Here is a 57,671-nt window from a genome sequence, read left to right on the forward strand (position 1 = left end):
CCTGCGGGCTGGAAAAACTGTAGTCCGTGCCACCACCAGTCGCACTGCCGGTCAATGCATCGGTAACCGTAACGCTCGTTGCAGCTGTGACCGTGCCCGTTATGAACAAGGTCGGCAGGTTGCCACCCGAAGTCTCAGTATCTGAACCCGTCGCAGAGGAAAACGTTACACTGACACCATCATCATTGATAATTGTTCCTACTGCTGTTCCATCTAATATGGTTGCAACTCCACCAGTAATATTAGATAAAGTAATATTGTATGTTTCATCAATTTCTGGCTCTAAATCGGAAGCTATATTTACATTAAAAGTTTGTGTCTCAGGATTATTACCTGTAAAATTAAGAGTTCCAGAAACTGCAACATAGTCAGAACCAGCAATTGCCGTATCATTAGAACTTAAATAATCAACATCAAAAGGGGCAATTAAAGGCCCTGAATATGTGACCTCAAAAGTTACTACCGTGTTGGCTTCAGCAAAAGATACATCAGCTATAGACACTGTCTGCCCAAACCCAACATACCCCATAAACAAAAAGGCTAATTGAAAGAAAAGGTTTCTCAAAAATTTAGTGCTCATATTAATTTTGGGGAAAATATATGTGTTAATTATTTCCATATTTTGGATTTGAATCTATCAAAATTCAATCTATACTAGACTATTTCCCAATAAAATTCGGATACCAATAATAAGAAAAAAAAAATCCCAATACCAATAATAAGGATTAAATAAATCTTTTTAGGTTATATGGTAATAATCAACTATTTAATGATATAACTTAATCATTGAAAACTGGTGAAGTTGTCTCCGCAGAACGTTCTATCTTCTTTACCAATCCCTGTAAAACCTTGCCTGGACCTACCTCCGTAAACAAGGTGGCACCATCCTTGATCATTTGCTGTACACTTTGCGTCCATTTCACGGGCGCTGTCAATTGAGATATCAAGTTGCTTTTTATGGTGTTGGAGTCACTGACCGCAACCGTTGAAACATTTTGGTAGATTGGACACAAAGGCTCATTAAAATGTGTGTTTTCAATGGCAGTAGCCAATTCTTCCCTGGCTGGTTCCATTAAAGGAGAATGAAAAGCTCCACCAACAGGTAAAACCAATGCCCTACGTGCTCCAGCTTCTTTCATACTTTCACATGCTTTATTAATTGCCTCTACATCACCAGAAATCACTAATTGCCCAGGACAATTATAGTTAGCCGCTACAACAACTCCTTCTGTTTCTCCACATATCTTTTCTACAATAGCATCTTCAAGACCTAAAACTGCAGCCATAGTACTTGGCTGTAACTCGCACGCTTTTTGCATGGCCAAAGCTCTTTGTGAAACCAATTTTAAACCATCTTCAAAATTAAGGGTGCCGTTTGCAACCAAGGCCGAAAACTCTCCCAAAGAATGACCTGCAACCATATCTGGTTTAAAACTTTCGCCCATCACCTTACTCATGATTACAGAATGTAAAAATATAGCTGGTTGTGTAACTTTGGTCTGTTTTAAATCCTCCGGTGTTCCCTCAAACATAATATCTGTAATGGAAAAACCAAGAATTTCGTTGGCCCGCTCAAAAAGTTCTTGTGCCAAAGGGAATTTTTCATACAAATCCAACCCCATTCCAACAAATTGTGCTCCTTGACCAGGAAAAATATATGCGTTCATTCTTTAATGATTTTGATTGGCAAAAATAGCAATAATAGGACTTTGAATCCTAATCTTCTTTAAACCAACTGGAATACTTTACATAATTATTTGCAATTCTATCTATCTCACCCGCACTCAACTCTGGACTAATATCTTTAATTTTCTTTGCGGGCATACCCGCAAAAACAGTCCCTGAAGGCACATGGGTTCCTTTTGTAAGCACGGCACCGGCTGCAATGATACTGTTACTTTCCACTACGCAGTCATCCATGATAATACTACCCATACCCACAAGGACGTTGTCATGAATAGTACAACCATGGACTATAGCATTATGACCTATAGAAACATTGTTACCAATGGTGGTTGGAGATTTTAGATAGGTACAGTGTATTACGGCGCCATCCTGCACATTTACTTTGTTGCCCATTTTTATAAAATGGACATCACCCCTTAATACGGCATTGAACCATACACTACATTGGTCCCCCATTGTCACTTCTCCTACAATGGTAGCATTTTCGGCAACAAAACAATCTTCCCCAATTTGAGGGGCCTTTCCGTTAATGGTTCTTATTATCATATTGCTGGTCTTTATTCAAAATACGCCAATAATTCTTTCTTTTTGGAAGCCGAGACCAATAATTCCTTTCCATTGGATACAACCACACTGCCTCCCTTTCCTTTTTTATATTTTACCACTTCGTTTACGTTCACCAAATAGGATTTGTGAATACGGGCAAATGAAAATTCAGTTAAGGCATCTTCAAAATATTTTAAGGTTTTGCTCACCAATATTTTTTTGTTCTCCAAATGGATTTCTGTGTAATTATCATCAGCCTTACAATAGAAAATATCAGAAACATTTAAGACCTGAAACCCATCTTGCTGTGGTAAAGTAATTTTACCATCGACCCTATTAAGCTTAGGTTTTAAAATTTGTCCTTCCAAAGCATCCTCCCTTTCTTTAATCTGCGACACATAGTCTACTGCTTTGATCAATTCATCAATATTAATGGGTTTCATTAAATAATAGGCCGCATGGTTATTAAGAGCATCCATGGCATATTGATTATAGGCCGTTACAAAAACAGTTTCAAAAGTTCGGTTGGGCACTTTATCCAAAAGGTCAAAAGCATTGCCAAAAGGCATTTCAACATCTAAAAAAACTAAATCTGGCTGGGTTCCCTCAATTAAAGAAACCCCTTCTTTTATGGTAGCGGCCTCCCCTAACAAATTAACATCAGTGCAATATTTTGCCAGATAATTTCTTAGAATTTCCCGGCTATTTGCCTCATCCTCTACTATAATTGCATTTAATTTCATTAATCTTTCTTTAAAGTCAATATTACTTTAGTTCCTTCTTCATCATTTAAGTTTGTTATAAAAACATCCACCTTGTCCTTGTACATATCGTTCAAAATAGCTATCCTTTTTTTGATATTTCCCATCCCTTTGGATTTCTGTTTCTTTTGATTTGATGTTTTTAACTCTGCTGATTTTTTCCTTCCAATCCCATTATCAGCAATCGCAATTTCAATGATTTCATCGCTTTTTTGATTTAAATTGATACTTAGAAAACCCTTTTCTTCTTTATAGCGTAAACCATGCCAAATAGCATTTTCTATATAGGGCTGCAAAAGCATAGGAGGGATTTGAAAGGCATCTACATCTATATGATCATCCAAATTTATTTCATAATCAAATTTATCAGGAAAGCGGGAATGCTCCAGTTTTACATAAAGTTCCAACAGCTCCAGTTCTTTTGAAAGAAGGATAAAATCCTCTTCGGAATTCTCCAATACGGAACGCATCAAAGTTGAAAAGTCACTTAAATACCTATTGGCACTCCGTTCATCACTTTTGGAAATGTAATTATTCACAGAATTAAGTGCATTGAAAATAAAATGTGGGTTCATTTGGGAGCGTAGGGATTTTAACGCTAATAAATTGTTTGCCAATTTTTGCTGATTATTGCTTCTATAGAAAAAGAAGGTGGAGAGTCCTAACAAAATTAATCCCAAAATCAAAGAATAAATAATCCAATTCTGCCTTTTATACCTTTCTTGGGTCAACTGCTGTGAGGTAAGCGCCAAATCATATTTGCTCTGCGAAAGTTCCCGTTCTTGCTCTAATCCATCAATTCTGCTTTGCCTTAAGGCTATTTCATTATTAAAACGGGCCGCTCGTGAGATTTCTTGCTCTTTACGAACATACAACGTATCTACCACAGCTGCGTATTCTTGATAAGTTTCCAATGCTTTGGTAAAATCTCCTTTTTGCTTGTAGACTTCAGACAATTTTCTTGTCGCATCTTTTTGCACAATTAAATCATCATCCCTATCCGCTTCCACAATACTTTTTTGCAAAAAAGGAATAGCTTCATCAAATTGATTTTGTGAAATATAGGCGTTGGCAATCTTATAATTAATACGTTGAGTTGTTATGGAGTCTGGACTAATGCCAATCCCATCCATTTTTGCAACTGGGGCGGAAAGCAGCTGCAATTCCTGTAAATTCTCCTTCCTGAGTTCTATTTCATTACTATATTGATTAGTACTATTGTAAAAATCTGCCACCTTCTCCTTTTCTCTTACCGAGCGTTGAGGGGCTTCTTTTTTTGCCAAATCCAAAGATTGATTATAATATCCTTCTGCCTCAACTTTACGATTTGCACTTGCATAGGCATCGGCAATTTTGGAATTTAGGTCCACTACTTTAGGTTCTATTTGATTCTTTTTGGCAATAGTTAGGCCTTCATTATAAAAAGTAACTGCCTTATTTATTTCTCCTAAATTTTTATATGAATCCCCCAATCCTTCATACAATTGCACTCTTTGGAAGGGCACCATTCCCTTAACATTTTCCAATGGAAGAAAGATGGATTCCGCATTAGTATACTCTTGGTTCAATAAATACACATTGCCAAGCAACAAGGTTGTTTTTATTGTTTTTTGAGCATCCAAGGCATCCTTGTAGTTTGAAATTGCTAGATCGTATTGCTTATGGTATTGGTAGACTTCACCCAACATGGTAAGAGCCTCTGCCAACTGTTTTTTGTTAGCTCTTTTCCCCAATGAAGATATGGACTGCGTAATGAAATCAATACTTTTTCCTATATCATTTTTCTTATAAAAATTGGCAGAATCCAAATAAGTTTGGTGTGATATTGCATTTTTATTGAGTTTGCTAGAAGATGCATTGCTCTGATAGCCTTCTACCAAAATAGTCACATCTTCATCACTCTTAATTCTATAATAAACCGTTTCCAGCTCAGCCCCTCGAATTACAAGCTCATCTCCCACAGATGCCTTTATCCTAAATTCACCCAAACCATCTGTTACTGTATAATTTCCAGAACTGGTTGACACTTCAACACCAGAAATAGGCTCCATATTTTCCTTTCCTTTTACAGAGCCCTTAATTTCAAACACTGTTTTATTTTGAAAGTTTTGAGCAATAGCTAGAGAAAAAGTCAATAAAAACAATGTAAATATGTACGCTGCTTTTTGCATTTATTACTATTAGATAGGATAAACTTAGGTGATTTAACCCATATTAAAAAATGACAAAAACAGTATAAAGCATTTAAAAATCTCTCTTTTTACCCCTTTAAGCAATCATGGGATGTTTTTACTCATTCAAAAGGCTGGTTCCCTCATTCTTCATTTTTTTAGAACTATTTTGAAAATACTTTTATCCCATAATTTAAAATCAATTAAAAAATGAAAGCATTAAAAAACATAATAGGAATTGGAATCATGTGTTTGTCCATAAGCACCATATATGGTTGTGAGCTAAGAACAAAAAAAGGTGTAAAAAATCCAATTTTGGTCCAAGCTGTTGCTCCTAAAGAAAAGGCGTCCAACAACACGGTTAAAATTGCTCTTTTATTGGATACAAGCAATAGTATGGACGGACTTATAAACCAAGCCAAGGCACAATTATGGGACATTGTAAACAAGTTTACCCATGCAAAATGTGGAAATGATGAAAGGCCCAATCTTGAAATTGCCCTGTACCAATATGGAAATGATGGTCTTTCCTCAAGAGAAGGCTACATTCAACAAGTGTTGAACTTTAGCAGTGACTTGGACGAAATCTCAGAAAAACTTTTCTCCTTAACCACCAACGGCGGAGAAGAATATTGTGGCGAAGTTATACAAACCTCTTTAAAACAATTGGAATGGGGCAAAAATGCCGATAACCTTAAAATGATTTTTATCGCTGGTAACGAGCCTTTTACCCAAGGAAAATTAAATTACAAGGATGCTGTTACCAATGCCAAGGAAAAAGATATTGTGGTTAATACCATTTTTTGTGGCAACTATGAGCAAGGCATCAATACCGATTGGAAAAATGGTGCAACAATAACGGGTGGTGAATATATGGCAATTGACCACAATAGAAAGGTTGTACATATAGCAACCCCTTATGATAATGTTATCATTAAATTAAATGGAAGGTTGAATAGAACTTACATTTCTTATGGCGCAGCGGGAGCCGCCAAAATGTCCATGCAAGCAGAACAAGATGAAAATGCCTATGTAATGGAGGAAGCCGTTGCCGTTAAAAGAGCCGTAAGCAAAAGCTCCAGAATGTACAACAATTCTTCTTGGGATTTGGTGGATGCCGTTGATGACAAAGAAGTTGATTTATCAAAACTAAAAGATGATGAACTTCCATCAGAACTGAAAGGGAAATCGGAATCTGAAATAGCAACCTACGTTCAAGAGAAAAAAAGGGAACGCTCAAAAATTCAGGAAGAAATCCAAGAATTAAACACAAAGCGTGAAGCCTTTATCCTGAAAAATCAAAAAGAAGATGCAAAAGGTGAATTGGAAAATGCGATGTTAAATGCAATTATGAAACAAGCAGCAAAGAAAAATTATGTTTGGGAATAAATTTTAGTTTGTTTGGATGTTGGGAAAAGGGTCATCAAGAAATTGATGGCCTTTTTAGTACATTCTAATAATTTACAGCAGGGCAGTTACAGTCATACTTATCCTGCGTAACCTGACCAAAGTCATATCCTAAAGTAATTTGGTGAAAACCACCATTGTCCAAACGAATATCTCCCGATTGGTACGAGTAATTATAAGAAAACATGAACTTGTTTACATTGACACCAATTATGGGTGTAAACAACTGCAAGCGTTGTTCCCCAAAAGTTCCATTGGTCTGGAATTGGGCACCATCAAAACTTCTACGATAAGAGAGTCCTCCCCAAACTTTTCCAAAGCTAACATCCCTATACACTTTTGCATTGATATCCACTGTTTTTTCCTTGGTGAAATCGGTCAATTGAAACAGAATGGAAGGTTCTACTTGCCATTCATTTCTACCAAAAACATAGCCAGCAGAAAGCAGATATCTTCTTAGGTTATCAAATTCAATTGCCGTATACAAATCACGTCCACTACCAAGTAAGTTAAGTACAGTGGCGTGGGCATAGAATTCCATAAAATTATAGGACATTCCTAAATCCATATTAAAATAGGCAACTGTATTTTTTATTCCAGTAACAACCGGATCAGGAATAACAGATCTAAATTCAGTTTCATCCAAACTACTTAAAATTGTGCCTATACTCAATCCAAAAGATAATTGATTTAGGTTTCTAACATCTCTGGAAAATCTAAGATGATGTGCATAGGTCAATTTTAACCCAGTTTGGGAGTGATAACCATTGGCATCATTAAAGATAATGGCGCCTACTCCACTTGGACCATCTCCCAGCCTAAAATGGCCGTTAATAGTCTGCAAGTTTGGCGCTTCATCCACACTAAACCACTGTTTTCTTGCTGTTAACCTTATTTTTCCACCTTCTCCAATACCGGCCATGGACGGGTGTACCAAATAATAATTGTCCGACAAATAATCAAAATATATCGGGATTCCTTCCTGAGCCATGCTTGAAAAAGAAAAGGTCAAGAAAGAAATTAAAATGAATATAAAATGTTTCATTGAGGGCAGGGTATGGTTGCTATGTGGTTCAAATATATAGTATAACGGACTAAAGCCAACATTATTATATGTGGTTTAACATGGAAAATCGTTGTATTTTTGTTCAAAATTAAAATGATGAAAGATTATTCTATCACAGTTGTTGAGACCAATAAACCCAGCATATTAAAGTTTGAGGCCAATCAAATTATTAGCAAAAGCAATAATTACGAATTTAAAAATATTGATGAGGCCAAAAATTCTCCTTTGGCCCAGCAGTTATTTTATCTTCCTTTCATTAAAACTGTTTATATATCTGGTAATTTTATTGCCTTGGAACGCTTTGATATTGTGGAATGGGAAGATGTTAAAGATGAAGTGGCGCAACAGTTGGTTGAGTATTTAAATTCTGGAAATCCTATAGTTCTAGAAAATGACACCCCTAAAAAAGTGGCCATTACAATTTATGCCGAAGTTACTCCCAATCCAGCTGTGATGAAATTTGTGGCCAATAAAAAAATTGTCCCTTCCACTTTTGAATTTAAAAATATTGATGAGGCCAAGAATTCTGATTTAGCGAAAGAATTATTTCTTCTTCCCTTTGTTAAAGAGGTTTTTTTTGATGAAAATTATGTTTCCATTAGCAAATATGATGTTGCAGACTGGAATGAAATTACATTTGAACTTAGGGAATTAATAAGGAATTTTTTGTCAGATGGCAAAGAAGTTGTCTCGGCCGATAGTATTTTACAGGCCAAGACTGAGGCCCCCGCCAACAAAATAAACAACGTTAATTTGGATGATACATCCAAAGAAATTGTTGCTATTTTAGAAGAATATGTAAAACCTGCAGTAGCAAGTGATGGGGGCAATATTATGTTTGAATCCTATGAAGAGGAAAGCAAAACTGTAAAGGTAATTTTACAAGGAGCATGTAGTGGCTGCCCGTCTTCTACTTTTACCTTAAAAAATGGAATAGAGAATATGCTCAAGAACATGATGGGTGATAAAGTAAGGGAAGTTGTTGCTTTAAATGGTTGATTTTCCTACCTTGAAAAAAATTAAAAAACACTAATTATGGCAGTTTTAAAAGTTATTGAAGTATTGGCAAACTCCGAACAAAGTTGGGAAGATGCAACAAAAAAAGCAGTTGCGCATGCAGCAAAATCTGTAAAGCATATTAAATCCGTTTATGTTCAGGATCAAAGTGCTAGTGTAGATGATGGAGAAATCACCGATTTTAGGGTAAACGTTAAAATCACCTTTGAGGTAAAATAAAAACCCAAAAATAAGATTGAAAAAGCGTCCTTTTTGGGCGCTTTTTTTATGTTTGCATATTAAATAAACAAAATGGAAGAGCTTACCAGTTACGAAAAAATAATAGAAAAAATAATGAGTTGGATATGGGAGTTTATGCCAAATCTAATCATTGCCATTATTATTCTTGTTGTTGGTCTTTGGGTTATTAAATTTATTAACCGCATGGTCCGTAAGTTTTTTAAAATAAAAGATTATGATGAAACCTTGGAGTCCTTTGCTCAGAGTTTTATTAAAATCTCGTTGAAAGTTGTTCTTTTTGTTTTGGTCATTACACAATTGGGGGTTAAATCTTCCTCCTTGGTAGCCATGGTGGGTGCGGCTGGATTGGCCATTGGCCTGGCATTGCAAGGATCTTTGGCAAATTTTGCTGGTGGTGTGCTCATTCTTATTTTTAAGCCTTTTAAGGTAGGGGATTTTATATCTGCTCAAGGAGTTGATGGTACCGTTAAAGAAATATCCATATTCACCACCAAGCTCAACACCTTTGGCAATCAAGTGGCCATTGTTCCCAATGGTCAATTATCCAACAATAATATTATTAATTATGATGCAGAAAACATAAGAAGGGATAAAATTAATGTTGGTATTGGATATGGCTCCAATATAAAAACTGCAAAGGACATTCTTCTTAAAATATGTGACGACAATGAAATCATTCTCACGGAACCTGCTCCTGAAGTATATGTAGCTGAGTTAGGAGAAAGCTCAGTAAACTTAACCTTACGTTTTTGGGCAAAAAATGATGTGTTTTGGGCGGCACACTTCCATGTAATGGAAGAATTAAAGTACCGCTTTGATGATGCAGGTATAGAAATTCCTTTTCCACAAAGGGTTATTCATTCTTAGGCACAATTTTTGTGGTTGTATAAAAGTTTGTATTTTGCATATCTAACAACATATCAACCACTTATGAAACATGTTTCATTTATCTTCTTTTTATTCACTGCCCTAAATATATACAGTCAAGGCCATGATGATGTTGTTAAGATTGGCTATAATTTAAACAACCAACAATCAATGGGTATTACACCTGTTTATGAATATATTGTTCAGGGAAGTCCATATTTAAATAAAATATTTAAAATGGGAAAAGTTATATTGAACGGCAAAACAGAAACAGAATCCTTAATGCGCTACAATATTTATAGAGATCATTTTGAGCTTTTAGACAATACTGGCAAGCAAGTTTATTTGGAAAAAAATTCCAAAATTGATATTGTATTAGATGGGAAAACTTATCAATATATTGACTATTTATATAGAGGTAAAGTAAAATTTGGATATTGCACTCCATTAAACCATGGTAAAACCATCTTATTTATAAGGGATATTAAAAAAGTAAGTGAGTATAAACGTCCAGCACATGGATATGAGTCATTTTCGCCCCCAAAGTTTATCGATGAATTTGTCTACTACATAAAAAGAGAAAACAAGCCCGCGAAAGAAGTTGAACTAAACAAAAGAGATGTTCCATTTGTTATTGAGAATAAGTTTACAGAACTAAGAAATTACATCAAAAAAAATAAACTAAAATTAAAAACAGAGGAAGAAGTCATAACACTATTGCAATATTATGACTCTTTGGAGTAGATTATTAATTGTCTGAATCAAATTTCAAAAACACCTGAGCGATAAAATCTTGTTTTAAGGACTTTTACAACCTTTTAAAAAACCTATTGGCACGTAAATATAAAATACCCCACTATAAACTTGTTAGGTCTTCTTTTTTTGTAAAATAAAATCTTTAAGGTAATAAGGTTCAAAGTAGGCAACATTTTCAAAGTTTCCTACTTTTATTTTGTCATGGGATAGTTTAGCCATTTCCTTAGCGGATGGAACAATGGAACCATCAAAACTAAAATTTGGATGTTTTAATATTTCCCTACATTTTTCTGCTCCACTGCCGATCAGAAGGACTTTTCCTTTTTCAACAAATTCCTTAAATGAAAATTCATCGATAATTTCCGCTTTGGTTTCCCTAATTTCTTCATAATTAGAATTGAAAACCTGAGAATAAACTTCCATTCTCCTGGCATCCAAAACGGGAATAATAACTCCCTCTCCGTCCCACTTGGCTTGATAAGCCATACTTTCCAAAGTAGGAATGGACAATAGGGGTATATCTAAAGAAAAACACAGTCCTTTTGCAGCCGAAACACCAATTCTTAGACCTGTATAGGAACCAGGTCCTTTACTTACGGCAATGGCATCCAATTGTTCAAAAGACAAGGAAGCCTTTTCCAAGACTTCCTCTATAAATACATGTAATTTTTCTGAGTGGGAGAAACCCGCACTATTATACTCTACAAGCGAAAGAACTTCTCCTTCCTTAGATACACTTACGGAGCAATTTGTAGTTGCAGTTTCTAAATTTAGAACTATGGCCATATTGGCTACAAATATACTTTAGTTCAATACAATCGGAAGTCCAAAATAGAATTCCAATACTTTTAATCTAAAAATATAATTGTACTTACTTCTAATCACTTCTGCTTCAGCATTATCCACTCTCGCCTGTGCCTGACTAAAATCAAAAGAGTTCATTAGACCCACATCAAAACGCTCTTTGGAATATTGGTATGCCAACCGTCTTGCCTCCAAGGTTTTTTCAGCAGCCTCGTAGGCTTTAGAAAAAGATTTCACATCCACATAGGCTTGATTGATATTAGTCTCCAAATCCAATTTGTCCTGCTCAAACTGCAATTTGGACTTTTCAACGTTTATTCTGGAGCGCTTAATATTGTTCCTAGTACTGAATCCATTGAAAACTGGTATATTCAACTGGGCACCATAAGAAATACCGTCATTAATCCACAATTGATCTTTAAAGCCTATTACATCACCTGTTACTGGGTCAAAATTTTGATCCGAATATCTAGTGTTATAATTAAAAAATGCTCCCAAAGTAGGATATAAAGCCCCTTTTGTTATTTCAAGGTCCTTTAAAGCTAATTCAACTTGTGACTGAGATAATTTTATATCATTTCTAAAAGTCAATGCCTTATCAAAAATCACTTTTGCCGAATTGTCCAAAATATCTGAAGGAGGAATGTTGAATACCTCATCCGCAATATCAAAATTATCGTAGTCCGTTATTTGAAGTAGTTGTGCTAAATTGATTCTTGAAATCAACACTGCATTTTCACCATTCACAATCTGTTGTTCCTGATTTGCAGCTGTTGCCTCAATTTCTAATAAATCCCCACGCGGCACTACACCGGATTCCACCAATTCCTTGGTTTTGTTCAAATCCTGTTCAGTAACTGCATATTGAGCTTTAAAAACTTTTAAAGACTCTTTGTTCGAAAGCACGTTTAAATAGGCATTGGCCACCATTAACCGAATATCATCCTTTAAATCATCCAATCGGTATTGGTTGGAAATAGCGTTCAATTTTGCCCTATTCAATTGATGAATATTTCTTAGTCCATCAAAAAGAGTTACTGATGATGTAAAACTCCCAGATGACGAGAAAATCGTGGTAGTTACAGGCTCATTGTTGGTAGGGTCAAAAGAAAGCCCCGTACTTGCCGATCCACTAATTTGTCCATTAAGATTGGGAAGAAAATTCCCCAATGCATCAGATTGATCTATTTGGGCATTCTCCAAATCCAACTCAAACTGCTCAATCGTTAAGTTATTATCTACAGCATAGATTACACATTCTTCCAAGGTCCATTTTCTTTGCTGGGCCGTACTTATCACAACTGAAAAGAGCAAAAGTAGTACCGTAATTTTTACTTTCATGTTATTCGTTTTTTTAACCAATGGTTAATCTTGGTTCTTTGATTCGTTTTTTGATTTAATATTGATAGGTTTTAATTGCCATTTGGACCACCGCCCTCACTTTTGGCTTCTAATCTATTCCACACTTTTATTTTGGCATTCTCATCTATTCCGGATATAATCTCCACATCAATACCATCACTAACCCCTAATACCAATTCTTTCTTTTCAAACTTGTTTTCTCCAGTTTCCACCTCTACGTATGGATTATTGGTCTCTTTGTCAAATTGCAACAAAGCTTCCTTAATAGAGAGTACATCTTTTTTCTCCTCTAGAACAATTGCCGCATTTGCACTATATCCTGCTCGTACATTTGTACTATCTGTGACAACGAGATCTCCTTCTATTTTAAATTGAACGGCACCTTCTTCCTCCACTCCCTTAGGGGCAATAAATTTCAGTTTTGCATTGAATTTCTCATCCTCCAAAGCTCCCATACTTATTTCCAATGGCATACCCACTTTTAATTTCCCTACCTCAGCTTCATCCACTTCTCCTTCAAAAATCATTTTGGACATATCTGCAATAGTAGCAATTGTGGTACCATCGTTAAAATTATTGCTCTGTATAACTTGATCCCCTTCTTCCACGGGAATTTCCAATAATGTTCCGCTAACTGTAGCCCTAATATTGGTGTTGGCACTAGAAGACCCACCAGCAGAACCTCTTCTGATAATTTGATAATCCGCTCTTGAATTTTTCAATTCTTGCTCAGCTTGATTATATGACAATTGTAGATTGTTAAAATCTTGACTAGAAATTACTCCTTTGTCAAAAAGGGCTTTATTTCTATCAAACTCTATTTTGGCATTGTTCAATGCCAACTCAGCATTTCTAACCCGTCCACTTGCTTGGTTCAAGGACTGTTCATTGGGAACCACTTTAATTACTGCGATTAAATCACCCGCATTTACATGTGTTCCCTCCTCCAAATAAATCTTTTCTATAATACCGGATATTTGAGGTTTTATCTCAATTTCATCTTCTGGAATAACTTTACCTGTAACGACGACTTTATTAACAATATCCCTTTTGCTAACTTCTTCGGTTTTATATACCTCTAAAGGGGTGCTGTTTTTCTTTAAGAAATAGACCACGGCCCATAAAATTCCTAAAACGACCAAGCCTATTAATCCGTATTTTACATATTTATTCATTATTCTATACTTTGATTGTTAGTTATTTTTGTTATTCTTCTCGCAATGCTTCTATTGGTTTTATTCTTACGGCCCTGTTTGCAGGAATCAATCCTATTAATACACTTAGTCCTACCATAAGAACAAACGAAATTATAAATTGTGGGATGCTTACCATTAAATTATAAAAGGGTATGTCACTATCTTCACCGATCATACCATTCACCGCCGCTAAAATGCCTACGGCAATAGCAAATCCTATGAAGCCAGCAAATACGGTAATCATGATGGATTCCAAAACTATTTGTCTTTTTACCACTTTTGGTGTTGCGCCCAAAGCCCTTCTCACCCCTATTTCTTTGGTACGCTCCTTAACGGTAATCAACAAAATATTACTTATGGCAATCACACCTGCCAATAAGGTTAAAATGCCTACGAAAAATGACACTCCCTTTAACACACCTGTAAAAGCCGAAATATTATTAAATACCTCTGAAAGGTCAAAACTGCCAATGGCCCTCTCATCAATAGGGTTGATATCATATTTGTTTTTTAGCAACTGTTTGATCTTACTTTCAACAATTGTCACTTGAGTATCTGGTTGAACCGAGATGGCCATCCAGCCCATTCTATCTCCCGAACCAAAGGCCTTTTGAAATGTAGAAAATGGGATGTATACCGAATTCTCTCCATCAATATTGATATTCTGATTAGGTTTATATATTCCTACAATATTGAAAAAAACACCGTTTATACGAACATCTTTTCCGATTGCATTTTCTTCTTTATCAAAAAGCAATTTGTAGGTCTCCTCTCCAATGACACAAACCTTTTTGGAATCTGCCATATCATTCTCATTTAAAAAGCGCCCTTCTACAAGCTTCTTTTTCATTATATCATCAATGTTGGGATAATCCCCATAAACGGCTGAACCACTAGTTCTACCATTACGATATACGGTTACCACTCCCCTATGGCTTCCTAATTCTATCCTAGGAGCCAAGACTTCTATTTCTTCTATTTGTTCTTTTAAAATACCGGCATCTTCAAGTTTAAACTGAATTCTTCTTCCTCTCTCAAAACCTTTATAGGGTTCAGAAGTGCGCTGGCTCCATACAAAGAGGCTATTGGATGCCGTGCCAGCAAAAATCTTATTAAAACCATTGCTCATTCCATTAGAACCACCCAATAAAAGCACCAATATTACCATGGCAATAATAACCCCAAGCATTGTCAAGAATGTTCTAAACATATTCTTGCCCAATGAGGCAAAAATTTCTGACCATAAATCTTTATCAAATAACCACATACTATTTATCGCTTAATGCTACAATTGGTCTTACTTTTGCTGCTTTCATTGCCGGTATCAACCCAGCCAAAACTCCTGCCACAACTAAAATAACTGTTGCCGTAACCACAATGGACATGCCAACAGAAGGATTGGCAAAAGCATCAGTCTGAATATTTGGCCCAATAAGTGACAAAAGCCCTGTTGCTATAGCCAAACCTATAAAACCTGATAAAGCCGTAATAAAAACTGATTCAAAAAGAACCAATTTAATAATCTGCCAAGGTTCGGCTCCCAAAGCTTTCCTAACCCCTATTTCCTTTGTGCGCTCCTTTATTATAAATACCATGATATTTCCTATACCTACAATACCAGCCAATAAAATAAGAAGGCCCACGATAATCACTGCAAAATCCAATCCACCCGTAAAGTTGCTTATGTTCTCAAAAACCTCTGCATAATTAAAAACACGAATACCGCCTTGGTCTTGGGGAGCTACTTTAAATTTTCGTTTAAAAACACTTTCCAATCTTTCAGAAAATTCAAGAGCTTCAGTTAAATCATAATTGGGATTGTAGGTCAAGGCTATTTGATTTATTTCATCATTTTGCCCATACATAAGTTGGAAAGTGCTTGAAGGAGCGTAAACACCTCTTTCTGCGTTATCATCACCATCATCTGTAAAAACACCTATAACCCTAAAAGGCAAACCATTAAATTCAACAAATTTTCCAACGGGATCCTCTTTTTTAAATAAGTCTTCCGCTACCTTTCTTCCAATGACAGCAACTTTGGACGCATTTCGTAGATCGTTTTCATTGATGTATCTGCCCTTACTCACCAATGTTTTCTCTATCATTTGGTGATCAGGATAAACAGCTTGCACGTTGTAACTACCCGTTTCACTTTTATAACGGGCAGAAACACCACTATATATTCTTGGGCTAATGTATTCTATATCCTTTGGGAAGCTTCTCTTAATATATTCTATATCTGAGTTTCTTAGTTGAATTCTTCTACCTGCCTCAAAACCACCATAAGCAACGGAAGTAACTCCTGCCCTAATAAAAATAGAATTGGTAGCGTCATCACTGAACTGTCTTGTAAACCCATTCTGCATGCCATTAACTGAAGCTAATAATAAGACCAAAATAAAGATACCCCAGCCTACAGAGAATCCTGTCAAGAACGTTCTTAATTTGTTGTTCTTAATGCTGTGAAATATTTCTTGCCAAATGTCCCTATCAAACATATTGCTCCGCTCTTACCTGCTTAATTTTTTTATCTTCAATAATAACACCATCCTTTAAATGCACAATACGTTTGCACATATCTGCAATATCAGGTTCGTGGGTCACTATCAAAATGGTATTTCCCTGATCGTTAATTTTTTGGATTAAATCCATCACTTCATAAGAGGTTTTACTATCTAAAGCACCTGTAGGCTCATCTGCCAGTAGTACTTTAGGTTCTGCTGCCATAGCCCTAGCAATGGCTACACGCTGTTTTTGTCCCCCTGAAAGTTCACTGGGCAAATGTTCCGCCCATTCCTTTAAACCAACCTGATCCAAGTATTTTAAAGACTTCTCCAACCGCTCTTTCCTACCCACTTTTTGATAATAAAGTGGTAGCGCCACATTCTCAAGGGCACTCTTGTAATTTATTAAATTGAAGGATTGAAAAACAAAACCCAAAAATTTGTTTCGATACTGGGCTGCCTTTGTTTCATTTAAATTTTTAATTGGGACCCCATCCAATATGTATTCTCCAGAATCGGAATTATCCAACATTCCCAAAATATTCAACAAGGTAGATTTACCCGAACCAGATGAACCCATAATGGCCACCAGCTCTCCTTCTTCAACAGAAAAATTGATTCCTTTTAATACATGGAGGGAATTACTTCCCATTTTATAGGATTTGTGAAGATCTTTTATTTCAATCATGGTTAGTTTTTATTTTGTTGATTTTGCTGATCCTGCTAATAGGACTGACAAGTTGTTAAAATGTTACAAGAAATCGTGAAAAATTTTGTTAAAATGATTAATTGGCAAACTCATCCTGTTTTACCTCGTTCCAAACCTTTATTTTATCTCCAGAATTTATCCCAGACTTTATCTCTACATGAATACCATCGCTTATACCAAGTTCTATATCCTTACGCTCAAATTGTTGTTCACCTTTTTCAATTTCCACAAAAGGCTTTTTGGTATCCTTATCAAATTGAACCAAAGCTTCTTTTACTGCTAAAACACTATCTGCCCTTGCCAAAATAATGGATGCATTTGCACTTAGACCAGCTCTAATAAACACTGTATCTTGCTTTTTAAGCGTTCCTTTTATTTCAAATTGAATAGCTCCATTTTCTTCTTTCCCTTTTGGGGCAATATAATCCAATACAGCATCAAAAACTTTATTCTCTATGGCGCCTACCGTAATTTCCAAAGGAAGTTCTTCTTTTATTTTTCCAACTTCAGATTCATCTACCTTTCCTTCAAATATCATTTTATCCACATCTGCAATGGCCGCAATGGTAGTCCCTTCATTAAAATTGTTACTTTCGATTACTTGGTTCCCTACTTCCACAGGAACTTCCAAAACCATTCCACTTACAGTAGAACGTATTAGCGTATTGGCCGCATTGCCATATCCTCTTGTTGTGCCCGTTTTTACAATATCATAATTTTTATTTGCCGCACCATAAGCCTGTCTTGCTTGGTCATAGCCAACTTGGGCACGCTCTAGGTCCACTTTGGAAATTACCCCTTTATCAAAAAGATTTTTTTGTCGTTCGTAATTACGTATCTGGTCATCCAAGGCGATTTTAGCCTCGTCAATGGCATTTTTGGCACTGTTCAATGCATTCAAATTTGGAACCACCTTAATTTTTGCCAATAAGTCCCCAGATTTTATATAATCTCCACCTTCCACATAAATCTCTTCTATAACCCCAGAAATATTGGGTTTAATAAGCACTTCCTCTAAAGGAAGAATACTCCCTGTTGCCATTGTTTTTTTAATGATTGTCTGCTTGGCAGGTTCCTCTGTTTCATAGACCACAGGGTCTTCAGAATTTTTTTGATATAAATAATACATAGACCCACCAAAGGCCAATACTATTATTAACAAAATGATAATGGTTACTCGTTTTTTCATTTTTGATTGATTTATTATCTAACTATATTGATTGATTCTATTATTAATCCGTTCTCAATGCATCTATGGGTCTCACTTTAATAGCGCTTTGCGCTGGGATGAACCCTGCCAAAAGGCCAGAAACTATTAATATGATAAGTGCGATTACCACTACGCCCAAACTCACACTAGGATTCATGAACATATCCACAGGTCCAACAGAATCCAATAAAGCGTTTACCGCATAAATAAACAACGCCCCAAAAATGATTCCTGCCATACCGGATATAATGGTCAAAAAAATGGACTCCATTAAAATTTGCTTTTTAATGGACCATGGATCTTCCCCAAGGGCCCGCCTAATCCCAATTTCCTTAGTTCTTTCCTTTATGACAATAAGCATTATATTACTAACACCTATAATACCCGATAGCAGCACCATGATTCCCACTAAATACGCCACGGCCTTGAGAGCGCCAAAAAGACTTTCAACTCTATTATATTGTTCATACAAATCAAAATACCCAACTGCGCGTTGGTCTTCTGGATGAATTTTGTGTTTGGTCTTCATTACATTGATTATACTTTCTTTCAAAGCGGAGATTGAACTCCCATCATGAGCTGTAATGGCCATCCATCCCACATTGTTTCCTCGATTAAAAGCCTGTGAAAAAGCTGAAAAAGGAACATAAATTTCTTTTTGGCCTTCTTCACCATCCCCATTGTTGCTTTTCTTTTTATAGGTGCCAACTACCAAAAAATTAACTCCTTGTATTTTTATATAGGTTCCTAGAACTTCTTCATCCTTATCGTACAAGTCATTTTTAACCCCATTCCCTATTATGGCCACTTTCCGCTTTTCATTGATATCATTATAGTTTATGAAACGACCAGAAGTAACGGTCATTGGGTCCTGGTTTATAATTTCCGGATAATCTCCATATACATTGTAAGCACCAGCGTTAAGGCCTCTTACCACATTATTTCCACCTCTAAAGCCGCCTAACTGATTTCGCGGGGAAACATATCGAAGGTTAGGCACTTTATCCCTTATGGATTGTACATCTTCCGTCTTAAAATTAAATCTCCTGCCCATGGGCAAACCTTGGTACGCTTTTGTAGTACTGCGTGTCCACATAAACATGGTATTGGTGGCTATATCCCCAAAATCTTGTTTTATGCCATTTTCCAAGCCTTTTCCTGCTGAAAGTAAAATGATAAGAATGGATATGCCCCAGAACACACCAAAAGCAGTAAGTACCGTCCTAAACCAATTACTGGTAAGTACTTCTAAAATTTCTTTCCAACGATCTCGATTAAACATTCTTTACCTATTTAGTATCTAGAATTATTCGTCCCTTAAAGCATTAATTGTTTGAATCCTTGCAGCTCTCCATGCCGGAAAAAATCCTGCCACCGCTCCTGCCAAAATCAATACCAAAACTGTAGAAATGGCCACTTTAAAATTCACGGAAGGATTCAAGATATAATCCACTTCTATATTTGGACCTAAAATTTCCAAAATTCCCATGCTAAAAATGAGTCCCGTAAAACCGGAAATTGCCGTTACAAAAACTGCCTCGTGTAAAATCATGCCCACAATGGACCATGGTTTGGCCCCCAAGGCTTTGCGAATACCTATCTCCTTAGTACGTTCCTTTACCACAATCAACATAATATTGCTTACCCCAACAACCCCTGCAATTATGGTACATATACCAACAAACCAAAAGAACAATTTTATATTTCCTGTAAGACCATAATATCTCTTGGCCTCTTCCATGGCACTCCATACTTCCAATGCGCCTGTATCATCAGGAGCAATAGTAAGGGTTTGTTGAAGATGGCTTCTTAGTTCATTCTTAAATTTCGTGGCCTGGGCAACAGCTTCATCAAAATTCTCCATTGGCGGTAATGTATAGGACATATTATTTACCCTATTACCACCATTAAAGACTTTTTGCGCTGTTGAAATGGGAATATAGATACGCTCTTCTTCCCTATCTTCATACTCACTATATACCCCTATTACCTTAAAAGGAATACCAGATATTTCTATAAACTCACCAACAGGTGTCTCAACTTTATTAAAAACATCTGTTCTAATTTTCCTGCCAACCACAGCTACTTTAGAAGTTCCTATTTCATCTTGATAATTAATAAAGCGGCCTTCCACCATTTTAGCGTTCTCAATAAACTGAAATTGGGAGGAAACGCCCTGAATACTATAAACAAGAGCTTCTTTACCATAATTAACAGTAATTCCACCTACAAAAATCCTAGCAGATTCATATTCAATGGCATCATTAAGCAAGACGTTCGAAGTTTCATAATTATCATTGGTAAGTTGAATACGCCTACCTGGGTTAAGACCTTTGTATTCCTTTGAAGTTACTCCTGGCCAAACCCAAACACTAGTAGCTGCGTCCTGCTTAAACTCTTGCTCTATGCCATTTTGAAGCCCTTGTCCAAAACCTAGTAAAATAACTAAAATGAAAATTCCCGAAGCAACGGAAAGCCCGGTAAGAAAGGTTCGTAATTTATTTTTACGAATGGTGTCAAAGATTTCCTGCCATCTTTCTATGTCGAACATTGGTCAGTGTGGTGTTGATTGATTGATGAAATGCACTAGTGCACAGTAATAAGACTATAAGTAAGCCATATTGTTACAGTTAATGACACAAAAAAGTGTTAAAAAGAAAATTAGGCCTTCATTTTCTTATAAATGAAGTAAAATAAAGTAGCAATTAAAACATATGGTATTGCCATTAAATAAACTATCCCATCATTGATTCCCTCAGCAGCAGAGGTGTTTTCTTCACTTTCCAATACAGCACGACACATGGCGCATTGTGCTTCTGTCACCTGGGGAAGCACGAGAAGAAAAATAATAAGTATGACTGCTTTTTTATTCACTTTACAAGTTCTAGACAAGCTAGAGGTTCCTTTTAATTTATATAATATGGTGATATCATTAAATACACCACAACGCCCGTAACAGCCACATAAAGCCAAATAGGGAATGTGATTTTTGCCAATTTCCTATGGGCCTCAAACTTTTTTAAATAAGCCCGGGCATATGTTTTTAACACCAATGGAATAATGGCTATAGATAATATAATATGGGATATCAATATGAAATAATACACATACTTCATGGCTCCCACCCCTCCATATTCGGTAGAATCAGAAGTCATATGATACGCCACATACATTACTAAAAACATTAAAGAAAATACAATGCATGCGGTCATTAATTTTTGGTGCAATTCTCTTTTGCCATTCTTTATTGCCCAAACAGCTACTAGTAATACAATAGCCGTAAGACCATTGATTGAAGCATAAATGGGCGGCAAAAAACTCAATGGTTCAACATTGGGGATTTTAACACCAAATAATATAGCAACGACCAAGGGTATTGCAATAGAAACTATGGTAATAATTCTATTAAACTTTTTCTCTTTAGACAAATCTATATTCATACTATTCTTGCAATAATTTTTTAATATCCTCTTTTAAAATGGATATTTGTTCCTTTTCACCTTCATCATTCTGACCTTCCGTCTCAGAAATTGTTCCCCTATAATAAATAATAGGGTTTCCATAACTATCTACCCTAGAACGGATATATCCCTTTTTATCTATCAAAGCAAACATACCGGAATGCTCAAAACCTCCTGGAACTTCCGGGTTTTCATCAGCAAATATATTGAAACCCTTATTGGCCAACTCATAAATTTTTTCTTGCTCCCCAGTTAGTAAATGCCAATCCAAGTCTGTAATATTGTATTTCTCAGCATACTCTTTTAAAACCCTTGGGGAATCATATCTCGGGTTTATCGTAAATGAGACTATTCCAAAATCAGAATCAACCTTAAATTCGTTTTGGATTTCAACCAAATTCTTAGTCATCAAAGGGCATATAGTAGGACAGCTCGTAAAGAAAAATTCGGCCACATAAACTTTTCCTATATAATCTTTATCAGAAATCAACAGACTATCTTGATTTAATAATGCAAACTGCGGAACTCTTCTTTTTTTGCCATCAATAATTAAATAAGATAGTTCATCTGTAGTGTCCTTCAGATTTATACGGTCATTTTCCACAACACTTCCGTTCTGGATGCGGTCTATAATTTTTGGAATAAAAATGATTCCAAAAACCAAAATCACAAAAGAAACCCAAACATATGTATACTTACCCTTGTTCATTAGTTATCTATCTGCATTGTTCTTCTTTAACGCCAATCTATATTCTGCCAAAATGATTTTAACGTCGTCCTCCATTTTGTTGTTCAACTCTGCCACGGATGTTGTATTAAATCCATATTTAGTCCCCACATCTTCATCCTTCTTTCTGCCTCTTAGGTTTTTGTCTTTATCTATTATAAATACATAGGAAGTACCTAAATGCTCATCTAAACTCACATCTGTCTTTAGGCTATTGAATATATTTTTGATTTGATCTTCATCACCAAACACAAACTTCCACTTTTCAATATCGACCAAACCACCCAGTTCGGATTTAAGTTCTTCCACCTTTTCCTCAGAACCCTTGGGGACAATCATCACAAATTGAAAATCATTGAACTGATAAAACGGTTTATATATTTTCTGATTCAAATTAAACGCGTTCCCTTTTTTGAGTTCTATGTTGTTTCCTAAAAAGCCTAAAACCGTTATTTTATTTTTAAAAGTGTTGCCATCATCAATAGTACTAATGTCTATTACATTTTCTGTTAATGTGGGAAGCTTTCCAAAATTATTTACACCTGATGCAAAAAAGAGGTAGGCCACAATGGGAAGAATAAAAAGCACTACTAAAACAAAGGTTTTCTTCATAATAATAAGATTGTGCAAAAATAAAAAAGACGGCCTAAAGACCGTCTTTTTTATTTGTTAATTCTGTATTAGAAATTCCATTTAACAAACCCGTTCTTGAAGACTTCATAAATATAATCTGCTTCAACAAGCAAGATAAATACCAAATAAAGAACCAAGAAAATGGGTGTCCAAACAATGGCCCTTCTTAAAGCACTTTTTTCATCACGCAAGTGCATAAAATCCCATGCAATATAATACGCCTTAACCAATGTTAGAATAATGAAAATCCAATTGATGAGTTTCATTCCCAACACATAAGTACCGGTAAGTGATTCTGGCTTTATAATTCCTAAAGCTACCTCTACCGTGGTGACAATTGTTAAAAAAATTAATACACCCCATATTTTGCTAACGTTTGACTTAAACTTTAGCAATCCTCTAAAAATCTCTAATTTATGTTCGTGTGCCATTATATTATATTGCTATTTATCTTATTAAACTAGGTAGAAGAACGTAAATACAAATACCCATACCAAATCTACAAAGTGCCAGTAAAGACCTACTTTCTCTACCATTTCATAGTGCCCTCTTCTTTCATAAGTGCCTAAAATCACATTAAAGAAAATAATGACATTAATGACCACACCAGAAAAAACGTGGAATCCGTGAAAACCTGTTATAAAAAAGAAGAAGTCTGCAAACAATCTGCTGCCATATTCATTATGAATAAGGTTAGCCCCTTCTACAACATATTTGGCATCCTTAAGCTTTGCCAAAGATTGCTCCCTGTTTAAAAGTGTCTTTTCCCCTTCTTCCGTAATAGTTTCTGTTCTAATAAGGATATTTGGATTTGCTTTAAAACCCTCCGCTACTTCATTTACCGTGTAGGATGGCAACGAACCTTCACTAAAAAACCAAATTCCATTTTTACTTTCGTGATTGGCTCTTTCTGAAGGAATAGTTTTGGCAAAATCCCTTAAACTAGCTCTTTCTCCGGTATCGGCCTTTACAAATTGTAAAATACGGCCTCCCTTGGTTTCTATTGCTCCATGATCACCCTTAATAAAAGTACCCCATTCCCAAGCTTGCGAACCTACGAATATTGCTCCCCCAATAATTGTGGCGAACATATACCAAATTACCTTGTTCTTTTGCATTTTATGTCCGGCATCCACAGCCAAAACCATGGTTACAGAAGACATAATCAAAATAAAAGTCATGAAAGCCACATAGTACATTGGGTAATTTCCATGAAAGAAAGGAACGTGGGTAAAGACCTCATCCGCAATTGGCCAGGTTTCGATAAACTTAAATCTTGAAAAGCCATAAGACGCAATAAAACCAGAAAAAGTCAATGCATCAGAAACCAAGAAAAACCACATCATCAGTTTTCCATAACTTGCATTTAATGGTTTATTTCCACCTCCCCAAACAGCTGCCTTTGTACCCGTAGTAACCGTAGAATCCATATATAACGTATCGTGTTAATTAAATTTCAGCAAATTTACATTTTTTTCGTCTATTGAAAAGTCAAAAAGCCATCAAAACTAAACTTTAGAACCATTCTTATTTAACAAAATAGATAAACAATATTAAATACACCCATAGCAAATCCAAAAAGTGCCAAAAATTAGCCCCTAATTCCAACCCTAGCATATTTCCAGAAGAATATTTTGCTTTTACTTGATTATACAAAACCACTAATAAGGACAGCAACCCAGCAACTACATGGACAATATGCACTGCAGCAATTAAAAAAATGTAAGATGATTTGATATTGCTTGTTGGCCCAGTAAAATAATACCCGTTTTCTACCATTTGCGAAAACCCCTTAAATTGTAACACTATAAAAATTACACCCAATCCCAGAGTTACCAATAACCACGTAGTACACATTTTGACATTATCCCGTCTGGTAGCTTTCTTCGCCAAGATATAAGTAATACTGCTTATAATGAGAACAATGGTACTTGCCAAAAAAGAAGATGGAAGTTCCAAATCACTTATCCAATCCTCTCTGGTTCTACTTACTATATAGGCACTGGTCCACCCAGCAAATGCCATAATTAAACTTATTATCCCAAACCAGAGCATCATTTTTTTTGCTCTTGAGTTTTTCTCCATTTGGGTCCCCTCTGTTAAATCAACTCCCATAGTTAAGTTATTCTATAATTTTATTCTTAAGCTTCCTCTTTTAGCAGGAGAACCCATACTTATATTTTATAAATTCAAAATAAGGTTACACTAAATTTATCAACTACATACACTAGTTGCATCAGTGTAATATAACTCACACTTGCCAGCATTAATTTTCTCGCCGATTTGTTATCTCTCTTCTCATATAATTGAAACGCAAAAATCAGCATTGCCACTCCCATTAAAAAAACAATAATCGCTGCTGTAATGGATAAATGCAACCTTCCCGTGAATCCGAAAGCAGGAATAATGGAAATCACAATCATCCAAATGGTGTACATAATAATTTGTAATGCTGTTCCCTTATCTTTTTTCCCTGTTGGCAACATTTTAAAACCCCCTTTTTTATAATCCTCATCCAACATCCAGCCCAATGCCCAAAAATGTGGAAATTGCCAAAAAAACTGTATCATAAAAAGTGTGCCGGGCTCAATTCCAAATTCATTGGTAGCTGCCACCCAGCCCAACATAAATGGTATTGCACCAGGGAAAGCACCAACAAATACTGAAAGTGGTGTTTTAGTCTTTAAAGGTGTATAAACACTAGTGTATAGAAAAATTGAAATAGCTCCAAACATAGCCGTTTTGGGGTTCAGAAAATAAAGGCTCACCACTCCCAGAACAGTTAATACAATGGCAATGACCAAAGCTGTATTTAAAGACATTCTACCCGAAGGAATAGGCCTGTTCTTTGTTCTATCCATTAAAGCATCCAAATCCTTTTCTATTATTTGATTATAGGCATTGGAAGCTCCTACCATACAATATCCCCCAAAAGCCAAGAGAAATACAGACAAAAAATTAATTTCAACAGCCCCAAGAAAATACCCGGCGACAGAAGAAAAAACAACACTGACTGCCAGTCTTGCCTTAGTAATTTCCTTAAAATCGGCAAAAGTCATGATCATGTTTGAATGTTTTGCCGTACCAACCGCAGTCTTCATTATCATTTTTTAATAAGAATGCAAAGATACTGCCCAAATGATTTTTGTGCAACGTTATGAGTATGTTTATCTTAGTAAAGCATATACATCTTAAAACCAATTATAATGTCTAAAAAATATCTTTCCTTGTTCCTTTGCACTTTTTTAATTTCCACAATTTCCTCAAAAGCACAAGATGCTGAAGTTACAATTCAAATAGATAAACTTTCAGAAGATGTGCATATGCTTACAGGCCAAGGAGGTAATATTGGAATATACGTTGGTGAAAGACAGGTTTATATGATCGATGACCAATTTGGAAGACTGAGCAGCAAAATAAAAGCTGCTATTAAAACAATAACGGACAAACCTATTTCTGTTTTATTAAATACCCACATGCATGGAGACCATACAGGGGGAAATGCCAACTTTAATACCGAAAACACAACAGTAGTAGCCCATGACAATGTTCGTACAAGAATGCAAACCAACTTACAAAAAGATCTGGATGACAATAAAATTGACGCCGAGCACTATGCCAAAATGTTGCCCGAAGTTACTTTTTCCGATGATATTACTTTTCATGATGATGATGAAACCATAATGGTCTTTCATGTGCACAACGCACATACGGATGGTGATGTTATGATTTATTTTTTAAAAAACAATGTAATCCATATGGGGGATACTTATTTTGCCGGTCGCTTTCCTTACATGGACCTAAATAGTGGAGGAAATGCAAATGGCTATATTAATGCACATAAGAAAGCATTAATGGTCATAAATGATGAAACCAAGATTATTCCAGGACACGGAAGTGTATCCAATAAAAAAGAACTAGAAATTTATGTAAAAATGTTAGAGGACCTTAAAGCCAAGGTGCAATCAGAAATTGATGCAGGAAAAACGTTGGAAGAGGTACAGTCCAAAACCTCCATTACAGACCCATACAATGCAACCCATGGCAACGGGTTTATTAATTCAGAAAGAATTTTAGAAATCTTTTATAAAAGTTTAAAAAAGTAAAAATCTTTGTAAAAAAAAATCCCGAGTCAAGCTCGGGATTCATATTTTATTTACTGAAAGCTTACTGTAACTTAAAGGTAATTGGAATACTAAATGGCACTCTTACCGCTCTACCCCTTTGCTTTCCTGGAGTCATTTTTGGAAGCTTTTCTATAATTCTCAAGGCTTCTTTTTCCAAGTTTTTATCTGGACCACGATATCTAATATTACCAATGCTACCATCTTTTTGTATAGTAAACATGACATTCACTCTACCTTGAACACCCATTTCTTGGGCAATTTCTGGATAGCGAAAGTTTTTACGGATATGCTTTTGCATCATTTCGTTAAAACAAGCTCTTTTATTGCTTGCACCTTCACAACCTGGAAAAACAGGTACATCTTCAATTACAGCAAAAGGCACATCAACATCCTCAAAATCATCTTCCACTTCTAAATCCTCTACCTCAACCACTTCTTCTTCTTGGCTAGTTTCCGTAGATTCTATTACAGTCTCCTCCACTTCTTCCTCATCTTCCACAACCTCAATAATTTCAGGAGCAGCTGGTGGTGGTGGTGGTGGTGGAGTTTTTATTTGCTCTGTCATTGGAACTTCTTCATCCAAATCATCGTCAATGTTCATAGATATATCATACTCATTATCTTTGTCATATGTCTTATGCTCCAAGGCACGCCACACAATCAACATTACCAAAGCCAAACCAGCTACAAAATATAAACTGCTATTTCTTCTTAAGTCTGCTTTTGGATTCTTTTTAAGTTCCATGATTTTTATATTTTATTGTTCGCTAATTTAATTATTTATTTTTCAAAAAAGCAACTAATTGCGCCATTTTAACGGCATTTTTTTGGAAAACATAAATTTTATAAGGCCTGCACCCATAAAAGCTCCTAAACCATTGGCCAAGGCATCCGCAATATCACCTTGCCTGTTTTGTGTAAACTTCACTTGTAACACCTCAATTAACATGCCATAAGCTATGGCGAAAATTGTTGCCCATAGTATAGCTTTCCCCATTACCATCTTCCCTTTTGTGATTTCCCTTAAAAACAGACTGCCCAATACCGAAACTCCTAAATAAAAAGCACAATGTACCAATTTGTCCATGTGAGGTATATCGATCCAAGACTCATCAATATCAATTCCCTTAAAGGAAGTTAAACTAAGATAAGTTACGAATAAGAGCCAGCCAATAAATGCTATGGTAAAAAAAGGCTTTTTAGGCACCTATCAGCTCTTTATAACCCTCTTCACTAAGTAATGATTCTATTTCAGATTCATCACTTATTTTTATTTTTATCATCCATCCATCACCGTATGGATCCGTGTTCACTTTTTCTGGTTCACTTTCCAAAGCATCATTGAATGCGATAATTTCACCACTTAAGGGCAGAAACAAATCCGAAACTGTTTTAACAGCTTCAACAGTTCCAAATACTTCATCCTTATCCAAAGTCTCATCCAAGGTTTCAACCTCAACATATACAATATCGCCCAATTCACTTTGAGCAAAATCCGTAATCCCCACTGTAGCAATATCTCCTTCTATGCTAATCCACTCGTGATCCTTAGTATACTTTAATTCTGATGGTATGTTCATTTAATTTTCTTTTGATGACAAAACAAATGTAAAGGATTATATATAGGTTATCAAAAAAAAGTAATTGACAAAAAATAAATCTAGTTTCCGAAGTTATACCTAATGGTAAAACCGGTATTAATAGTAGTTTGTGGAAAGGCTGTGGATACTGCAAATTTTGAAAAAGAATGATCGTAAAAGAACAACGCATTTAGATTCTTGGACAAGGCATAGTCCGCAGTAAATTTTAAAGAAAATAAGTTCTGGCCCGAAGTTATCTGATTATTATCTATATCCAAATTTCTTATAATGGTAAGGTTATCCCTTAGCGTAACATCTGCCTTTAGGTTTAAATCTCCCTTTAAACGTTGTTTTTCTCCTCCTATGTTCGTTACCATCTGAACATCTTTAAAACGATAGCCCAATCCAAGCGTATATTCTTTGCCGTTGATTTCGGTCATTAAATTATTGTCAAAACTCAAGGACAAAGCTCTATCCGTACGGATTTCGGCCAAGACACTCAAAGAACTCTGCATTTCAAAATCCAACCTGATCAATGGATTGAATTGATCCGTGAGTACCACATTGTTTATAATATTATCGGGTAAAAAATCTTGATTCTCCGGATTAATAGCCCCGTTTTGCTTTTCTAAATTGGTTTGAAAAGAATTAATGCTATATGAAGCTCTATAACCATGACCCAGTGAAAAACGCTTAAACTTCTTTTTAAACCATTTGTTCTTCATTAAGCCAGTAAACTTAATATTCCAGTTAGGAATGGGAATTTGCCTGAATGCATCCAAATTAACCCTATTAACATCTTGCCCGGTATATGCCGCAAAGAAAGCAGGTAACAAAACATCTTGATGTGTTTTACTATAACGCTCGGGAAAACCATCAGCATCCACATTACCCGTATCCTGACCCCTGTCCGAAACAACTCTATTGGCGATTGTAATCCTATTTTCCTTAAACTGGTCAAAAGTTTCAGAGGTAAATTCATCGCTCTTTCCAAATACAGTACCAATCATCATAGTAGAAATACTAAAATTCCCAAAATTGTTGCCCAAAAGATTTTCGTACTCATATTGTCCATTACCTAAATCATTAACCTGAAAACTTTCTTGATAGCTGCTAGAATACTGTCTGTCCGCAGATAAATCAATGGTTAAATCTTGGGTGGGTTGAGCAGTTGCGGTAATATTAAACTGTTTGTTGGTGCGTTCAATATATTGTTCATTAAATTCTGGGAAAGCCGTCAACCATCCGTTCCGGGCAGCTTCATAACGCACATCGGACTGACTACCAAAAACAAACCCTATAGAAGGTCTTGCCGTACCAATAAAACCTATGGATTGTGTATATCCCGGTAATACTTTTCCGTTATTCTCACTATAGTTAACATTAATTCTTTTGACCATTGTCAATATGTCCACAGCAGTATTAAAAAGCCCACTTGTCCCTTTGGTTTTCTCTGGGTTATTTCCACTTGCAGGATTACCTGCTTTATCCCTCCTCACGGGAGCATTGTTTGCAGTAACTTTTCCGCTTCTCTTTTTTAGACCTAGTAGGTCATAAAAACGTTGCATGGTAAGAGAAGCAGTTATATTATGTGTATTGGCATTCTGAACTGTATTTATATCTTCACCTGCAACTTCCCTTAAGGCGTCCCCTCCACGTTGCCAATCAAAATTACTGGTATAGGAATATTGGGCATTTATGAAATCTAAAGCAGGTATTTTGTTAAAAGGAACCTCATAATTTAATTGCATTTGCTGGGCATGCCTGTTGGGCTCCCCAATATCAAAAAAACCATCCCATAAATCCAACATGTTATTAATACCAGAATCACTATCGCCTTCCTCATTAAAATAATTTCGGACAATATTGTTGTTGCTTGCCGTTAGATTAAGTCGTAGGGATTTAGATAGACTATAATTTAAGGCATACTGCCAATTGAACAAATAATTACGCTGCTGCAACAATGGAAGCTCCAAAGCATCGACACCTGGCTCTAACACATCTCTAAATCTCTGCTGATTAAAAGAGCGGTTTATATTGGAATTTACAGACACACTTGTGGGCAACAAGTTAAAATTAAGATCTTTTAACCACTGCCAGTATTTACCTGTAAAAAGAGAATCTTTTTTGGCAAAAGGGGCAACCTCAGCTGGCTTAAAATTATGGTTGTATACAAAGCCGGTGGTAACGTTTTGATCTCTTAGATTGGCTATTTCAAAATCCCTGTGCTCCGTCTCGTTATAGGAGTAGTTCAGTGTAAAATTCTCAATATCATAAAAATTGGCATCGGCTTCCTCACCTCTATTTTTTCTCACCCCAATTAGATTGATGCTCGTTCTTTTAGTATAATCTTCTGCCTGCTCTTTAATGGTTTCCGCATCCTCCGCATTCCCAGCCGCAGCAATTCTATCTTCTAATTTTAAATCGTCATAAACAGGGTCAAATTCCGGAGTAATGACCTGTTCTGAAATTCCATAGTTAAACGGCAATTGCAAACCCCATTTTACAGGGAACAATTGGCCCATATTTAAGTTAGTTACCACATCATAAGAAATGGCATCTTCCCTAGCACGTTCATTTGGCATTTGGTCTATGGCACCAAATCCAGATGTACTCTTGCTTCCGGTTGCGGATACATTGGCAAAATCGGCAATATTGGCATCTAATGCTGCAATAGCTGCCCAACCTCCATTATTGTCCAAACCTGCCAAACGAAGTTCGTTGAACCAAACTTCTGCCCTTGCTGGTAGATTGTCCGAGTTTTTAACCCCAACCATCATACTTCTTAAGCTACCCAAGGAAGGGTTTCCTCGAATACCAATCCTTAACACACCTGGAGTCCTTGCTGCAAACTCTGGAACTGAAATCACTTCCCCATCAATTACTTCATAATAGTTAACTTGATTAAGAGTCTGATTGGCAATCCCCAAAGACTTTACTTTGTTTAAATCACTTAGTGCGATATTAATTTCATTAACATCTGGCCAAACTTCACTTTCCGAAGAAGCTCCAAAAGGAGTAAATTGCAACGGTAATTCTATTTGATAAAAGTTCTCGGAAAAATCTGTTCCTATTCTTAAGAAACCAATTATTGGGGTATCATCATTGGAATAGTCCGAATCCGCAATTTTTTCCGCATGCATAAACATTTTTATTCGCTCATATTGACGAACATCCATATTCACATTTTTGAACACTCCTCTAGAATCCTCTGATTCCAAATTTTCCACTTTAAAAGAAAGGGATTGCTCATTTTGGCGGATAATTGTATTGTTATTGTTCAATTGTTCCCTAATTACTCCCGGAGGCAGTACATAGGGAATTGGAATCCTACCATTGTTTTCTTCAATATTCACAGTATTTACATCCACTACTGTACCATCATCTGCAGGATTATTGTCCACATCGGGTTGCAATGATTTTGTATAGGTTCTCCAATCTCCCCTTACCAAATCCAAGGTAGCAAAACGAAGTACAACATCACTGCTGAAACCAGTAAGGTACATTCTCATAAAACTAATGGATCTAAAATCTGTAATCCCCCCAACGGCATCTGTAAAATCGTTCAATGGAATTTTATATTGAATCCACCTTCTATTTAAACTTTGTCCATTCGGCAGTTGCGGTGTAACCCCTTCTTTTATATCTGTTACATATAGATCATCAATAGTTGTATTGGGTTTTATGGGGATTCTATATTCATAATAACTATTTACCGTGTTCATGGTCAAATCCCTATCAATATCCTCAACGTCTGGCAAAGTAGTTGAACCTCTATTGGTATTGGTCACTTGAACAGGTGAATTTCCTTGGGGATTATTAAAATCCAAATAACGCTCCAAAATTCCACCTTCCCTGTTCAAATAATATTGATAGTTGTCCAAAGCTGGATCATTACCGCCATTATTGTTAAAAACACTAGACTCAGACGCATCGTCCAATCCATCAAATCCAATATCTTGAAGGCTTCTACTTGCCTCATCCACATCAAAAGCGTATACCAAAGACTGTGTAGAAGGCACTTCTCCCCACGAAGTTTGTGCGACCAAATCATTACTGCCTACTGCAGGAAGTCCATTTTCATATTGTTTTCTTCCATCCTTTAAAACATCTTCCGAGATATTACCCAAATTAAAGACCAGCTCCCCAGGACTTGTTGCTTCGCCGTCCACATAAGGGTCTAACACCCAAAACTGCACAAACTCCACATTGGATTGCTCAAAATTGGTACTGCTTAGGGAACGCATAATTCCACCCCATTTTTCCTGTGGCTGTGCTGCATCAAAATTGGGGTTATTGTTATAGGGTCCTTTGGCATTGGGATAATAAGCTATATCCAAAGTGTTCTGAACTGTTGTTTGTCCTTGGGCAATATCAATCTGAGGAAAAACCTCATCTATAAATATTCTTCTAGTGGCACTGGTAGAAATGTCATTATCGCTTATTCCCGATGGTCGTTGGTTTGTAAAAAAAATAGGGTCTATTGTATACCAAGCCATCTTGGCCCTTCCATACCCATTTTCCAAATTGGCAGGGTCCTCTGGAGAACTTCCTGTCAACTGCCCTCCCGGAACAAATTCCAAAGGCGTACTTGCCATAGTCCAACCCAAAGAAGAACGTATATCTATTAATGCTTGGGCGCCTTCAAAATCATCTAAATAAGTAGTTGTCTCCCCTTGAAAATTTGCATTTTTAGGTGAATTGGGCTTTAAGAAGGCAACCTCTCCCCGTACTGACAAGTTTGAAGGTACATCCGTATCTATATTTGGCAATTTATTCGCAAGGCGAGTCAAAAAAGGAACTTCAGTCGAAAAGTTTCCGTTAAGACCAAATATGGTATTGTTAACTGGCTCTATTCCAAAGTTTGATTTTTGGGTCAATGGACGTTCGTTCAAATTAAGAAGTGTAGCCCCCAATACAAAGTTTTTGTTTACTTGATGTTCTATATTCACGCCCGTAAACCTTCTTGTCTGCTGCCCAAAAACCGCATTGTTCTCTACTGAGATATTAATAGGAACATTGGAAGCTTCCAAACTAGGATCCAATATCTGTACAGTTCCTGCTTGATAGTTCACAGTATAATCTATACCTTCCTGTAATTGGCGACCACCAGCAGTAACCCTAACTGAACCTCGAGGCACGTTAAAAGCCCCAATGGGGATACCGTTGTTTCCTTCGGACTTATATCTTCCCTTTAGTAAAAACCTGTTTTTCTCGGCATCCTCCAAAGATGCAGCTTTGGTCTGGGCATACATGTTTCTAAACACATACTTCTGTTGATTGGCATTATACCCTTGATCATTATCCACATCATAGGTCCCTCCTCCCAACTGGTCAAATAAATATTCTCCAAAAGGCTCAACTGTGCTAAAAATAATTCTACCTCCTCTTGTATCAACAGTAATTCCAGGTATAAAATCAAAAAAACCATCACCACCAGGCTGCACATCATTATAGGTGTTCAACCTATCCAAATTAAAAACATTCAAAAGAATACGGTCTTGAAGGCCAGTTGGCCAGCCAGACCCAGGTGATTCATCTACAGGTGTTATATAATTTCTTGGTGTCGGGTCAGAATATAGAATGTTTAACTTAAAATCTTCCTGACTCAACTGAAAAGCTCCTGTTGAGTAAATATTTTTCATCATTAAATCCCATATGGGATCATTAACATTGGTAATATTACTTTTCAGTAATTTTAAGATCAATGTATTGTTTTCAATAATAGGATTAACACCTCCTGATACCGTCGTAGCATCCAAACCACCATTAGCAAATTCCCCAACTTGATAAACTTCCCCATTATAGGTATATTGAAAAGCTACACCCAGGACCTCATCATTGCTCAGCCTTTGGTTCAAGGAAATATATCCCAATTGAGAATCAAATTGATAATCTCTCCCTTGATCCAATTTTCTTGCATTTTCCAGTATAGCATAGTCAAACCCTTGATTAACAGTATAGCCCGGTACATTAAACCCTGCTTCCACAGTGGCAATATCCCTAATTTGAGATGTCAACGCACCACCATTCCCCAAAAGTCCAGGATCATAATCATTGGCATTATTTCTTGGCAATCCATTTCCAGGATTATTAAAAAACCCTGCTGGGTCTCCATTAAATTGACCTATTCTGGTCTGCTCTTCATCGGCCTCACCCAAATCCTGAATGGCCACCACATTCCTAACATTTAAGGTTTGTTGGTTTCTGTTGGTCACCCAAACTTCCAAACGTGTTATTTGTACCTGACTTCTTATGTATGGATAGTTTTCTAAAGCCGTATCATAATTGTCCCTAAAATATTGGGACAAGAAAAAGTGTTTGTCCTCATCATAGTCCAATGCGGAGAGTGAATAATCGTTCAACGTTCCCCCACCTTGAGCAACTACCGTGTTGTTTTGGGAACGTTGTTCCGAGAATACAGCCGTAACAGTTGTTTTTCCAAACTGCAATTGTGTCTTGACCCCAAATAGACTTTGTGCACCAGTGATTAAGGAGCTATTTAAAGGCATGTTTACATTACCAACTTCAATTTTTCTAATAATGTCATCCTCGGTAGGCGTATAATCCAGTTTTACTAAATTTTGAAAATCAAAAGTAGCCTCTGTATCATAGTTTGCAGTAACCTGCAAGCGTTCCCCAATTTTACCCAACATACTTAAGCTTATACGTTGATCAAAATCAAAGGAAAGATTGGTTCTGTTCCTTGGTGATAGTGCCGGGTTGTCGTTCTTTTGCCAGATAACCCCCAAATCCATAGCAACGGACCCTTGTGGAATAACCTCAATGGTATTCCCGCCAAAAACCGACTCAAAAAAATTGTTGTTTATATAAAAATTGGGTAGAAGATTTTTACGCGCTTCTTCGCTTCCCTCTTTTTTACCAGAAAAGGCATCAATCTTATCTTTAAAATAAGATTTCATATTCTCTTTTTTTACCAATTCCAAATATTGTTCAGGGGTAAGAATAATTGGATAGCTGATGTCAAAATCCCCAACGGTTTCAGAATATATATAGCGATCCATTTGCGGGTCGTATGTATATTTAGAAACTATGCTCTCTGGATTCTCCAATTTAAGCTTTCCCAAAGCAAAACCGGTTTTAACCGAGTCAACTTCTTGTTCATCTGTTTCTTGGGCAAAAGTTAATTGTGTAGCTCCTAGAAAAAAAATGGATAGAAAAAAAAGCTTAAATGATGATTTAAGATATTGTTTTGCCCCTGTCTTCAAATTTTTTACAAATTTTTAAGCGCGAGTTTTATTATGTTCTCAACACTTAGTGTAGCATCTTGGCTTAAAACCTTGTCCACCACCTTTTCGGCCTGCTTACGGACAAAACCAAGAACCTCTAAAGCAGATAACGCTTCATCCTTATTTGTATTGTTTGAAGAAGAGGAAACTTCGTCAATATCATAGATTTTTAAAACCTTGTCTTTTAGATCCAAAATTACACGCTGTGCAGTCTTGGCCCCAATACCTTTTATCCCCTGAATTGTAGCTACATCTCCAGTGGCAATTGCATCTCTTATTTGTCCTGGTGACAAAGAAGACAGCATGGTTCTCGCGATGCTGGATCCTATCCCGGAAACTGAGATCAATAACCTAAAAATTTCTCTTTCAGATTTCTCCGCAAAACCAAACAAAGTATGGGCATCCTCCTTTATTTGAAGATGGGTAAATAACTGAATACTTTCCTCATCACTAATTTTGGAAAACGTATGAAGGGAAATGTTTACAAAATAACCCACGCCAAAACATTCTATAATCACGTAAGTTGGATTTTTCTCAACCAATTTTCCTTTTAAATGAGCAATCATTCTTATTCTTTATATGATGTTTTTGGCTTGCTTTCTTTTTTCTCTTTCTTGTGCATCTATTACTGCAATGGCAGTCATGTTCACCATTTCATCTACACTGGCACCCAATTGAAGAATGTGTACCGATTTTCTTAAACCGACCATAATGGGACCTATGGAATCCGCCTTATTAAGCTCTTTCAACAACTTATAAGTGATGTTTGCTGATTCTAAATTTGGAAATATCAATGTATTCACTTGCTTCCCGTTTAATTTGCTAAAAGGAAACTGACTCTTTCTTAATTCTTGATTCAATGCAAAATCTATTTGTATTTCACCATCCACCTTTAAGTCTGGATTATATCTGTGTAAAATTCGTACTGCCTCCTTAACCTTAGTTGAATTAGGGTGCGTGGAAGAACCAAAGTTTGCATAGGACAACAATGCCAAAACTGGGTCAAAACCAAAAGTGGCTGCCACATTCGCCGTCATTTGGGCGATTTCAGCAAGTTCAGAGGCTGTTGGGTCTATATTTATTGAGGTATCTGCTAAGAACAAAGGCCCCCTGGAAGTAATCATGATATTTACAGTGGACACTTTCTTTACGTTGGAAGCCCTGCCAATGACTTCAAAAATAGGTTTTACTACCGTTGGGTACGCTCGGGAATAACCGGATATCATTCCATCTGCATCACCTTCCAATACCATCATTGCCCCAAAATAATTACGCTCTCGCATTTTATTTTTTGCATTGTACAAGGTAGTTCCACTTCTTTTTCTTGATTCATAATGCTTGGTGGCATAATGCTCCCTTCTTTTTCTTGATTCCGCTGACTCCGCATTTGGGTCTATAATCGGAATATCAGCATCAAACTCCAGTTCCTTTTTTAGTTCTGTAATAATCTCCTTATTACCCAATAAAATAGGATGTGCAATTCCCTCTTCATATACAATCTGAGCAGCTTTTATCACATCCAAATGGTCTGCTTCGGCAAAAACAATTTTTTTAGGGTTTATTTTTGCACGATTCATCAAAAGACGAACCACTTTGTTATCATTCCCAGAACGCTGTAATAATTCGTTCTTGTAGGATTCCCAATTTTTAATGGGTTCCTTGGCCACACCACTATCCATGGCGGCCTTTGCAATTGCAGGTGGAATTTCAGAAATCAACCTTGGATCAAAAGGCTTTGGTATTATGTACTCTTTCCCATAAGTAAGCCGGGTTTCTCCATAGGCAATATTTACCTGTTCGGGCACAGGCTCTTTTGTTAATTCCGCCAAGGCCTTTACTGCTGCCATTTTCATTTCTTCATTGATTGCAGTGGCCCTAACATCTAGAGCGCCCCTAAAAATAAAAGGAAATCCCAGCACGTTGTTCACTTGATTGGGATGGTCGGAACGACCCGTGGCCATAATAATATCCTTTCTGGTCTTAACTGCCAAATCATATTTAATCTCAGGATCTGGATTGGCCATGGCAAAAACAATGGGGTTCTTGGCCATAGATTTCAACATTTTGGGAGTAACAATATCTGCTATGGATAATCCTATAAAAACATCCGCATCCACCATTGCCTCCTCGAGGGAATTAATTTTTCTACTTGAAGCAAACTCAGCCTTTTCAGCAGAGAGGCTTTCCCTGTCCGTACGAATAACCCCTTTGCTATCCAACATCACAATATTATCGGCACTTGCTCCAAATGCCTTATACAGTCTTGTACAAGAAACTGCTGCGGCACCCGCACCGCTAACAACAATTTTTACATCCTCTATTTTCTTTTCAGATATTTCCAAAGCATTTAATAATGCAGCAGCAGAAATAATTGCCGTACCATGCTGGTCATCATGCATCACAGGAATATCAAGCTCTTCCTTGAGCCTTCTCTCAATTTCAAAAGCCTCAGGAGCTTTTATATCTTCGAGGTTTATCCCTCCAAAAGTCGGAGCGATGATTTTTACCGTCTCAATGAATTTATCAACATCCTTTGTGTCTAGTTCAATATCAATTCCATCGATATCGGCAAAAATTTTGAAAAGCAAGGCTTTTCCTTCCATTACCGGTTTTGATGCTTCAGGGCCAATATCCCCCAACCCAAGAACAGCAGTACCATTGGAAATAATAGCAACTATATTTCCCTTGGCAGTATATTTATAGACATCATCCTTGTTCTTTGCTATTTCCAAGCAAGGTTCTGCCACTCCAGGAGAATAGGCAAGTGCCAAATCCCTTTGCGTAGCGTAAGGTTTTGTTGGTACAATTTTAATTTTTCCAGGCGCTGGTTTCGCATGATAAATCAATGCTTCTTGCCTTTTTTTTTGCTCGCTCATATGGTGTGTTTTCTCAAAACAAATTTAAAGGTATTCTTAGGAAAAAAGGCTTCAAAATTCAACTAATCAAACTAGAATATAGATAAGGGTACTTTTCTATATACTAAATACCGATTATTCTATCTGTGGTCCCTCTTCTTTCGAAACATTCAACCGCATTGCAAAAAATGCGGCAATGACAAAAAAGATGCCTCCAAACAAAATGGCATTTATAGCATTGCTTCCCAAAAGATTTTTAAAAATAGGGCCAAAAGTCAGTGTTTCTATTCCCATAGGGATTACTATCATCATATTTAAGATTCCCATATACACCCCACGTCTATCTTGGGGCACTATTTTAGAGACCATGGTGTATGGTATACCCATCATGGCCGCCCAACCAATCCCAAATAAAACCATTGGCACCAAGATTAAATAGGGGTCAGAAATATAGGGTATGATCAACAAAGCCAGTCCTGTACCAAGCAAACTGGAAGCATATATTTTTTTACCTCCATACCTTAAGGTTAAAGGAACCAATGCCAAAGCAACCAACATGGTAACCACATTATATGTAAAGCTCATTTTGGCAGATTGTGCAGCTGCCTCAGAAGTGTCATACCCCATGGTTGTCCTTAATAAGGGCACAATAAATTGCCAATACACAAAAAGTGCATACCATTGAAACAAATAGACTATTGACAATTTCCACATGAATTTTGGCATGTCCTTCACGGCCTTTGAAATTTCCACAAAAGGCATTTTAAATCGTTCTAAAAAGGAAAGTCCTTTATGTTTATTAATTTCTAATAATTCTTCATCACTAGGGGGGATTTCAGGTGTTTTTATAACGGACCATAGAATGGTTGTAACCGATAAAATTGCGCCAATGAAAAAAGAATAATATATCCATGTTGGAATGGTCCCAACTGTTTCTGATACTTCTTCTGCGCCAAATAAATATTGAAATAAAAATATTGACAAAGTAGCCAAAAGTATTCCAGCTCCAACAAACAAGCTCTGCATTTGATATCCCAAACTTAATTGCTTTTCAGGCAATTTATCACCAACAAATGCGCGGTAAGGCTCCATGGCCATATTGTTGCCCACATCCAAAATCCATAACAAGCCCACTGCAAACCATAATGTGGGACTTAAAGGAAACGCAAACAAACAAAGACTGCCCAAAACAGCCCCAATTAAGAAAAATGGCTTTCTTCTTCCCCACCGTGGCGACCAGGTCTTGTCCGACATTGCCCCAATAATTGGTTGGACAATTAAACCTGTCACTGGGCCAGCAATATTTAATATAGGCAACATATCCTCTGGTGCTCCCAAAAAAAGAAAAATTGGATTAATTGCTGTTTGTTGCAGACCAAAACTATACTGAATACCCAAAAAACCAACATTCATATTAAATATCTGCCAAAAACTTAACCTTGGTTTACTTATCATTCCCATTTTTTCGAATTTAGGTATCTGTTGAAAAATTCTTAAAATTAAAGCGTTTCGAATATAGTATTTTTAATTTTCCCTTAGAAAATTTGTACAATTAAAATGGTATTTAGAATTACTAAATCGATAAAGTAAACTGAAAAACTATTTTAAAAATTCAATATTTCTTTTCAAGCCAGAAAATTTGGTGCGTTTTACAGCCGATTTTTGAAATACTTTTTTAAAAACATCCTCAGTTATTTCCTTCCAATCCTTTTTGCTCATTGACAGTAATTCCGGTTTGGGATTAAAAAGCGGTTCACTATGGGCTTTTGAGAAACGATTCCATGGACATACATCTTGACATACATCACAACCAAACATCCAATCATCAAATTTGCCATGAAACTCATTGGGGATTTCATTCTTCAATTCAATTGTAAAGTAGGATATACATTTACTGCCATCCACAACATAGGGTTCCACAATGGCTTCTGTAGGGCAAGCATCTATACATGCTGTGCAGGTGCCACAATGATCGGTCACTGGTAAATCATAGTCCAATTCCAAATCCACAATCAGTTCCGCTATAAAATAAAAGGACCCTACTTGTTGCGTTAATAGGTTGCTATGTTTCCCTATCCAGCCCAATCCACTTTTTGCCGCCCATGCCTTGTCCAGAACCGGGGCTGAATCAACAAAAGCCCTACCATTGACCTCTCCAATTTCTTCCAAGATAAATTCTTGAAGTTGTTTTAGTTTTGATTTTATAACATGATGGTAATCTTGACCATAGGCATATTTAGAAATTTTAAAAGTGTTTTCTATTTGCTCTTCTTCTGGATAATAATTTAGCAAAAGTGATATTACGGATTTGGAACCTTCTACCAATTTGGTAGGATCTAGCCTCTTATCAAAATGGTTTTCCATATAGCTCATTTCACCCTGCATATTCTTGCTGAGCCATTTTTCCAACCTTGGCGCTTCCTCTTCTAAAAACTCAGCTTTTGAAATACCACAAGACAAAAAACCGAGGCGTTTAGCTTCCTCTTTTATAAGGTTTGTATATTTTAATTTAACACTCATTTTTTGCCCCTCTCCTTAAACTTCATTTTTAATCCTACAGGTTTTAAAGTGATTAAAGGGTTTATGCTTATTTCTTTAGTTTCAGAAACTACTTCAAATTTTTGAAGTACTTCATTGATGGTTAAAATCATTTCGAACATGGCAAAATTATTGCCTATGCACAATCGAGGCCCAGCCCCAAACGGGATATAATATTCTGATTTATGAAGTTGCTCATTTTCCGAAAATCGTTCTGGCATAAATTGGTCAGGATTTTTCCAAAAATCTATATTCCTGTGTAATTCATAAATTGAAATACCTATCATAGTGCCTTTCTTAAAATGATACGTGCCAATCTTATCATCTTCAATAGCCACACGATCTGTAATCCATACCGGTGGATATAGTCTCATACTTTCTTGCACACAATCTTTAATTAAGGTAAGCTTTCCTATCTTTTCCAATAGGGATTGTTTTGTTTTACAGTTTTCAATTTCTTTTTCAACCTTATCCCTTATTTCTTTATTCTGAGCAATTAATGTCAATGAAAAGGTTAAAGCATTTGCAGTAGTTTCATGACCAGCAACAAATAGTATTAAAATCTCATCTATTAACTGGTCATTGCTCATAGAGGTTTCATCTTCATATTTTGCATCCAAAAGCATTTGCAAAAGATCATCATGGCGATCGGCTGACTGTCTTCTTTGCTCTATTACCTTATTAATTATTCCCCGACCTTCCTTTACCAATTTCATATGATAACGAATATCCCCATTTAAAATGTATAAAAGCTTTTTATGGGGTTGCCGTATGTCCTTGACAATAAATTTTTGTAATTGCTCAACTATTGTCTGTAAACGCTTTAATGTTTCTCTTCTAGCCGAAAAATTAAAAAGTGATTTAGCTACAACCTCAAAAGCCAGTTCATTCATTATGGGATATAAGTCCAAAATCTTACTAGTTTCAATTTTATTTACCTGCTCTTTTATGGAAGAGTCAATAATAGAAACCAAATTTTCCAATTTCTCTCTATGAAAACCAGGCTGTATTAGGCGTCTTTGCTTTAACCAATAATCTCCATTGGAAGTCAAAAGACCATAGCCTACATATTTAGAAAGGTATTTGGTTTGAATTTCTGACTTATGGTATATTCTATGGTTTTTTCGAAGTATATGCTTCGTAATTACAGCATCTCTAGTAAGAACAATGGGAGGGCCAAATAGTGGTTTAACGTAAAAAGAACCTTGGTGTTCATTAAACCATCTTTGTTGGAAAGGAATTGGATTTTTCGCAAATGCAGAAGAATTAATTAAAAATTTATAAAAAGGAACCTTATTAGGATATTTATATTTGCTCATTGAATAACCCTCCTTGAACATTTCCTTTTATTTTTCCAAGATGTTTATAAGCCAACTCCGTCACCTCTCTTCCCCTAGGTGTTCGCATTATGAAGCCCTGTTGTATTAAAAAAGGTTCGTAGACTTCCTCAATGGTTTCAGTACTTTCAGATACTGCAGTTGCTATAGTACTAATACCTACCGGCCCCCCTTTGAATTTATCAATTATGGTAGTCAATATTTTATTGTCCATTTCATCCAGTCCATGCGCATCTACATTTAATGCCTTTAGACTGTATTTGGATATTTCTATATCTATATTTCCATCCCCTTTTATTTGGGCAAAGTCCCGTACCCTTCTTAAAAGAGCATTGCAAATTCTGGGTGTCCCCCTACTTCTGCCAGCAATTTCAATAGAAGCTTCATTGGTTATGGGCACGTTTAATATTTCAGAACTTCTTTGCACTATAGTGGACAACAATTCTGTAGAATAATATTGCAACCTACTTTGAATACCAAACCTTGCACGCATTGGAGATGTCAACAAACCTGACCTTGTTGTGGCTCCAATCAAAGTAAACGGATTAAGGTTTATTTGAACGGACCTAGCATTGGGGCCTGTCTCAATCATAATATCTATCTTATAATCTTCCATAGCGGAATACAGGTATTCTTCTACAATAGGGCTAAGACGATGAATTTCATCTATAAACAATACATCTCTTTCCTGAAGATTTGTCAACAATCCTGCTAAATCCCCGGGTTTGTCCAAAACAGGTCCAGAAGTTATCTTGATACCCACTCCCAATTCATTGGCCAAAATATGAGCCAAAGTAGTTTTCCCTAATCCAGGAGGACCATGAAACAAGGTGTGATCCAAAGCTTCATCCCTAAGATTGGCAGCTTGAACAAAAATCTTTAGATTTTCCAAAACTTGTTCTTGCCCCGTAAAATCATCAAAAGAAATAGGTCTTAATGCCCTTTCAATATCCAGTTCTTCTGGGGAAAAGTTATCTGAGGAAGGATTTAAATTTTCGTTCATATTATAACAAAGATAGTGGAAAAAGAGGATAGTTTTTGTGATTTTCACCTTAAAGAAAGAGCTATTCAATTCGATAAAATGTCGTAATTTGAAACCATGAAAAACACAATTTATCCATTTGGAACTCTCCAATACATTCCAATTTTTTATGTAATCTGGTCAGATGACCTCCTTTCTGTTTCAGAAACCAATGTGGTCATTAATGCCTTAAACCAAGATGAATTACTTCCAGAAGAGGACAAAATTGTTTTAAAGGAATGGCTTGACAGGAAGAACCCTCCCAGTGATTCCGAATTAAAAAAGTGGAAACAACTTATTTCCTCTTCCAAAGTTAAGTTAATTGAAAGTGAAACTTATCCCCTTACTTCATTTAGCAAAAAATTGGTTGTGGCCTATGGTTATGAATCTATCTTAAATGAGAACATAAAACAAATTGAAATCAATCTTGGTATACAGCCCAATCATTACAATCACTTATTTGATGTTGAAATAGTTCATAAAAAAACTTCCAACTACTACAATTCATTAGAAATAGATACCATTCTTAAAGCTGACCATAGTAAAGAAATAGACAGTTTTCGTAAGTTCTTAAGTGACCCCATTTTCCAATGGGATATTCAAAGGGATAAGGAAAAATTCAGAGAAAAGGTTCTAAGTCAAGTTAAAATTTTGGCCAATAAAGGATATGGTGCCATGGCCTACCCTAAAGAATATGGAGGCACAGGTAATATGCCTGTTTATGCATCAATCTTTGAAAACCTTATTTATGTCGATGCCAGTCTTACAGTAAAATTTGGAGTGCAATTTGGCCTTTTTGGTGGTAGTGTTCAAAAATTAGGAACAAAGCAACATCATGATACATATTTAAGCGATACCGGAAAAGCAAAACTATTGGGATGTTTTGCCATGACAGAAACTGGTCACGGTTCCAATGTTAGAGGTGTAAAAACCACCGCCACATATGATAAAAAAACTGACACCATTACCATACATACCCCCGGTAAAAATGATAATAAGGAATATATTGGAAATGCATTGCATTCTACAATGGCTTCCGTTTTTGCCCAGCTCATCGTAAATGGCAAAAATGAAGGCGTACATGCTATTTTAGTTCCTATTAGGAATGAAAAACACCAATTAATGAAAGGTGTCTCCATTGAAGATAATGGTTACAAATTGGGATTAAATGGTGTTGACAATGGAAAAATATGGTTCAATCAAGTAAAAGTACCTAGAGAAAATCTATTGAACAAATATGGTAGCATTACGAAGGATGGCAATTATTATTCAGACATAAAAAATCCAAGCAAACGCTTTTTTACCATGCTGGGAACATTGGTCGGTGGACGTATATGTGTAGCCAAAGGTGCAATAAGTGGGGCGAAGCTATCCTTAGCTATTGCTGTAAAACATGCATTACAAAGAAGGCAGTTTAATGATAACATTAAAATACAGGAGGATTTGTTAATGGATTATCCTTCCCATCAATTACGATTGACCCCTGAAATTGCCTCTTCTTATGTATACCATGTCACTATGGACCATATGATGAAATTATACAGTGATGAAACCATTACTGACAAAAGAAAAATTGAGACACAAGCTGCTGGCTTAAAAGCCATAATAACAGATTTTGCCAATGATACTATTCAAGAATGTAGAGAAGCTTGCGGTGGAAAAGGATATCTAATAGAGAACAGAATTGCTGATTTAAAAGGTGATGTGGATATTTTCACCACATTTGAAGGGGATAACACAGTGTTGTTACAATTGGCAGCAAAGGGCATTTTAGCAGATTTTAAAACTGAATTCAATAGTGCTGGATTTTCTTCAGTGTTAAGATTAGTAGGGGCGCAGATAAGTGACAAGTTAGCCACCATCAATCCACTTTACATAAATAAGGTGGACAAAGATCACTTATATAATCCTAAATTCCATAAACATGCCTTTAATTATAGAACCAGAAGACTCACCTACACCTTGGCCATGAGAATTAGGGATTATATTAAAAAAGGAGTTCCTTCCTATCAAGCATTTTTAAAGGTCCAAACCCATTTATTAGCCTTGGGAAAGGCGTATAGTATTGAATTGGCCTATGAGACATTCACCAATTTTACCGATAACATTTCAGATGAAAAAAATAGGTTGTTATTCCAAAAATTGGGAACGCTATATGCCCTACATGAAATAAGAAAAGACACAGGTTGGTATTTGGAACAAGGCTATATTGGAGGGACCAAATCAAAAGCTATAAGACAACGAGTAGAGCGCCTATGTACCGAACTACGGCCTCACATTGAAGTACTTGTAGATGGTTTTGGAATTCCCGAACATTGCATAACAGCGCCCATTGCCAATTAATCCTCTTCCTTACGCAATAAGGATTTGTTTAAAAATTCGGTAATCGTGATTTTAGGGTTCCCCGATAAAATAGTTTTGGAAGTACCACTAGATATTAACTCAATCTCCTTATACACGTACACTCTGGCAGTTGGTGAACCTTCTAAATTTAATAATGCACTTGCAACTTCAAGTTTTTCGCCCTTAAAATTGGTATTCTCTACTAATTTAAGATGCAGACTATCTGTTGTACCGTCTAATTTTACTGTTGCATTTTTATACATTTCAAAACGTGCAGTTTCACTAACGGAATACATATTTAAATCAACCTTATCTTTCAGGGATACATAGAGAGAGTCACTATCTATATTAAAATCCCCAGAACTATTTCCTTCCATGTTTACATGCATTAATCCAGCACTAACATTAAGTTTTAATTTTGATGATCCAAAGGTGCTTATATAAAATCTATCCGATGATATCATACTTTCCCCTAAAACTTTGCCATCCCTTAAAGTAATAGCCTCCAACTTCTTATAATTAACCTTAATCTCTAATTTTTTCTTCCCTGTTACTTTATAGAATGAACTTATTATCAATGTACTGTCCTCAACTTTAAATTTAAATATGTCAATCAAATTATCGTCCGCAGTAATATCGTAGCTTTCTTCCGAAGATTTTTGCAAAATAATATCCAAATCATCATTCAACTGAATTGCTTTAAATGCTGGTAAATATTCTCTAATCTCAACAACATTTTTATTTCCTTTTATTTTGGGCTTTTTCTGACCATAAATGAAGCCACTGGCCAATACCAATAGCAACAAAAGAGTTTCTTTTTTCATTTTCAACAAATTTAATAATGGTTATAGTGTGTTTCGTTTCTAAATATATTACAAAATAGTGACACTCTATATGTTAGGTAATGGCAATAAAAAAAGCCCGTCTAGTTTAGACGGGCTTTTGATTTATAGTTATAATAAGTTAGTGCTGCAACTCTTCCTCATTCTCTTGTAAAGGAACATTCTGTGGAACAAAATCTTGACCTGGTATAATATATTCCCCATTCTCGTAGGTTTTGCTATAATCATACGCCCAACGATGGACATGCGGAATTTCACCTGGCCAGTTTCCATGTATATGCTCTTGAGGGGCTGTCCATTCCAATGTGTTAGACTTCCATGGGTTTTGGGCACCTTTCTTACCGTAGAAAATACTACTGATAAAATTGTATAAAAATACCAACTGAGCTGCACCGGCTATCAATGCGAACACCGTAATAAGCACATTTACATCTGTTAATTCATCAAACAAAGGAAATGCCGTGTTTTCATAGTAACGCCTTGGCACACCTGCCATACCCACAAAGTGCATTGGGAAGAAAACTCCATAAGCACAAACTGCGGTTATCCAGAAATGGACATATCCCAAATTCTTATTCATCATTTTACCTTCAAACATTTTTGGGAACCAATGATATACCCCAGCAAACAGACCATAAAGTGCTGATATTCCCATTACCAAATGGAAGTGGGCAACCACAAAATACGTATCATGAACATTAATATCCAAAGTACTATCTCCAAGAACTATTCCAGTTAGCCCCCCGGTAATGAAGGTTGAAACCAGACCAATTGAAAACAACATTCCAGGATTTAATTGAAGATTTCCCTTCCATAATGTAGTAATGTAATTAAATGCCTTTACAGCAGAGGGTATAGCAATCAACAAAGTTGTGAAAGTAAATACCGAACCTAAGAAAGGATTCATTCCAGATATAAACATATGGTGACCCCATACGATTGTGGACAAAAAGGCAATTGCCAAAATTGAGGCAACCATTGCTCTATATCCAAAAATAGGTTTACGCGCATTGGTGGACATAACTTCTGACGTTATACCCAATGCAGGCAATAATACAATATACACTTCTGGGTGTCCCAAGAACCAGAATAAATGCTCATATAATACCGGCGAACCTCCTTGGTAGTGTAATACTTCTCCTTGTATAAAAATATCCGATAAGAAGAATGATGTTCCAAAACTTCTATCCATGATAAGCAATAAGGCTGCAGACAAAAGTACTGGGAACGATATTACCCCAATAACCGCAGTTACAAAAAATGCCCATATTGTCAAGGGTAATCTTGTCATAGACATTCCCTTTGTTCTTAGATTAAGGACGGTAACAATGTAGTTTAGCGACCCCAATAAGGAAGATGCAATGAATATTGCCATAGACACCAACCAAAGTGTCATTCCCATTCCAGAACCTGCTTGTGCCATTGGCAAGGCACTCAATGGTGGATAAACCGTCCATCCTGCCGATGCCGGACCAGCCTCTACAAAAAGAGAAATTACCATGATAACACTGGACAAAAAGAACAACCAGTAGGATATCATATTTAAAAAGCCTGAAGCCATATCCCTTGCACCAATTTGCAATGGAATAAGAAGGTTACTAAAAGTACCACTTAAACCGGCTGTAAGTACAAAAAACACCATGATGGTTCCATGAATAGTAACCAAAGACAAATAGATATCTGCATCCATTACCCCATCTGGGGCCCATCTACCTAATATTGTTTCAAATATTGGGAAGGATTCCCCTGGCCAAGCTAGTTGCATTCTAAACATCAATGACATGGCTATACCAATGAATCCCATAATCAAACCAGTGATCAAATACTGTTTTGAAATCATTTTATGGTCTTGACTAAATATATATTTAGTTACAAAGGTCTCCTTATGATGATGTCCATGATCATCATGTGCGTGATCATCTCCGTGTTCGTGTCCTGTTGACATAATCAAATATGCTTTTTATATTATTTTTAAAGTCCTAATTATTGTGCTGCAATCGTCTGTCCAAACTTTTGTTGGCTTGCCATCCATGCATTGTATTCTTCTTCTGTCTCAACTATAATTTTCATTTGCATATTATAATGAGACTTTCCACAAATCTTATTACAAAGAAGAAGGTAATCAAATTCCCAAGGATCAGAATTTGGCTCACCATTTGCCGCCTTTTCTGCTCTAATCGCATTTGTTCTTTTAACCTTATCTACAACATCCGGATTTTGTCTCATATCCACGGTTGTAATGGTTGGCGTAAAAGAAAACTCGGTTATCATTCCAGGCACACAGTTCATTTGAGCCCTAAAATGGGGCATATATGCTGAATGCAATACATCTTGTGAACGGAACCTAAAATTGACTTTTCTGCCAACAGGTAAATGAAGTTCCTTAACTATAACATCATCAGATGCATTAGGGTCGGACTCATCCAAGCCTAAAATATTTGCACGATCAATATCTATCATTCTAACGTTGGCATCACCTAAAACGTTATCATCACCACCATACCTAGCAGTCCAATTAAATTGTTGGGCATACAATTCCACTATCAATGGATCATCCTCATCATTTACATCCATAATATTGGTCCAAGTATACAATCCCCATAAAATTAAACCCGCCAAAACAATTACAGGAATAATGGTCCATATTAGCTCCAATCTATCATTATCAGCATAAAAAAGTGCCTTCTTACCAGTTTCTCCTCTGTACTTATACCCAAAATAATGCAATAAAGCCTGGGTAATGGTCTGCACAAAAAAGATGATGATAAATGATACCAACATTAATTGATCATATCCTCCTCCATGTTCAGAAGCAGCTTCTGGCAATAAAAACTTACTGTATTTCCAAAAACTAAAAATGGTAATTGCATAGATAAATATTAAAAATGCAAACAGTAGATAGCCATTGGTCTTGTTGTCCGAGTCGTTAGCTACTTGCGAATTCTCTGTACTATATTGAGACAATTCAAATATTTTGGTCATTTGCCAAATTGCAATTGCCACTAATATTAAAACAGCTATGGTTAATAATGCAGTCATTGTATGGTCGTAATTATACTTTAAAACTTATTAATAATGAAAATGCTTACTTTCCTCAATAAAAGGATTTCGTTTTGGTTGCAACGGTGCTTTTGTCAACGCCCTGAATACCCAGAAAATAAACAATCCCGCAAAAAACAATACTGAGCTTATTTCTGAAATACCTATTCCCCACTGGTCACCCACTGTTGCTGGCATTATCATATTGAAAATATCCAAATAGTGTCCCGCAAGTATAACTATACCAGCCATAATCACGAACCAGTTGATTCTTTTATAATCACTGTTCATCAACAACAATAGTGGGAACACAAAGTTCATGGCTATCATTCCAAAAAATGGAAGTCTGTAATCCTGGATTCTAGTCACAAAATAGGTAACCTCTTCAGGAATGTTAGCATACCAAATCAACATAAATTGGGCAAACCATAAATAGGTCCAGAAAATACTAATTCCGAACATGAATTTTGCCAAATCATGAATGTGGCTATCATTTACTTGCTCTAAATATCCTTTTGATTTTAAGTAAATGGTAACCATAGCGATCACTGTGATACCAGATACGAACATACTGGCAAACACATACCAACCAAACAAGGTACTAAACCAGTGTGGATCTACACTCATAATCCAATCCCAAGACATCATGGATTCGGATATTAAATAGAATACCAAAAATGCCGCAGAAATTCTAAAGTTTTTTACAAAATTGGAATTGTCATTGGACTCATCTTGAGCTAGTGAAAACTTTCTAGAGAATTCACGGTACAAAATCCAACCTCCCAAAAAGATAACCGCTCTTATTAAAAAGAATGTTGGATCTAAATATCCTGCTTTTCCTTGTAATAGTTTATCATGTGCCACCACATCAGCATCCATCCATACAAACATATGGTTCATGTGCATTACAGAGAGCACCAATAAAACAAATACAATAATTCCCCCAGGAACCAAATAGGCGGTTATGCCTTCCATCACCCTAAATAATAGGGGCGACCACCCAGCTTGAGCGGCACGTTGAATTGCATAAAATGCCAATACACCCAGCGCAATCATCATAAAAAAGAAAGCTGCAATATATAGTGCAGACCAAGGTCTATTCTGTAACTGGTGCAATAAATGCTCGTCATGAGATGCATCATGACCTTCCTCATGATGTTCCAATACCTCTCCGTGTGCATTGGTTTCACCGTGTGCAACCACTTCTTCATGAGCCTCTTCAACGGCATGGGAATCCCCATGCTCATCTCCATGTGCAGCCACCTTGGCCTTGGCTTCTTCAACGGTACTTGGTGCAGATACAAAACCAATTCCTATACCCATCACTCCAACAGCCATTAGAATGAAGGAAGCAATTCTTAATCTATTTGAAAACGTGTACATATTACTATTGTCTATGTATTATTTTGTTAAATCTTGTTTCAATTTCACAACATACTCGGAAACTTGCCAACGCTCTTTGTGGTTTAATTGACCAGCATAAGAACCCATAGAGTTTAATCCGTAATAAATTGTATGATAGGTACTGCCTACAGTAATATTTCTAGCAGCATCTGCATAAGTGGGCACACCCAATATTTTTTCCCTTTTCACCAAATTACCCTGACCATCCCCTTTAGAGCCATGGCAAACGGCACAATATATATCGTATAACTCCTTCCCAACAGAAAGGTTTTCATCAATCTTAAGTGAATCCAATGGGCTAATGGCCAATATGGACATTTCTTTTCCTTCTGGTGTATTTTCCAAACTATATGGGAAAGCACCTCTTGGAATAGTGTTTGCTACCGGTTGCATAGCCTCCATTTGTCCTGGTAAAAAATCTATCTGCCCATAGGTTTCATACCCAACCGGAACATACATGTTCGGCATAAATTGATAGTTTCGACTATTCTTGTTAGAACAGGCTGAAACAAGAACAACCAACCCAAAAACCAATCCTATTTTCTTAAAACTATTCATAGTATTATTATAGACTACTTATCTGAAATATTAACTTCTACAGCACCTGTATTTAATAACAGCTCCTCTAATTCCTTTTCATTACCATGAACTCCAATTTCCATTACAAAATGATCATCTGTAGTTCTTACATCTGGATTTTCAGCTTTTTTAAAGGGCCACAATCTACTCCTTAAGTAAAATGTGATTACCATTAAATGCGCAGCAAAAAATACAGTCAACTCAAACATTATAGGAACAAAAGCCGGCATGTTTTCTATGTAACTAAAACTTGGTTTACCACCAATGTCCTGTGGCCAATCACTGATCATGATATAATTCATCATAACAATTGCTACCGTAAGTCCTAAACATCCGTACATAAAAGAAGTAATGGCTATTCTAGTGGGTGCAAGCCCCATAGCTTTATCCAATCCATGAACTGGAAATGGGCAATACACTTCTTCAATATGATGTTTGGCAGCTTTTACCTCCTTGACAGCATGCATCAACACATCGTCGTCGTTATAATACGCCTGTATAACTTTAGATGCCATATTAATTTTTCTTGTTTAATTTTTTTGCTTGACCAGCCCAATCATCTCTTTGTGCCCTACCTGGGAACGATTCCGTTATAGAATCCAATAAATCATATTCCTTCTTCGTCATTTTGCTTACTTGCTCAAACTTGAATATTCCAATCTGATTTAATGTCTTTTCCATCTGTGGGCCTATTCCTTTCACCTTTTTCAAATCATCTGGAGTATCTTTCGAAGCATCGAAAACACCCAAAGAACCCAAAAGATTTGATACTTTACTTTCCGAATCACCTACTGGCTTTTCTTCTGATGTAACTTTTGCTTTCTTAACAGATCCTTTCTTTTCAATAGTATATAAAGGCTGACCAGCATCTCTTAATTTTTTATAACGCTCCCCAGAGGATTTCAAAATTGACTTTACTTCAGCCTGTGCAATTACAGGGAATGTTCTTGCATACAATAAGAAAAGAACAAAGAAAAAACCAATAGTACCTATAAAGATTCCTATATCCACAAATGTCGGCGAGAACATAGTCCATGAAGATGGTAAATAATCCCTGTGCAAAGAAGTCACAATAATCACAAAACGCTCAAACCACATTCCAATATTAACCACAATGGAAATAAAGAAAGAAAACATAATACTTGTTCTAAGTTTCTTAAACCACATAAATTGAGGTGAGAATACATTACAAGTCATCATTGCCCAATACGCCCACCAGTAAGGTCCGGTCGCTCTATTTAAGAATGCATACTGTTCATATTCAACACCAGAATACCAAGCCATAAACAACTCTGTAATATAAGCACAGCCCACTATAGAACCCGTAATCATGATTACAATGTTCATTAATTCAATATGTTGTACAGTAATATAAGCTTCTAAATGGCACACTTTTCTCATAATGATAAGCAAAGTATTTACCATCGCAAATCCTGAGAAAATAGCACCCGCCACAAAATATGGAGGGAAAATAGTTGTATGCCAACCAGGAATTACGGACGTAGCAAAGTCAAACGATACAATAGTATGTACAGAAAGTACCAAAGGTGTTGCTAAACCGGCCAATACCAATGAAACCTCCTCAAAACGTTGCCAATCTTTTGCACGACCGCTCCAACCAAAACTCAACAAACTATATATTTTCTTCTGGAAAGGCAATACCGCTCTATCTCGAATCATTGCAAAATCAGGCAACAGACCCGTCCACCAGAACACCAATGAAACGGATAGGTATGTAGAAATTGCAAATACATCCCAAAGTAGTGGCGAGTTAAAATTCACCCACAAAGAACCAAACTGGTTAGGGATTGGTAACACCCAGTATCCCAACCATGGACGACCCATGTGAATAATTGGAAATAAGCCTGCCTGTACCACAGAGAAAATGGTCATTGCCTCTGCAGAACGGTTAATTGCCATTCTCCACTTTTGTCTAAACAAGAGCAATACAGCAGAGATTAGGGTACCCGCATGACCGATACCTACCCACCAAACAAAATTGGTAATATCCCAGGCCCAGCCCACGGTTTTATTCAATCCCCAAGTCCCAATACCTGTTGAAATGGTATATAAGATACAACCAACACCCCAAAGGAATGCTACCAAGGCAATAGAAAAGACAATCCACCATTGTTTATCGGCTCTTCCCTCAACCGGTGCTGCAATATCAACGCTTACATCATGGTAGCCCTTGTCTCCAAGTACTAAGGGTTTTCGTATAGGTGCTTCGTAATGCGACGCCATAATTTATATTAAAGTTACTTGCTTTATTTTTTTTTGATTATGCTTCGTTTGTATTTCTCACTTTTACATGATAGAATACATTGGGTTTTGTTCCCACATGCTCCAATAAATGGTACATACGGTCACTTTCCTTTAACTCAACAATCTTACTTTCTTTATCATTTACATCTCCAAATACCATAGCTCCTGAGCTACAAGCAGCTGAACATGCTGTTTGGAATTCACCATCCTTAATCTCTCTACCATCTCGCTTGGCATCTAAAATTGTCTTTTGTGTCATTTGAATACACATAGAACACTTTTCCATTACACCACGAGACCTTACATTCACATCTGGGTTAATAACCATTTTACCCAGATCATTGTTCATATTATAATCAAACTCATCATTGTTGTTATACAAGAACCAGTTGAATCTACGAACTTTATAAGGACAGTTATTTGCACAATATCTTGTACCCACACATCTGTTATATGCCATATGGTTTTGCCCTTGACGGCTATGTGATGTAGCGGCAACAGGACAAACAGTCTCACAAGGAGCATGGTTACAGTGCTGACACATAACAGGCTGGAATGCCACCTGAGGATTCTCTGATGGATCCTCCATTTGACCGAAACCATCCAAGCTACCATTTTCACCCCAAAGGCCATCTAAACTGTCTTTCTTAGCATTATCTCCCTCAAAACTTTCCTCCGAAGAATAATATCTGTCAATACGCAACCAGTGCATATCCCTAGACTTCCTAACTTCCTCTTTACCAACTACAGGAACATTGTTCTCTGCGTGACAAGCAATGACACAAGCGCCACACCCTGTACATGCATTTAAATCAATGGATAAATTAAAATGATGTCCTACAGAACGATCAAAATCATCCCAAAGACTGACTTCTGTAGCCGCTACTTCATTATGGTTTAATGAAACCTGAGGAACAGGATTCCATTCTGCATGGTCTTTGGTATTAAATACCTCTAAGGATGTTTCCTTAATGATATCTCCCCTGCCCATTAAAGTTTTATGTAACTGGACACATGCAAACTCGTGCATTCCAGTTGATTTTTCAATTGTGGCAGACTGTATATTTGAGCATCCTTGGTACAACGCAAAAGCGTTGACACCATTCTGCATTTCTTCTTTCATTCCTACTTTCTTGCCATAACCAAAAGAAAGCCCCAAAGAACCTTTTGCTTGGCCAGGCTGAATAATTACAGGAACATTCTCCAATGTAACTCCATTCACCGTTAATTTAACATAACTACCATCCAAACCACCATTGGCAACATTTTCATTAACCAATTCCAAATCTTCGGCATCAGCCTTAGAAACAGTGACATAGTTATCCCAAGAAACTCTTGTAATTGGATCTGGGAATTCTTGCAGCCATGGATTACTTGCTTGTTGACCATCTCCCATTCCTACCTTAGAATACAGAGTAAGTTCCATTCCTGAACTTTTTGAACCAGCCAAATTACGTACGGCCGATGCTATGGGAGCAACAGAAACAGCTTCTTCTTGCAGAACAGAAACAGCTTCTTCCTCAGCTTCAACAACAGCAACAAAAGCACCATCCTGTAATGCCTTGTTCCACTCGCCCCCATTCAAGATAGACGAATTCCAGTTTTCCTTAACATAATCGTAATAGCCTTTATCACTACCCATCCACTGCAACAAAGCAGTCTGAAACTGTCTGGTATCAAACAATTCCTTAATAGTTGGTTGCGCTAAACTATAATATCCTTTTTTAACTTCAGCATCTCCCCAAGATTCCAAATAATGTGATGCAGCCCCAACATATTGGGAAATTTCTGTTGTTTCATTCTTATTCAATGAAAAAGCAACAGATAAATCAACATTTTTAATTCCCTCAGCAAAATCAGCCGCATTTGGTAATGAGTACATTGGATTGACACCGTCCATAATCAGCGCACCAACTTTACCCGCTTTCATATCGGCTATAAGAGCATTCACAGCCTTTACATTTCCTTGTCTTATGTATTTCGGAGAAACAACATCATAAGCTTTACTGCTCAACATTTCATTAATGGCCAAAACAACTGCTTGGGCATTCTCATCATCAAGACCCGTAACAACAACAGCACCAGCACCTGCTTTTCCTATTTCTTTTACAATACCATCTAGCGATTTCTCAACACTTTCTGATATATCACCACTAACATTGCTTCCATTTAACTTCCCATATAGCTTAGCTAAAGCAACTTTTTGTTGAGAGGGGGTCAAAGGAATTCTTTTGTCCGCATTTGCTCCAGAAAGAGACATATTAGACTCTATCTGAATATGTCGTGACATTTTCCCATGATGGGGCACACGCCCTTTTGCATAACCACTATCATAACCTCCACCTTGCCAATCTCCAAGAAAATCAGCTCCAAAAGAAACTATAAGCTCAGCTTTCTCAAAATCATAATCCGCCAAAGCCCTTTTACCATATTTAGCTTCAAAAGCATTTAACGCGGCATCTTCCGAAATAGCATCATAAATAACATGATTCACATTTCCGTTTGCCTCAGCAAACTCAGAAATCAGTTTAGAGGTAGATGGACTAGCATAGGTTTGCGTCAATAAAGCAACTTGCTTTCCAGAGCTTTGCAACCCAGCCAGTTTTGCTTTTACAGTAGCATCTATAACTGCCCATTGTACAGACTCTCCATTTGCTGAAGGTCCCTGCAAACGTGTACTATCATATAACGACAAAACCGATGCTTGGACACGTGCATTTGCACCGCCCATAACTTTGGCATCCGTATTATTTTCAATTTTTATAGGACGACCTTCCCTTGTTTTAACCAAAACACTGGCAAAATCAAATCCGTTTGCAATAGTTGTTGCATAATAATTGGCAACACCAGGAACTATACTTTCCGGTTGCACCACATATGGGATAGACTTGATAACAGGACCCTCACACGCAGCCATTGTAGCTGCAGCCGTACTAAATCCTACATACTTTAAAAAATCCCTTCTATTTGTACTTGTTGATGCAAGAGTTTCTTTATCTCCCAAAAATTCATCAACAGGAATTTCCTGCACAAATTCGTTCTGTCTTAGCGTCTCAACAATGGAATCGTTGGGATTTAACTCCGCTTCGCTTTTCCAATATTTTTTGTTTGATGCCATACGATATATCTGAAATTAGCTCCTTTTAGTTTTGATTAATAGTGACACTTTCCACATTCGAGGCCACCCATTTGTGCAGCTGTCAATTGCTCTACACCATATTTCTTAGAAAGCTCTGCATGTATTTTATCATAATACGCATTACCCTCCACCTTTACATTGGTTTCCCTATGACAATTGATGCACCACCCCATTGTTAATGGAGAATACTGTTCCACAACTTCCATTTCCTCAACAGGACCATGACAAG

49 protein-coding genes (1 of these 49 cut by a window edge) are annotated in these 57,671 nt (G+C 36.6%); 7 read left to right on the plus strand and 42 right to left on the minus strand.

The window, feature by feature from the left end; all coding sequences use genetic code 11:
• The 5 genes from GGR42_RS06865 to GGR42_RS06885 all read right to left on the minus strand — a co-directional run.
• Positions 1-580: Calx-beta domain-containing protein (locus GGR42_RS06865; RefSeq protein ID WP_317169673.1), on the minus strand; the 580-nt coding region annotated here is incomplete at its 3' end.
• Positions 581-779: 199 nt separating this feature from the next.
• Positions 780-1,667, minus strand: a complete 888-nt coding sequence (gene fabD, locus GGR42_RS06870; RefSeq protein WP_167962200.1) for an ACP S-malonyltransferase — start codon at positions 1,665-1,667, stop codon at positions 780-782.
• 49 nt (positions 1,668-1,716) lie between these two features.
• Positions 1,717-2,232 carry a gamma carbonic anhydrase family protein gene (locus tag GGR42_RS06875; protein WP_167962202.1) on the minus strand — a complete coding sequence of 172 codons (516 nt, stop codon included), beginning with the start codon at positions 2,230-2,232 and terminating at the stop codon, positions 1,717-1,719.
• 11 nt (positions 2,233-2,243) lie between these two features.
• Positions 2,244-2,975 carry a LytR/AlgR family response regulator transcription factor gene (locus GGR42_RS06880; protein WP_167962204.1) on the minus strand — a complete coding sequence of 244 codons (732 nt, stop codon included), beginning with the start codon at positions 2,973-2,975 and terminating at the stop codon, positions 2,244-2,246.
• Positions 2,975-5,164 (minus strand): tetratricopeptide repeat-containing sensor histidine kinase, encoded by a 2,190-nt coding sequence (locus GGR42_RS06885; protein WP_167962206.1) that lies wholly within the window; start codon positions 5,162-5,164, stop codon positions 2,975-2,977. The genes GGR42_RS06880 and GGR42_RS06885 overlap by 1 nt, the downstream gene beginning before the upstream one ends.
• Positions 5,165-5,374: 210 nt before the next feature.
• Between GGR42_RS06885 and GGR42_RS06890 the strand changes: the two genes are divergently transcribed.
• Positions 5,375-6,553, plus strand: coding sequence for a vWA domain-containing protein (locus GGR42_RS06890; protein ID WP_167962208.1), 1,179 nt, complete (start codon positions 5,375-5,377; stop codon positions 6,551-6,553).
• A gap of 64 nt (positions 6,554-6,617) precedes the next feature.
• On the opposite strand, the gene GGR42_RS06895 is transcribed toward GGR42_RS06890, so the two are convergent.
• Positions 6,618-7,616, minus strand: coding sequence for a PorP/SprF family type IX secretion system membrane protein (locus tag GGR42_RS06895; protein WP_167962210.1), 999 nt, complete (start codon positions 7,614-7,616; stop codon positions 6,618-6,620).
• 117 nt (positions 7,617-7,733) lie between these two features.
• Here GGR42_RS06895 and GGR42_RS06900 point away from each other — a divergent pair, with 117 nt between their 5' ends.
• The 4 genes from GGR42_RS06900 (at position 7,734) to GGR42_RS06915 (ending at position 10,505) form a co-directional block, all read left to right on the plus strand.
• Positions 7,734-8,636 carry a NifU family protein gene (locus GGR42_RS06900; RefSeq protein WP_167964408.1) on the plus strand — a complete coding sequence of 301 codons (903 nt, stop codon included), beginning with the start codon at positions 7,734-7,736 and terminating at the stop codon, positions 8,634-8,636.
• Between the two features lie 36 nt (positions 8,637-8,672).
• The gene (locus GGR42_RS06905) at positions 8,673-8,873 is read left to right on the plus strand and encodes a dodecin family protein (RefSeq protein WP_167962212.1); all 201 of its coding nucleotides are present in this window, start codon (positions 8,673-8,675) and stop codon (positions 8,871-8,873) included.
• A gap of 72 nt (positions 8,874-8,945) precedes the next feature.
• Entirely contained in the window at positions 8,946-9,761 is an 816-nt protein-coding gene (locus GGR42_RS06910; protein ID WP_167962214.1) for a mechanosensitive ion channel family protein, read from the plus strand.
• A 63-nt stretch (positions 9,762-9,824) separates the two neighbouring features.
• Positions 9,825-10,505, plus strand: a complete 681-nt coding sequence (locus tag GGR42_RS06915) for a hypothetical protein (RefSeq protein ID WP_167962216.1) — start codon at positions 9,825-9,827, stop codon at positions 10,503-10,505.
• A gap of 123 nt (positions 10,506-10,628) precedes the next feature.
• On the opposite strand, the gene tsaB is transcribed toward GGR42_RS06915, so the two are convergent.
• From tsaB to cyoE, 17 genes are all read right to left on the minus strand, one after another.
• Positions 10,629-11,303 carry a tRNA (adenosine(37)-N6)-threonylcarbamoyltransferase complex dimerization subunit type 1 TsaB gene (gene tsaB / locus GGR42_RS06920; RefSeq protein ID WP_167962218.1) on the minus strand — a complete coding sequence of 225 codons (675 nt, stop codon included), beginning with the start codon at positions 11,301-11,303 and terminating at the stop codon, positions 10,629-10,631.
• Between the two features lie 18 nt (positions 11,304-11,321).
• A complete protein-coding gene (locus GGR42_RS06925; protein WP_167962220.1) occupies positions 11,322-12,662 on the minus strand; it encodes a TolC family protein in 1,341 nt (446 codons plus the stop codon).
• A gap of 71 nt (positions 12,663-12,733) precedes the next feature.
• A complete protein-coding gene (locus tag GGR42_RS06930) occupies positions 12,734-13,858 on the minus strand; it encodes an efflux RND transporter periplasmic adaptor subunit (RefSeq protein WP_167962222.1) in 1,125 nt (374 codons plus the stop codon).
• A gap of 31 nt (positions 13,859-13,889) precedes the next feature.
• Positions 13,890-15,146 (minus strand): ABC transporter permease, encoded by a 1,257-nt coding sequence (locus tag GGR42_RS06935; protein ID WP_167962224.1) that lies wholly within the window; start codon positions 15,144-15,146, stop codon positions 13,890-13,892.
• A gap of 1 nt (position 15,147) precedes the next feature.
• Entirely contained in the window at positions 15,148-16,377 is a 1,230-nt protein-coding gene (locus GGR42_RS06940; protein ID WP_167962226.1) for an ABC transporter permease, read from the minus strand.
• Complete coding sequence (locus GGR42_RS06945) at positions 16,370-17,071, minus strand: ABC transporter ATP-binding protein (protein ID WP_167962228.1); 702 nt, start codon at positions 17,069-17,071, stop codon at positions 16,370-16,372. The genes GGR42_RS06940 and GGR42_RS06945 overlap by 8 nt, the downstream gene beginning before the upstream one ends.
• Before the next feature lie 97 nt (positions 17,072-17,168).
• Positions 17,169-18,281, minus strand: a complete 1,113-nt coding sequence (locus GGR42_RS06950) for an efflux RND transporter periplasmic adaptor subunit (RefSeq protein WP_167962230.1) — start codon at positions 18,279-18,281, stop codon at positions 17,169-17,171.
• Between the two features lie 43 nt (positions 18,282-18,324).
• Entirely contained in the window at positions 18,325-19,584 is a 1,260-nt protein-coding gene (locus tag GGR42_RS06955) for an ABC transporter permease (RefSeq protein ID WP_167962232.1), read from the minus strand.
• Between the two features lie 24 nt (positions 19,585-19,608).
• Positions 19,609-20,853: an ABC transporter permease gene (locus GGR42_RS06960; protein WP_167962234.1), complete on the minus strand. Its 1,245-nt coding sequence runs from the start codon at positions 20,851-20,853 to the stop codon at positions 19,609-19,611.
• A gap of 110 nt (positions 20,854-20,963) precedes the next feature.
• The gene (locus tag GGR42_RS06965; protein ID WP_167964410.1) at positions 20,964-21,176 is read right to left on the minus strand and encodes a hypothetical protein; all 213 of its coding nucleotides are present in this window, start codon (positions 21,174-21,176) and stop codon (positions 20,964-20,966) included.
• 32 nt (positions 21,177-21,208) lie between these two features.
• Entirely contained in the window at positions 21,209-21,742 is a 534-nt protein-coding gene (locus GGR42_RS06970; protein ID WP_167962236.1) for a DUF420 domain-containing protein, read from the minus strand.
• A gap of 1 nt (position 21,743) precedes the next feature.
• Positions 21,744-22,472, minus strand: a complete 729-nt coding sequence (locus tag GGR42_RS06975; RefSeq protein WP_167962238.1) for an SCO family protein — start codon at positions 22,470-22,472, stop codon at positions 21,744-21,746.
• Positions 22,473-22,475: 3 nt separating this feature from the next.
• Positions 22,476-23,102 carry a hypothetical protein gene (locus tag GGR42_RS06980; RefSeq protein WP_167962240.1) on the minus strand — a complete coding sequence of 209 codons (627 nt, stop codon included), beginning with the start codon at positions 23,100-23,102 and terminating at the stop codon, positions 22,476-22,478.
• A 68-nt stretch (positions 23,103-23,170) separates the two neighbouring features.
• Positions 23,171-23,554 carry a cytochrome C oxidase subunit IV family protein gene (locus GGR42_RS06985; RefSeq protein WP_167962242.1) on the minus strand — a complete coding sequence of 128 codons (384 nt, stop codon included), beginning with the start codon at positions 23,552-23,554 and terminating at the stop codon, positions 23,171-23,173.
• A gap of 24 nt (positions 23,555-23,578) precedes the next feature.
• On the minus strand, positions 23,579-24,553 hold the full coding sequence (locus GGR42_RS06990) for a cytochrome c oxidase subunit 3 (protein WP_167962244.1): 975 nt from the start codon (positions 24,551-24,553) through the stop codon (positions 23,579-23,581).
• 97 nt (positions 24,554-24,650) lie between these two features.
• Positions 24,651-25,238: a cytochrome c oxidase subunit 3 gene (locus GGR42_RS06995; protein WP_167962246.1), complete on the minus strand. Its 588-nt coding sequence runs from the start codon at positions 25,236-25,238 to the stop codon at positions 24,651-24,653.
• Between the two features lie 74 nt (positions 25,239-25,312).
• Positions 25,313-26,224 carry a heme o synthase gene (cyoE, locus tag GGR42_RS07000; RefSeq protein WP_167962248.1) on the minus strand — a complete coding sequence of 304 codons (912 nt, stop codon included), beginning with the start codon at positions 26,222-26,224 and terminating at the stop codon, positions 25,313-25,315.
• Positions 26,225-26,329: 105 nt separating this feature from the next.
• Between cyoE and GGR42_RS07005 the strand changes: the two genes are divergently transcribed.
• Entirely contained in the window at positions 26,330-27,229 is a 900-nt protein-coding gene (locus tag GGR42_RS07005; RefSeq protein ID WP_167962250.1) for an MBL fold metallo-hydrolase, read from the plus strand.
• A 61-nt stretch (positions 27,230-27,290) separates the two neighbouring features.
• Here GGR42_RS07005 and GGR42_RS07010 read toward each other — a convergent pair whose 3' ends face one another.
• The 10 genes from GGR42_RS07010 to ruvB all read right to left on the minus strand — a co-directional run bounded on the left by GGR42_RS07010 (position 27,291) and on the right by ruvB (position 43,813).
• Positions 27,291-27,995, minus strand: a complete 705-nt coding sequence (locus tag GGR42_RS07010) for an energy transducer TonB (RefSeq protein WP_167962252.1) — start codon at positions 27,993-27,995, stop codon at positions 27,291-27,293.
• A 54-nt stretch (positions 27,996-28,049) separates the two neighbouring features.
• Positions 28,050-28,457 carry a VanZ family protein gene (locus tag GGR42_RS07015; RefSeq protein WP_209023933.1) on the minus strand — a complete coding sequence of 136 codons (408 nt, stop codon included), beginning with the start codon at positions 28,455-28,457 and terminating at the stop codon, positions 28,050-28,052.
• Positions 28,450-28,830, minus strand: a complete 381-nt coding sequence (gene gcvH, locus GGR42_RS07020; RefSeq protein WP_167962256.1) for a glycine cleavage system protein GcvH — start codon at positions 28,828-28,830, stop codon at positions 28,450-28,452. The genes GGR42_RS07015 and gcvH overlap by 8 nt, the downstream gene beginning before the upstream one ends.
• Before the next feature lie 80 nt (positions 28,831-28,910).
• Positions 28,911-36,059, minus strand: a complete 7,149-nt coding sequence (gene sov, locus GGR42_RS07025) for a T9SS outer membrane translocon Sov/SprA (RefSeq protein ID WP_167962258.1) — start codon at positions 36,057-36,059, stop codon at positions 28,911-28,913.
• Positions 36,060-36,064: 5 nt separating this feature from the next.
• A complete protein-coding gene (gene ruvA, locus GGR42_RS07030) occupies positions 36,065-36,646 on the minus strand; it encodes a Holliday junction branch migration protein RuvA (protein ID WP_167962260.1) in 582 nt (193 codons plus the stop codon).
• A gap of 9 nt (positions 36,647-36,655) precedes the next feature.
• Entirely contained in the window at positions 36,656-38,956 is a 2,301-nt protein-coding gene (locus GGR42_RS07035; RefSeq protein ID WP_167962262.1) for an NADP-dependent malic enzyme, read from the minus strand.
• A 114-nt stretch (positions 38,957-39,070) separates the two neighbouring features.
• Complete coding sequence (locus GGR42_RS07040) at positions 39,071-40,396, minus strand: MFS transporter (protein WP_167962264.1); 1,326 nt, start codon at positions 40,394-40,396, stop codon at positions 39,071-39,073.
• A gap of 138 nt (positions 40,397-40,534) precedes the next feature.
• Positions 40,535-41,455 carry a tRNA epoxyqueuosine(34) reductase QueG gene (gene queG / locus GGR42_RS07045; RefSeq protein WP_167962266.1) on the minus strand — a complete coding sequence of 307 codons (921 nt, stop codon included), beginning with the start codon at positions 41,453-41,455 and terminating at the stop codon, positions 40,535-40,537.
• The gene (locus GGR42_RS07050; protein WP_167962268.1) at positions 41,452-42,792 is read right to left on the minus strand and encodes a cytochrome P450; all 1,341 of its coding nucleotides are present in this window, start codon (positions 42,790-42,792) and stop codon (positions 41,452-41,454) included. The genes queG and GGR42_RS07050 overlap by 4 nt, the downstream gene beginning before the upstream one ends.
• Entirely contained in the window at positions 42,779-43,813 is a 1,035-nt protein-coding gene (gene ruvB / locus GGR42_RS07055) for a Holliday junction branch migration DNA helicase RuvB (RefSeq protein WP_167962270.1), read from the minus strand. The genes GGR42_RS07050 and ruvB overlap by 14 nt, the downstream gene beginning before the upstream one ends.
• 96 nt (positions 43,814-43,909) lie before the next feature.
• Here ruvB and GGR42_RS07060 point away from each other — a divergent pair, with 96 nt between their 5' ends.
• On the plus strand, positions 43,910-46,174 hold the full coding sequence (locus GGR42_RS07060) for an acyl-CoA dehydrogenase family protein (RefSeq protein WP_167962272.1): 2,265 nt from the start codon (positions 43,910-43,912) through the stop codon (positions 46,172-46,174).
• Here the strand turns inward: GGR42_RS07060 and GGR42_RS07065 are convergent.
• The 9 genes from GGR42_RS07065 to GGR42_RS07105 all read right to left on the minus strand — a co-directional run.
• A complete protein-coding gene (locus GGR42_RS07065; RefSeq protein ID WP_167962274.1) occupies positions 46,171-46,998 on the minus strand; it encodes a GIN domain-containing protein in 828 nt (275 codons plus the stop codon). The two genes, GGR42_RS07060 and GGR42_RS07065, sit on opposite strands and share 4 nt — an antisense overlap.
• Positions 46,999-47,137: 139 nt before the next feature.
• Complete coding sequence (locus GGR42_RS07070; protein ID WP_167962276.1) at positions 47,138-48,961, minus strand: cytochrome c oxidase subunit I; 1,824 nt, start codon at positions 48,959-48,961, stop codon at positions 47,138-47,140.
• Positions 48,962-48,999: 38 nt separating this feature from the next.
• On the minus strand, positions 49,000-50,055 hold the full coding sequence (locus GGR42_RS07075) for a cytochrome c oxidase subunit II (RefSeq protein ID WP_167962278.1): 1,056 nt from the start codon (positions 50,053-50,055) through the stop codon (positions 49,000-49,002).
• 30 nt (positions 50,056-50,085) lie between these two features.
• Entirely contained in the window at positions 50,086-51,438 is a 1,353-nt protein-coding gene (locus GGR42_RS07080) for a quinol:cytochrome C oxidoreductase (RefSeq protein ID WP_167962280.1), read from the minus strand.
• Positions 51,439-51,456: 18 nt separating this feature from the next.
• Positions 51,457-52,017 (minus strand): c-type cytochrome, encoded by a 561-nt coding sequence (locus GGR42_RS07085; RefSeq protein ID WP_167962282.1) that lies wholly within the window; start codon positions 52,015-52,017, stop codon positions 51,457-51,459.
• A 14-nt stretch (positions 52,018-52,031) separates the two neighbouring features.
• Entirely contained in the window at positions 52,032-52,553 is a 522-nt protein-coding gene (locus GGR42_RS07090) for a DUF3341 domain-containing protein (protein ID WP_167962284.1), read from the minus strand.
• Between the two features lies 1 nt (position 52,554).
• The gene (gene nrfD, locus GGR42_RS07095) at positions 52,555-54,282 is read right to left on the minus strand and encodes an NrfD/PsrC family molybdoenzyme membrane anchor subunit (protein ID WP_167962286.1); all 1,728 of its coding nucleotides are present in this window, start codon (positions 54,280-54,282) and stop codon (positions 52,555-52,557) included.
• Between the two features lie 37 nt (positions 54,283-54,319).
• Entirely contained in the window at positions 54,320-57,421 is a 3,102-nt protein-coding gene (locus tag GGR42_RS07100) for a TAT-variant-translocated molybdopterin oxidoreductase (RefSeq protein WP_167962288.1), read from the minus strand.
• 35 nt (positions 57,422-57,456) lie between these two features.
• Positions 57,457-57,671, minus strand: the final stretch of a protein-coding gene (locus tag GGR42_RS07105; protein WP_167962290.1) for a c-type cytochrome. It continues 1,120 nt past the right edge of the window; only the last 215 of its 1,335 coding nucleotides appear in the window; the start codon falls outside the window, past its right edge; its stop codon occupies positions 57,457-57,459.

Origin of the sequence: Saonia flava, assembly GCF_011927795.1 — a bacterium.
Classification (GTDB): Bacteria; Bacteroidota; Bacteroidia; order Flavobacteriales; family Flavobacteriaceae; genus Saonia; species Saonia flava.

Coding starts and splice junctions, on each gene's coding strand:
- GGR42_RS06925 (WP_167962220.1), bottom strand. CDS start 12,662: ATGAAAGTAAAAATTACGGTACTACTTTTGCTCTTTTCAGTTGTGATA.
- GGR42_RS06875 (WP_167962202.1), bottom strand. CDS start 2,232: ATGATAATAAGAACCATTAACGGAAAGGCCCCTCAAATTGGGGAAGAT.
- GGR42_RS06970 (WP_167962236.1), bottom strand. CDS start 21,742: ATGAATATAGATTTGTCTAAAGAGAAAAAGTTTAATAGAATTATTACC.
- GGR42_RS06980 (WP_167962240.1), bottom strand. CDS start 23,102: ATGAAGAAAACCTTTGTTTTAGTAGTGCTTTTTATTCTTCCCATTGTG.
- GGR42_RS06975 (WP_167962238.1), bottom strand. CDS start 22,472: ATGAACAAGGGTAAGTATACATATGTTTGGGTTTCTTTTGTGATTTTG.
- queG (WP_167962266.1), bottom strand. CDS start 41,455: ATGAGTGTTAAATTAAAATATACAAACCTTATAAAAGAGGAAGCTAAA.
- GGR42_RS07100 (WP_167962288.1), bottom strand. CDS start 57,421: ATGGCATCAAACAAAAAATATTGGAAAAGCGAAGCGGAGTTAAATCCC.
- GGR42_RS07005 (WP_167962250.1), top strand. CDS start 26,330: ATGTCTAAAAAATATCTTTCCTTGTTCCTTTGCACTTTTTTAATTTCC.
- tsaB (WP_167962218.1), bottom strand. CDS start 11,303: ATGGCCATAGTTCTAAATTTAGAAACTGCAACTACAAATTGCTCCGTA.
- GGR42_RS06900 (WP_167964408.1), top strand. CDS start 7,734: ATGAAAGATTATTCTATCACAGTTGTTGAGACCAATAAACCCAGCATA.
- GGR42_RS07035 (WP_167962262.1), bottom strand. CDS start 38,956: ATGAGCGAGCAAAAAAAAAGGCAAGAAGCATTGATTTATCATGCGAAA.
- GGR42_RS07010 (WP_167962252.1), bottom strand. CDS start 27,995: ATGGAACTTAAAAAGAATCCAAAAGCAGACTTAAGAAGAAATAGCAGT.
- GGR42_RS06930 (WP_167962222.1), bottom strand. CDS start 13,858: ATGAATAAATATGTAAAATACGGATTAATAGGCTTGGTCGTTTTAGGA.
- GGR42_RS06885 (WP_167962206.1), bottom strand. CDS start 5,164: ATGCAAAAAGCAGCGTACATATTTACATTGTTTTTATTGACTTTTTCT.
- ruvB (WP_167962270.1), bottom strand. CDS start 43,813: ATGAACGAAAATTTAAATCCTTCCTCAGATAACTTTTCCCCAGAAGAA.
- GGR42_RS07050 (WP_167962268.1), bottom strand. CDS start 42,792: ATGAGCAAATATAAATATCCTAATAAGGTTCCTTTTTATAAATTTTTA.
- GGR42_RS07040 (WP_167962264.1), bottom strand. CDS start 40,396: ATGGGAATGATAAGTAAACCAAGGTTAAGTTTTTGGCAGATATTTAAT.
- GGR42_RS06905 (WP_167962212.1), top strand. CDS start 8,673: ATGGCAGTTTTAAAAGTTATTGAAGTATTGGCAAACTCCGAACAAAGT.
- GGR42_RS06990 (WP_167962244.1), bottom strand. CDS start 24,553: ATGGATTCTACGGTTACTACGGGTACAAAGGCAGCTGTTTGGGGAGGT.
- GGR42_RS06995 (WP_167962246.1), bottom strand. CDS start 25,238: ATGGGAGTTGATTTAACAGAGGGGACCCAAATGGAGAAAAACTCAAGA.
- GGR42_RS07065 (WP_167962274.1), bottom strand. CDS start 46,998: ATGAAAAAAGAAACTCTTTTGTTGCTATTGGTATTGGCCAGTGGCTTC.
- cyoE (WP_167962248.1), bottom strand. CDS start 26,224: ATGAAGACTGCGGTTGGTACGGCAAAACATTCAAACATGATCATGACT.
- GGR42_RS06960 (WP_167962234.1), bottom strand. CDS start 20,853: ATGTTCGACATAGAAAGATGGCAGGAAATCTTTGACACCATTCGTAAA.
- GGR42_RS06945 (WP_167962228.1), bottom strand. CDS start 17,071: ATGATTGAAATAAAAGATCTTCACAAATCCTATAAAATGGGAAGTAAT.
- GGR42_RS06910 (WP_167962214.1), top strand. CDS start 8,946: ATGGAAGAGCTTACCAGTTACGAAAAAATAATAGAAAAAATAATGAGT.
- GGR42_RS06895 (WP_167962210.1), bottom strand. CDS start 7,616: ATGAAACATTTTATATTCATTTTAATTTCTTTCTTGACCTTTTCTTTT.
- GGR42_RS07085 (WP_167962282.1), bottom strand. CDS start 52,017: ATGAATAGTTTTAAGAAAATAGGATTGGTTTTTGGGTTGGTTGTTCTT.
- GGR42_RS06955 (WP_167962232.1), bottom strand. CDS start 19,584: ATGTTTAATCGAGATCGTTGGAAAGAAATTTTAGAAGTACTTACCAGT.
- GGR42_RS06940 (WP_167962226.1), bottom strand. CDS start 16,377: ATGTTTGATAGGGACATTTGGCAAGAAATATTTCACAGCATTAAGAAC.
- GGR42_RS06915 (WP_167962216.1), top strand. CDS start 9,825: ATGAAACATGTTTCATTTATCTTCTTTTTATTCACTGCCCTAAATATA.
- GGR42_RS07070 (WP_167962276.1), bottom strand. CDS start 48,961: ATGTCAACAGGACACGAACACGGAGATGATCACGCACATGATGATCAT.
- GGR42_RS06880 (WP_167962204.1), bottom strand. CDS start 2,975: ATGAAATTAAATGCAATTATAGTAGAGGATGAGGCAAATAGCCGGGAA.
- GGR42_RS06890 (WP_167962208.1), top strand. CDS start 5,375: ATGAAAGCATTAAAAAACATAATAGGAATTGGAATCATGTGTTTGTCC.
- GGR42_RS06935 (WP_167962224.1), bottom strand. CDS start 15,146: ATGTGGTTATTTGATAAAGATTTATGGTCAGAAATTTTTGCCTCATTG.
- nrfD (WP_167962286.1), bottom strand. CDS start 54,282: ATGGCGTCGCATTACGAAGCACCTATACGAAAACCCTTAGTACTTGGA.
- GGR42_RS07060 (WP_167962272.1), top strand. CDS start 43,910: ATGAAAAACACAATTTATCCATTTGGAACTCTCCAATACATTCCAATT.
- ruvA (WP_167962260.1), bottom strand. CDS start 36,646: ATGATTGCTCATTTAAAAGGAAAATTGGTTGAGAAAAATCCAACTTAC.
- GGR42_RS07075 (WP_167962278.1), bottom strand. CDS start 50,055: ATGACTGCATTATTAACCATAGCTGTTTTAATATTAGTGGCAATTGCA.
- gcvH (WP_167962256.1), bottom strand. CDS start 28,830: ATGAACATACCATCAGAATTAAAGTATACTAAGGATCACGAGTGGATT.
- GGR42_RS06985 (WP_167962242.1), bottom strand. CDS start 23,554: ATGGCACACGAACATAAATTAGAGATTTTTAGAGGATTGCTAAAGTTT.
- fabD (WP_167962200.1), bottom strand. CDS start 1,667: ATGAACGCATATATTTTTCCTGGTCAAGGAGCACAATTTGTTGGAATG.
- GGR42_RS07090 (WP_167962284.1), bottom strand. CDS start 52,553: ATGGCATCTAAAGTTATACAGGCGTATTATAACGACGACGATGTGTTG.
- GGR42_RS07080 (WP_167962280.1), bottom strand. CDS start 51,438: ATGTACACGTTTTCAAATAGATTAAGAATTGCTTCCTTCATTCTAATG.
- GGR42_RS06950 (WP_167962230.1), bottom strand. CDS start 18,281: ATGAAAAAACGAGTAACCATTATCATTTTGTTAATAATAGTATTGGCC.